Annotated in this window: 60 protein-coding genes (1 of these 60 running past the window's edge); 41 read left to right on the plus strand and 19 right to left on the minus strand. The window is 37.2% G+C overall.

From position 1 onward, the window contains the following. Positions 1-322 precede the first annotated feature (322 nt). From K8089_RS08795 to K8089_RS08825, 7 genes are all read right to left on the minus strand, one after another. Positions 323-709 carry a GxxExxY protein gene (locus K8089_RS08795; RefSeq protein WP_237602907.1) on the minus strand — a complete coding sequence of 129 codons (387 nt, stop codon included), beginning with the start codon at positions 707-709 and terminating at the stop codon, positions 323-325. Positions 710-1,175: 466 nt separating this feature from the next. Beyond that, positions 1,176-1,904 (minus strand): ABC transporter ATP-binding protein, encoded by a 729-nt coding sequence (locus tag K8089_RS08800; protein ID WP_237602908.1) that lies wholly within the window; start codon positions 1,902-1,904, stop codon positions 1,176-1,178. Further along, complete coding sequence (locus K8089_RS08805) at positions 1,904-2,806, minus strand: ABC transporter ATP-binding protein (protein WP_237602909.1); 903 nt, start codon at positions 2,804-2,806, stop codon at positions 1,904-1,906. Before K8089_RS08805 ends, K8089_RS08800 begins: the two co-directional genes overlap by 1 nt. A 63-nt stretch (positions 2,807-2,869) precedes the next feature. Next, on the minus strand, positions 2,870-3,370 hold the full coding sequence (locus K8089_RS08810) for a hypothetical protein (RefSeq protein ID WP_237602910.1): 501 nt from the start codon (positions 3,368-3,370) through the stop codon (positions 2,870-2,872). Between the two features lie 73 nt (positions 3,371-3,443). Then, positions 3,444-4,328, minus strand: a complete 885-nt coding sequence (locus K8089_RS08815; protein WP_237602911.1) for an HlyD family secretion protein — start codon at positions 4,326-4,328, stop codon at positions 3,444-3,446. Between the two features lie 6 nt (positions 4,329-4,334). Next, positions 4,335-5,597, minus strand: a complete 1,263-nt coding sequence (locus K8089_RS08820) for a TolC family protein (RefSeq protein ID WP_237602912.1) — start codon at positions 5,595-5,597, stop codon at positions 4,335-4,337. 3 nt (positions 5,598-5,600) lie between these two features. After that, the gene (locus tag K8089_RS08825; RefSeq protein WP_237602913.1) at positions 5,601-6,215 is read right to left on the minus strand and encodes a TetR/AcrR family transcriptional regulator; all 615 of its coding nucleotides are present in this window, start codon (positions 6,213-6,215) and stop codon (positions 5,601-5,603) included. Between the two features lie 235 nt (positions 6,216-6,450). Between K8089_RS08825 and K8089_RS08830 the strand changes: the two genes are divergently transcribed. After that, on the plus strand, positions 6,451-7,083 hold the full coding sequence (locus tag K8089_RS08830) for a putative periplasmic lipoprotein (protein WP_237602914.1): 633 nt from the start codon (positions 6,451-6,453) through the stop codon (positions 7,081-7,083). Positions 7,084-7,095: 12 nt separating this feature from the next. On the opposite strand, the gene K8089_RS08835 is transcribed toward K8089_RS08830, so the two are convergent. After that, the gene (locus tag K8089_RS08835; protein WP_237602915.1) at positions 7,096-7,923 is read right to left on the minus strand and encodes a universal stress protein; all 828 of its coding nucleotides are present in this window, start codon (positions 7,921-7,923) and stop codon (positions 7,096-7,098) included. A gap of 224 nt (positions 7,924-8,147) precedes the next feature. On the opposite strand from K8089_RS08835, the gene K8089_RS08840 reads away from it, so the two are divergent. The 9 genes from K8089_RS08840 to K8089_RS08880 all read left to right on the plus strand — a co-directional run bounded on the left by K8089_RS08840 (position 8,148) and on the right by K8089_RS08880 (position 17,507). Further along, positions 8,148-8,651: a c-type cytochrome gene (locus K8089_RS08840; RefSeq protein ID WP_237602916.1), complete on the plus strand. Its 504-nt coding sequence runs from the start codon at positions 8,148-8,150 to the stop codon at positions 8,649-8,651. A gap of 68 nt (positions 8,652-8,719) precedes the next feature. Continuing rightward, entirely contained in the window at positions 8,720-9,295 is a 576-nt protein-coding gene (locus K8089_RS08845) for a fasciclin domain-containing protein (protein WP_237602917.1), read from the plus strand. 33 nt (positions 9,296-9,328) lie between these two features. After that, a complete protein-coding gene (gene nosZ / locus K8089_RS08850) occupies positions 9,329-11,296 on the plus strand; it encodes a Sec-dependent nitrous-oxide reductase (protein WP_237602918.1) in 1,968 nt (655 codons plus the stop codon). 207 nt (positions 11,297-11,503) lie between these two features. Then, positions 11,504-12,121 carry a hypothetical protein gene (locus tag K8089_RS08855; RefSeq protein WP_237602919.1) on the plus strand — a complete coding sequence of 206 codons (618 nt, stop codon included), beginning with the start codon at positions 11,504-11,506 and terminating at the stop codon, positions 12,119-12,121. 39 nt (positions 12,122-12,160) lie between these two features. Then, positions 12,161-12,595 carry a nitrous oxide reductase accessory protein NosL gene (locus K8089_RS08860; protein ID WP_237602920.1) on the plus strand — a complete coding sequence of 145 codons (435 nt, stop codon included), beginning with the start codon at positions 12,161-12,163 and terminating at the stop codon, positions 12,593-12,595. A 195-nt stretch (positions 12,596-12,790) separates the two neighbouring features. Next, a complete protein-coding gene (gene nosD / locus K8089_RS08865; RefSeq protein ID WP_262913911.1) occupies positions 12,791-14,044 on the plus strand; it encodes a nitrous oxide reductase family maturation protein NosD in 1,254 nt (417 codons plus the stop codon). Further along, a complete protein-coding gene (locus K8089_RS08870) occupies positions 14,031-14,741 on the plus strand; it encodes an ABC transporter ATP-binding protein (RefSeq protein ID WP_237602921.1) in 711 nt (236 codons plus the stop codon). Before nosD ends, K8089_RS08870 begins: the two co-directional genes overlap by 14 nt. Beyond that, complete coding sequence (locus tag K8089_RS08875; protein ID WP_237602922.1) at positions 14,734-15,516, plus strand: ABC transporter permease; 783 nt, start codon at positions 14,734-14,736, stop codon at positions 15,514-15,516. Before K8089_RS08870 ends, K8089_RS08875 begins: the two co-directional genes overlap by 8 nt. A gap of 188 nt (positions 15,517-15,704) precedes the next feature. Then, positions 15,705-17,507: a hypothetical protein gene (locus K8089_RS08880; protein WP_237602923.1), complete on the plus strand. Its 1,803-nt coding sequence runs from the start codon at positions 15,705-15,707 to the stop codon at positions 17,505-17,507. Between the two features lie 93 nt (positions 17,508-17,600). Here the strand turns inward: K8089_RS08880 and K8089_RS08885 are convergent, their stop codons facing one another. After that, complete coding sequence (locus tag K8089_RS08885; RefSeq protein ID WP_237602924.1) at positions 17,601-18,224, minus strand: hypothetical protein; 624 nt, start codon at positions 18,222-18,224, stop codon at positions 17,601-17,603. A 261-nt stretch (positions 18,225-18,485) separates the two neighbouring features. On the opposite strand from K8089_RS08885, the gene K8089_RS08890 reads away from it, so the two are divergent. From K8089_RS08890 to K8089_RS08915, 6 genes are all read left to right on the plus strand, one after another. Further along, positions 18,486-18,944, plus strand: a complete 459-nt coding sequence (locus tag K8089_RS08890) for a c-type cytochrome (protein ID WP_237602925.1) — start codon at positions 18,486-18,488, stop codon at positions 18,942-18,944. Positions 18,945-19,037: 93 nt separating this feature from the next. After that, entirely contained in the window at positions 19,038-20,381 is a 1,344-nt protein-coding gene (locus tag K8089_RS08895) for a cbb3-type cytochrome c oxidase subunit I (protein WP_237602926.1), read from the plus strand. Positions 20,382-20,596: 215 nt separating this feature from the next. Further along, positions 20,597-21,421, plus strand: coding sequence for a CbbQ/NirQ/NorQ/GpvN family protein (locus K8089_RS08900; protein WP_237602927.1), 825 nt, complete (start codon positions 20,597-20,599; stop codon positions 21,419-21,421). 9 nt (positions 21,422-21,430) lie between these two features. Continuing rightward, positions 21,431-23,200, plus strand: coding sequence for a nitric oxide reductase activation protein NorD (locus K8089_RS08905; RefSeq protein WP_237602928.1), 1,770 nt, complete (start codon positions 21,431-21,433; stop codon positions 23,198-23,200). A 1-nt stretch (position 23,201) separates the two neighbouring features. Further along, positions 23,202-23,786 (plus strand): cytochrome c oxidase subunit 3, encoded by a 585-nt coding sequence (locus K8089_RS08910; protein WP_237602929.1) that lies wholly within the window; start codon positions 23,202-23,204, stop codon positions 23,784-23,786. A gap of 2 nt (positions 23,787-23,788) precedes the next feature. Beyond that, entirely contained in the window at positions 23,789-24,022 is a 234-nt protein-coding gene (locus tag K8089_RS08915) for a cytochrome C oxidase subunit IV family protein (protein WP_237602930.1), read from the plus strand. A gap of 225 nt (positions 24,023-24,247) precedes the next feature. Here the strand turns inward: K8089_RS08915 and K8089_RS08920 are convergent, their stop codons facing one another. Then, the gene (locus K8089_RS08920) at positions 24,248-26,302 is read right to left on the minus strand and encodes an acetate--CoA ligase family protein (RefSeq protein WP_237602931.1); all 2,055 of its coding nucleotides are present in this window, start codon (positions 26,300-26,302) and stop codon (positions 24,248-24,250) included. A gap of 194 nt (positions 26,303-26,496) precedes the next feature. Between K8089_RS08920 and K8089_RS08925 the strand changes: the two genes are divergently transcribed. The 25 genes from K8089_RS08925 to K8089_RS09045 all read left to right on the plus strand — a co-directional run bounded on the left by K8089_RS08925 (position 26,497) and on the right by K8089_RS09045 (position 48,475). Beyond that, positions 26,497-26,928 carry a c-type cytochrome gene (locus K8089_RS08925; protein ID WP_237602932.1) on the plus strand — a complete coding sequence of 144 codons (432 nt, stop codon included), beginning with the start codon at positions 26,497-26,499 and terminating at the stop codon, positions 26,926-26,928. Continuing rightward, positions 26,918-28,243 (plus strand): cbb3-type cytochrome c oxidase subunit I, encoded by a 1,326-nt coding sequence (locus tag K8089_RS08930; protein ID WP_237602933.1) that lies wholly within the window; start codon positions 26,918-26,920, stop codon positions 28,241-28,243. The genes K8089_RS08925 and K8089_RS08930 overlap by 11 nt, the downstream gene beginning before the upstream one ends. Positions 28,244-28,248: 5 nt before the next feature. After that, complete coding sequence (nadA, locus tag K8089_RS08935; protein ID WP_237602934.1) at positions 28,249-29,175, plus strand: quinolinate synthase NadA; 927 nt, start codon at positions 28,249-28,251, stop codon at positions 29,173-29,175. Then, positions 29,175-30,752 carry an L-aspartate oxidase gene (nadB, locus tag K8089_RS08940; RefSeq protein ID WP_237602935.1) on the plus strand — a complete coding sequence of 526 codons (1,578 nt, stop codon included), beginning with the start codon at positions 29,175-29,177 and terminating at the stop codon, positions 30,750-30,752. Before nadA ends, nadB begins: the two co-directional genes overlap by 1 nt. Further along, positions 30,749-31,348, plus strand: coding sequence for a thioredoxin family protein (locus K8089_RS08945; protein ID WP_237602936.1), 600 nt, complete (start codon positions 30,749-30,751; stop codon positions 31,346-31,348). Before nadB ends, K8089_RS08945 begins: the two co-directional genes overlap by 4 nt. A gap of 190 nt (positions 31,349-31,538) precedes the next feature. Continuing rightward, entirely contained in the window at positions 31,539-32,807 is a 1,269-nt protein-coding gene (locus K8089_RS08950) for an acetyl-CoA hydrolase/transferase family protein (protein WP_237602937.1), read from the plus strand. Between the two features lie 89 nt (positions 32,808-32,896). After that, positions 32,897-33,325, plus strand: coding sequence for an RrF2 family transcriptional regulator (locus K8089_RS08955; RefSeq protein ID WP_237602938.1), 429 nt, complete (start codon positions 32,897-32,899; stop codon positions 33,323-33,325). 100 nt (positions 33,326-33,425) lie between these two features. Continuing rightward, positions 33,426-33,860: an RrF2 family transcriptional regulator gene (locus K8089_RS08960; protein ID WP_237602939.1), complete on the plus strand. Its 435-nt coding sequence runs from the start codon at positions 33,426-33,428 to the stop codon at positions 33,858-33,860. Between the two features lie 290 nt (positions 33,861-34,150). Beyond that, on the plus strand, positions 34,151-34,822 hold the full coding sequence (locus tag K8089_RS08965) for a ferredoxin reductase domain-containing protein (protein WP_237602940.1): 672 nt from the start codon (positions 34,151-34,153) through the stop codon (positions 34,820-34,822). Positions 34,823-34,854: 32 nt separating this feature from the next. Then, positions 34,855-35,307, plus strand: a complete 453-nt coding sequence (locus K8089_RS08970) for a carboxymuconolactone decarboxylase family protein (protein ID WP_237602941.1) — start codon at positions 34,855-34,857, stop codon at positions 35,305-35,307. Positions 35,308-35,343: 36 nt separating this feature from the next. Beyond that, positions 35,344-36,057 carry an SDR family oxidoreductase gene (locus tag K8089_RS08975; protein WP_237602942.1) on the plus strand — a complete coding sequence of 238 codons (714 nt, stop codon included), beginning with the start codon at positions 35,344-35,346 and terminating at the stop codon, positions 36,055-36,057. 22 nt (positions 36,058-36,079) lie between these two features. Continuing rightward, entirely contained in the window at positions 36,080-36,373 is a 294-nt protein-coding gene (locus tag K8089_RS08980) for a hypothetical protein (RefSeq protein ID WP_237602943.1), read from the plus strand. Positions 36,374-36,377: 4 nt separating this feature from the next. Continuing rightward, a complete protein-coding gene (locus K8089_RS08985; RefSeq protein ID WP_237602944.1) occupies positions 36,378-36,842 on the plus strand; it encodes a hemerythrin domain-containing protein in 465 nt (154 codons plus the stop codon). A 160-nt stretch (positions 36,843-37,002) separates the two neighbouring features. Then, the gene (ric, locus tag K8089_RS08990; protein WP_237602945.1) at positions 37,003-37,728 is read left to right on the plus strand and encodes an iron-sulfur cluster repair di-iron protein; all 726 of its coding nucleotides are present in this window, start codon (positions 37,003-37,005) and stop codon (positions 37,726-37,728) included. 128 nt (positions 37,729-37,856) lie between these two features. Then, positions 37,857-39,071 (plus strand): hypothetical protein, encoded by a 1,215-nt coding sequence (locus K8089_RS08995; RefSeq protein ID WP_237602946.1) that lies wholly within the window; start codon positions 37,857-37,859, stop codon positions 39,069-39,071. Positions 39,072-39,193: 122 nt separating this feature from the next. Beyond that, complete coding sequence (locus tag K8089_RS09000) at positions 39,194-41,605, plus strand: heavy metal translocating P-type ATPase (RefSeq protein WP_237602947.1); 2,412 nt, start codon at positions 39,194-39,196, stop codon at positions 41,603-41,605. 57 nt (positions 41,606-41,662) lie between these two features. Next, positions 41,663-41,872, plus strand: coding sequence for a cbb3-type cytochrome oxidase assembly protein CcoS (gene ccoS, locus K8089_RS09005; RefSeq protein WP_237602948.1), 210 nt, complete (start codon positions 41,663-41,665; stop codon positions 41,870-41,872). 51 nt (positions 41,873-41,923) lie between these two features. Then, positions 41,924-44,125 (plus strand): cytochrome-c oxidase, cbb3-type subunit I, encoded by a 2,202-nt coding sequence (gene ccoN, locus K8089_RS09010; RefSeq protein WP_237602949.1) that lies wholly within the window; start codon positions 41,924-41,926, stop codon positions 44,123-44,125. 2 nt (positions 44,126-44,127) lie between these two features. After that, complete coding sequence (locus K8089_RS09015) at positions 44,128-44,325, plus strand: CcoQ/FixQ family Cbb3-type cytochrome c oxidase assembly chaperone (protein ID WP_237602950.1); 198 nt, start codon at positions 44,128-44,130, stop codon at positions 44,323-44,325. Positions 44,326-44,410: 85 nt separating this feature from the next. Continuing rightward, the gene (locus tag K8089_RS09020; protein ID WP_237602951.1) at positions 44,411-45,289 is read left to right on the plus strand and encodes a cbb3-type cytochrome c oxidase N-terminal domain-containing protein; all 879 of its coding nucleotides are present in this window, start codon (positions 44,411-44,413) and stop codon (positions 45,287-45,289) included. Between the two features lie 82 nt (positions 45,290-45,371). Then, positions 45,372-46,793 carry a cytochrome c oxidase accessory protein CcoG gene (ccoG, locus tag K8089_RS09025; RefSeq protein WP_237602952.1) on the plus strand — a complete coding sequence of 474 codons (1,422 nt, stop codon included), beginning with the start codon at positions 45,372-45,374 and terminating at the stop codon, positions 46,791-46,793. Positions 46,794-46,867: 74 nt separating this feature from the next. Continuing rightward, a complete protein-coding gene (locus K8089_RS09030) occupies positions 46,868-47,314 on the plus strand; it encodes a FixH family protein (protein WP_237602953.1) in 447 nt (148 codons plus the stop codon). A gap of 47 nt (positions 47,315-47,361) precedes the next feature. Beyond that, complete coding sequence (locus K8089_RS09035) at positions 47,362-48,099, plus strand: sulfite exporter TauE/SafE family protein (RefSeq protein ID WP_237602954.1); 738 nt, start codon at positions 47,362-47,364, stop codon at positions 48,097-48,099. An 11-nt stretch (positions 48,100-48,110) separates the two neighbouring features. Then, entirely contained in the window at positions 48,111-48,278 is a 168-nt protein-coding gene (locus K8089_RS09040; protein ID WP_237602955.1) for a hypothetical protein, read from the plus strand. Between the two features lie 11 nt (positions 48,279-48,289). Further along, positions 48,290-48,475, plus strand: coding sequence for a hypothetical protein (locus K8089_RS09045; protein ID WP_237602956.1), 186 nt, complete (start codon positions 48,290-48,292; stop codon positions 48,473-48,475). Between the two features lie 102 nt (positions 48,476-48,577). Here K8089_RS09045 and K8089_RS09050 read toward each other — a convergent pair whose 3' ends face one another. The 9 genes from K8089_RS09050 to ilvB all read right to left on the minus strand — a co-directional run. Next, positions 48,578-49,189, minus strand: a complete 612-nt coding sequence (locus tag K8089_RS09050; protein ID WP_237602957.1) for an SCO family protein — start codon at positions 49,187-49,189, stop codon at positions 48,578-48,580. Positions 49,190-49,198: 9 nt separating this feature from the next. After that, complete coding sequence (locus K8089_RS09055; protein WP_237602958.1) at positions 49,199-49,963, minus strand: formylglycine-generating enzyme family protein; 765 nt, start codon at positions 49,961-49,963, stop codon at positions 49,199-49,201. 14 nt (positions 49,964-49,977) lie between these two features. After that, a complete protein-coding gene (gene nirK / locus K8089_RS09060; RefSeq protein ID WP_237602959.1) occupies positions 49,978-51,444 on the minus strand; it encodes a copper-containing nitrite reductase in 1,467 nt (488 codons plus the stop codon). 22 nt (positions 51,445-51,466) lie between these two features. Further along, positions 51,467-52,750 (minus strand): alginate export family protein, encoded by a 1,284-nt coding sequence (locus tag K8089_RS09065; protein WP_237602960.1) that lies wholly within the window; start codon positions 52,748-52,750, stop codon positions 51,467-51,469. A 108-nt stretch (positions 52,751-52,858) separates the two neighbouring features. Then, positions 52,859-54,223, minus strand: a complete 1,365-nt coding sequence (gene hemN / locus K8089_RS09070) for an oxygen-independent coproporphyrinogen III oxidase (protein ID WP_237602961.1) — start codon at positions 54,221-54,223, stop codon at positions 52,859-52,861. 296 nt (positions 54,224-54,519) lie between these two features. After that, positions 54,520-55,764, minus strand: a complete 1,245-nt coding sequence (gene ilvA / locus K8089_RS09075) for a threonine ammonia-lyase IlvA (RefSeq protein WP_237602962.1) — start codon at positions 55,762-55,764, stop codon at positions 54,520-54,522. Beyond that, a complete protein-coding gene (ilvC, locus tag K8089_RS09080) occupies positions 55,764-56,807 on the minus strand; it encodes a ketol-acid reductoisomerase (RefSeq protein ID WP_237602963.1) in 1,044 nt (347 codons plus the stop codon). Before ilvC ends, ilvA begins: the two co-directional genes overlap by 1 nt. A gap of 61 nt (positions 56,808-56,868) precedes the next feature. Further along, entirely contained in the window at positions 56,869-57,396 is a 528-nt protein-coding gene (ilvN, locus tag K8089_RS09085) for an acetolactate synthase small subunit (RefSeq protein WP_237602964.1), read from the minus strand. A gap of 7 nt (positions 57,397-57,403) precedes the next feature. Next, on the minus strand, positions 57,404-57,671 hold the 3' end of the coding sequence (gene ilvB, locus K8089_RS09090; protein WP_237602965.1) for a biosynthetic-type acetolactate synthase large subunit. 1,427 nt of this gene lie beyond the right edge of the window; 268 of the gene's 1,695 nt are visible here — the last part of the coding sequence; the start codon falls outside the window, past its right edge; it ends in the stop codon at positions 57,404-57,406.

Genomic DNA, 57,671 nt, shown 5'->3' on the forward strand with positions numbered 1-57,671 from the left:
TCATTTTTTAGTTTCCCGCGGATTGCGCAGATTATCGCAGATTCTCTATTTGTTTTTCTGCGCAAATCACCGAAATCTGCGGGAGATCCTTTTCACTTCATTGCTTCCCGTGGATCGTACAGATTATCGCGGATTTTTATTTGTTTTTTCTGCGCAAATCACCGAAATCTGCGGGTGATCCTTTTCATTTCTTTGCTTCCCGCAGATCGTACAGATTATCGTGGATTTTTATTTGTTTTTTCTGCGCAAATCACCGAAATCTGCGGGAAACACTTCTCGTTTTTTAGTTTCCCACGGATTGCACAGATTACCGCAGATCTTTTTATAATCCGTTTACTTTTCTGAAAATACCGTCTGTAATATTATCTACATTAAAGTTTACCAAAATGCCCAATTTTAATTCGGTTAGTTTTAAATAGGTTAATAGTTGTTTATGATGGACTTTCGCTAAACTTTCAACCGATTTGATTTCAATTATAACTTTATTATTAATTAATAAATCTAACCTAAAACCTATTTCCAATTCAACACCATCATAAAAAACTGGCAGAGGAACTTGGCGCTTAACTTCCAATCCTTGTTTCTGCAATTCGAAATATAGAACGGCTTCGTAAACGGATTCTAATAAACCTGGACCTAATGCATTGTATACTTTAAATATTGCTCCTCTTATTAAGTATGATATCTCGTTTTCTGTTTCTTGTTCCATAATTTATTTTTTTGTTTCCCGCGGATTGCGCAGATTATCGCAGATTCTCTATTTGTTTTTTCTGCGCAAATCACCGAAATCTGCGGGAAACACTTCTCGTTTTTAGTTTCCCGCGGATTGCACAGATTACCGCTGATTTTTTATTGATTCCTTCTGCGCAAATCACCGAAATCTGCGGGAAATCCTTTTCGTTTCTTAGCTTCCTGCAGATTACGCAGATTAACACGGATTTTGTATTGTTCTTTTCTGCGCAAATCACCGAAATCTGCTGGAAATCCTTTTCATTTCTTTGCTTCCCGCAGATCGTACAGATTATCGCGGATTTTTATTGGTTTTTTCTGCGCAAATCACCGAAATCTGCGGGAGATCCTTTTCGTTTCTTTGTTTCCCGCAGATCACGCAGATTATCGCGGATTCTTTATTGGTTTTTTCTGCGGATATCACCGAAATCTGCGGGAAATTCTTTTCATTCTCTCGCCAATTTCAAAAACACATCATTCATCGAGTCAACTTTAAACTGTTCTTTTAATTTTTTCGGGGTGTCCAAAGCTTCTATTTTTCCTTCCACCATTATTGAAACGCGGTCGCAGTATTCGGCCTCGTCCATATAATGCGTGGTTACGAAAATTGTGGTGCCTTGGTCTGCGGCTTTGTAAATCATTTCCCAAAACTGTCTTCGGGTTATGGGGTCAACGCCACCGGTGGGTTCGTCCAAAAAAACAATCTTTGGCTCGTGTAAAAGTGAAACCGAAAACGATAACTTTTGTTTCCAGCCCAAAGGCAAGGAGCCAACCAATTTATTGCTGATGTTTTCCAAGCCCAACTCGGCAATCAATTGTGTTCTTTTTTCTTTAATTTTTGCTCGAGATAATCCATAAATTCCTCCAAAAAAGGTGATATTTTCTTTAACCGTTAAATCGTCGTAAAGCGCAAATTTCTGGCTCATATAACCAATGCTTTTCTTTATTGACTCGGTTTGTGTATAGACATCAAATCCTGCAACAGTAGCTTGTCCCGAAGATGGTTTTGAAATTCCAATCAGCATTTTCATTGCCGTGGTTTTTCCAGCGCCATTGGCGCCCAAAAACCCAAAGATTTCACCTTTTTTGACTTCAAAACTGATTGCATTTACAGCTTTAAAATCGCCAAAAGCCTTTGTTAATTCTTCGGCTACTATTACATTTTCTTCGTTCATTATTTCGCTAATTCCATAAAAGCATCCTCAATGTTGGGTTGGGTCGTTTCTATATAAATGTCTGTTAAACCTGTCTTTTTTAAATATGACTTTAGCTCGGCTACTTCAAAAAAATTCCTTTTATCTGTATAATGAACAAACTCCCCAAACGGAAATACGCTGTACAAATGCTCATAATTTTGAAGCGATTGTATCAACTTGTACATGTTATCAGCACTCACATTGAAAATGGTTTTTGGGAATTTATTTACAATAGCTTCGGGTGTGTCGATCTCTAAAATTTCGCCATCTTGAATCAAAGCAATTCTATCGCATAAAGCAGCTTCGTCCATATATGGCGTTGAAACCAAAATGGTAATTCCTTTTTGCTGCAAGCGTTTTAGCATTTCCCAAAACTCTTTGCGCGAAACTGGATCGACGCCCGTCGTGGGTTCATCTAAAAAAAGCACTTTCGGTTTGTGAATTAACGCACAACAGAGGGCGAGTTTTTGCTTCATCCCGCCCGATAGTTTTCCTGCACGTCGGTCTTTAAATGGTGCGATTTGTATGTAAATATCTTCGATTAAATCGTAGTTTTCTTCAATGGTAGTTCCGAAGATAGTGGCGAAAAACGTTAGGTTTTCTTCCACCGTCAAATCTTGATAAAGTGAAAACCGCCCCGGCATATATCCCACGGCGTTTCTAATTGCTTTATAGTCCTTTACAACATCAAATCCGGCAACTGAGGCACTGCCATTATCAGGAATTAACAAAGTCGTTAATATCCTGAAGATGGTAGTTTTTCCGGCGCCATCGGGCCCAATGAGGCCAAAGAGTTCGCCAGGCTCCACAGTGAACGAAATGTTCTGGACTGCTTTTACCTTTTTATATGATTTGCTGATATGGTTTAACTGTATACTCATATGCTCATCGAATTAAAATCCGATGCAATAAAATCGGTCGTGCCGCTGCACTTTTGTGTTATATTATTTAAAGTAGTTGTAGTAGCCTTCTAGGTTTTCTTTGATGCTGGCAGTGATTTTATCACCTTCATCTGTAGTTGACACTTTTCCTAAAGCCTCAATTTTCTCGATAAGTGGGTGTAAAAAAACGTGTAGGTTATCGTGCGATGGACCTTCCATTGTACATTCTTTGACAACAAAGTTTTTAACTTCGTTTAGTTTTGACGCCAAATTGTGATAGTCTTCAACAGTTTTTGTTTCGCTGGTTTTAACGATGTTCATCATTTTGTCAACGCCTTCGGTGGTTTCCACATTGGCTTCCCATTTATTGCCGTTATCTAGTTTTATTTCATCTACCCAAGCATTGTTTGTCGCATGGGTTTCTGCGGCCATTTCTTCCATTGCGTGCTCGTGAATTCCTTCAGCGGTTTCAACAATATCTGTGTCTGTATCTTTTGTTTTTGTTTCGTTACAGCTTATTAAAAAAGCTGAAATGATTGCTAATGATAAAATTGTTTTTTTCATAATGTAAATGTTTAGTGTTTATAATTTGTTTTTTTTAAAGACATAATTTGTTTTTAAGTTAACTGATAACCGTCTACAAAAGCCACATCTCCGCAGGCATTCCAATTTTTAGACTACCGTCATTTTTTACAGTCACTTTTACCGCGTAAACAAGATTTACGCGTTCTTCTTTAGTTTGAATTATTTTTGGGGTGAATTCAGCCGAAGCCGAAATCCAACTTATCGTTCCTTCGTAATCTTTCATTTCTTCGCCAGCATCAATTTTTACAGTTACTTGCTGGCCGATTTTAATATTTGAAAGCTGCGTTTCACTTACATAAACCCGCAGCGTCATTTCTTCCATATTGGCGATTTTATAAAGTGGTTTTCCGAAGGATACAATTTCACCCGGCTCGGCATATTTGGTTAAAACCGTACCTTTTATTGGGTTTGTAACTTTACTTTTTATAATCTGATCATTGATTTGCGCCACTTTTGCTTCAATGGTTTTTACCTCGTTTACAATAGGTGCATTCTGTGTTTCTACATTTTTAATTTGTTTTTTCAAAACATCTACTTGGCTATTTGCCTGATCCAATTGGCGTTGGGTTGCAGCGTTGTCATTAAACATTTTTTGAATGCGCTCTTGCTCGGTTTTTGCAGTTTGCAATTGTTGGTTTAAAACGCTCACTTGCGACCAAACGCCACCCGATTTAGACGCGACCGTTTCTTTTTGAGCGAGCAATTGTTGTTTGTTCAAATAAAGCTGAAGTGTGTCAACTAGCGCCACGATAGCTCCCTTTTCTAAAGTTTGACCTTCTTCTACATTTAGAAACTCCAATTTCCCGTTTGCTTCCGAAGAGATTGTAATTTCAGTCGCTTCAAAGTTGCCATAACCATCGGCTTTCTCAGTATTGGAGCAGGAGTATAGGCTTCCTATTGCGCCAGCTAAAAACAATATTTTTAAAATTTTCATCATAACTTTTTAATTGAAACCTCCTTTAATTACTTTATAATTCGCCTTTGACAGCGACAATTGTATTTTATGCAACTGCTCGTCAATTTTCGCCTCGTACAGATTGTTAAGTTCCGTGATGTATTCCGAAGAAGTAATAACGCCGTGCTGCAATTGCGAAGTCGTGGCTTGTAAAACCATTTCGCGCAAGGCAATTATTTCGGCGTCTTTTTGCAACATTTCTTCATATTTATCAATGTCGTTTTCGGCTTCTTCCTGTTGCATTTGGTTGTTCAGCAAAAAGGTTTCTTTTTCCGAAGTGACTATTTCTTTTGAAATATCAACAGCTTGTTTTTTCTCCTTTGTTTTTCCCCAATCGAAAATGTTCCAATTCAGTTTCACCCCAACCAAATAAAAATCCTGAAATGAATTATCCAGCATATTCAGTCCCGGATTACCGTAGCCAGCTTGTGCAAAGCCCAAAAGTTTTGGGAAATTACTTTTTGAAATCACTTCTTTTGAAGTTTCCAGCTGCGTTTCCTGTAGGTCGAAAAGCTCCAATTCGGGACGTTGCGACTCAATTTCTGGAGCGACTAAAATATCCGGATTGGTTAAAGTTGTAGCGGTGTCTAAGTTTTGTGAAAGCAACGAAGCGAGATTGTTGAGTGCTTTTTTTCTGTCAAAATTTACTTGCGAAATCTGCTGCTCCAATTTCAGCTGCTCTGCTTTCAAAACTTGTTCGGAAGCGGGGAGAACAGCGCCGTATTTCACGCCCGTATTCACTTCTTTAAGTCTCGCATCGAGCTCTTCCATTTTTGAAAGAAGCAATTTTGCTTGTTCCTGAAAAAGCAATACACTAAAATAATTTTGATTAATTCGCGATTTTAAAGTGTATAGATTTACGGCAACTTGCTGTTGCTGGGTAGCTAATTCGGCAGTTTTTAACCTTGTGTTTGCCGCAATTTTTCCACCGTTATAAATCAATTGATTCGCGTCTATCGTGGCGCGGTATTGGTCTTTATTTGGCGGCTCGACGGTTGAATTCGGTATTTGCAAAGGAAATTCAATGACGTCGGATTGATAGGTTGCCTGCGCGTTTAAATCTAGTTTCGGCAGCTTTTCTTTTTCCAAAATCTTTATTTCAGTTTGTGTTTTTTCTTCTAATAAAGCAGTTTGCTTCGCCAAAGGATAATTTTTTTCGGCGAGCGAGTAACATTCATCTAAAGTCAACACACGCTGTGCGGAAGCGAGTAGCGGGACGAAACCGATAAGTATTAATAAAAGCCGTTTCATTTTTTACTTTTTAATTGAATTGATTATGAATTCCGAAACCGCAGTTTTACGTTTCTCCATGAGTTGTTTAAAACCTTTATCGTCAATTTTCAGAAAACCTTTTATTAATGGGGTTGCTACGAAAGGAAAAATATTTAGCGAAATAATATTGATAAAAAGCTGCTCCCCGTCAATGGGTTTTAAAATGCCTTCTTCAACTTCTGCCGCAACCTGACTTTTAAACTTTTCAAGTGTTGGGAATGCAGCTGTTTGTTGAATTTTTTCAAAAAACTTAGGGTTGCGGTTTAATTCCTGAATTATGAAGTTAGGCAAATAGGGATGCTTCGAAATAAAGGAGATATAATTGCTTGTGAAATTTTTCACTTTTTCCTCAATCGAAGAATCATCATTCAAAACCTTGTTTAGTTGCGGTGCCAAAAGCGAGAACGCATTGCTGAAAACTGCTTCAAAAAGCAATTGTTTGCTTCGGTAATAATAATGGAGCATCGCTTTGTTTATGCCTGCCTCGTCGGCAATTTCCTGCATACGTGCGCCGTCCATTCCTTTCTTTTGAAACACACCTTTTGCGGCTTTCAGTATTTCGCCTTCTGTATCCTTATTTTTCTTTGTTCTTGCCATTATTCAACTTTATGGTTTAACCATTTGGTTAACAAATATAGAAAATTTATCTTTACTCAGTGATTTTTGAAACTATTTTCAGAAAACTTTAAGTAAAGACTGACAAATATCATATTTGAACGGGTGAAATTCTTTAGTTTTACTTCATCCTTTCATTATCGCAGAATTTTAAAAAAGAGAACCGTATATTTACATACCGCTACTTTTAGCAAACGCCCTGCCTAATTTAATTTCTATGAAAAGACTATTTACTTTTTTGGTTTTCACGGTTTTGTTTGCCAGTTGTTCCAGTAGCCGCTTGGTGGATGAATACATTAATACGGAAAGCCCAAATTTTCAGGCCAGTAAAGTTTTGGTGGTAGGCTTAACGCCAGACGGCGGTTTGCAGCGTCAATTTGAATACAGCCTTGTGAATGCCTTGGAAGCCGAAAATGTGACCGCTGTAAAAAGTGTTGATTATTTTGAAGTAGCAGCAGACCAAATAGATCAGTCTGAAGAAAATCTTGCAAACCTTGAAAAACAACTGATAGATGCGGGTTTTGATGCAGTGCTTTTTTCAAAAGTTACGGGGCAGGAAAGCAAGGTTACCATTGTGCAGTCTTACCGGAATATCGCAAAATCGTTTGAGTCTTTCAGCGATTATTACAGTGAAAACCGACCTGCTTACCGCAGCGGACAAACTGAGGATTACCCAGTTTATAACACTGAAACTTCGCTATATTGTCTTTGTCCCGGTACGGAGCGTGATTTAATTTGGCGCGGAAAAATAGACATTGTTGATCCGCCACGGGCTGCAACAACAATTCGCGATTATGTGAAAACGCTGGTGCAAACGCTTAAGAAAAACGATCTTTTGATTGCGAAATAATTCTGCAAAAAACTACTCGTGAAGTACTAAAAGCGGTATACGCGAACTGTAATTTATTGCTGAAGTATCTGAACCAAAAATAAAACGGTCTATAAAACTTTTTCGTCTGGCAACTGTTGCGTGAAGCTGCACGGGTATAAGCTGTACAAAGGCGCTTACCGCTAGCGGAATGGGAATATTCATCAATTTGAAATCTTCACAGGTAACGTCTTTAAAAACTTCTTTTATATGGTTTTGTTGAGGACTTACTTCCACATCTTCTTCAACTATATCTAGAATTTTTACAGCTGCTTTGTGCTTTTTAACAATGGCTAAAACCACTTCGAAGGTTTTCTTTAAAACGTCGTTTTGATAGTTTAGTGATAGCAAAACCGAATCAATTTTTTCAAAAGAATACCCTTCAGGAATAACTATTAACGGACAGTATACGTTTCGGATAATTTTTAGTGTATTGCTGCCAAATATAATTTCTTTGGCTCCCGTGGCACCATTGGTACCCATCACTATTAAATCAATTTTATGTTGAACTACAATCTGGTTGACGGCAGCTACAATATCATCAAAATCTATTTTAGGTACAAAAGTGAAATTTTCCTTTTCAGAAAATGATTCACAAAAAGTCACCATTTTTTTAAGCTTTTCTTTATTCTCTCTTAAAATACCTTCGTAAACCGAAGATCCCGGCTCACTAGAAAGCACTTCTGCGGTAATATAACCCGATGGTTTTTGCGTATTTAAAATATGAAATGTGCACGTTTCGCCTTCAAAAAACTTCAAGGCATACTTAATAGCATTTTTTGAATTTTCAGAAAAATCTGTAGGTAAGAGGATGTTTTTCATATTCATAAATTTTCTCAAATGTACATTATCAGATTAAGTTTTAAAATGATTTGCATCATAATTAGTCTTTCCTAAAAAATTAATACTTGTTAATTGGTAGTTTAAAATCTAAAGGCTTCAATGTTAAATATTTTTTAAGACCAAAAAGTCCTATATATGACGAAAATCATATTCTATTTGCTGTCTTCACAGTAGTTTTGTCCTGTAAATTAATTTAAACAACTATGAAAAACATAATGAAATCAATGGCTGCCCTATCAATTCTAATCTTGATGAGTTGCGGCGGAAAAGAAGAAAAAAAGAAAGACGGTATTCAAATTGGCCAAAAGCCAGCCGCCACTGAAACTCCAAAAGAAGCACCCGTTTCTGATGTAAAGCCATCACAAACAATTGACCTAACTAATAAGGGAATTGGGCCAATTAAAAGTGTTGAAATTGATGCCACCGTGGATAATGCTATGGCTGCGAAAGGTTCAGAAATTTTTAAATCTAAATGTATGGCTTGCCACAAACCCGACAAAAAGTTTATTGGTCCAGCACCAACAGGAATTATGGAAAGACGTACTCCAGAGTGGATTATGAATATGATCTTAAACCCTGAAGAAATGACGCAAAAAGATCCGCTTGCAAAAGCCCTTTTAATGGAATTTAACGGTTCCCCAATGGCTAACCAACACCTTACCGAGGAAGAAGCCAGACAAGTATTAGAATATTTTAGAACTCTGTAATATACTTAAACAACCAAACCGCCCTTGCAGGAAATTAATTTCTGCAAGGGTTAAAAACCAAAACAAAAATGAAAACAATCCTTAAACTTCTCTTTGTTTCAACTGCAATCCTGCTGTTTTCAGCTTGTAAAAATGAAACAACTACCGAAACTGGAGCTACTGCAGAAAGTTCCACTACAAGCGATGTTCCTTCAAGTAACCAAGGACAGGCGTTTATTGAAGATGATGAGTCAGCACCAAACTTGCTTCAGATTGCAATTGGGTCACCAGACCATACCACCTTGGTAGCAGCCGTGCAAGCAGCGGGATTGGAAAACTCTCTAGTTAATGCTGGACCATTGATGGTTTTTGCACCCACCAATGCGGCCTTTGATGCCTTGCCAGCCGGAACTGTAGACGAATTGTTAAAGCCAGAAAACAAAGATAAGTTGGCTTACATTCTGAAACACCACGTAACACCGGGTAACTATTCAAAAGATTTTTTGAAAAAATTCAAGAAAGTAGGACAGGCAAGTGGTGAAGATGCTACAGTGGAAGTAAACGGAGACAACGTATTTGTTGGCGGTGCTAAAATTATTGCTAGCGTACCTGCAGGAAATGGAATTGTTCACGTAGTAGATAAAGTAATATTGCCAGCTAACTAATTATAAATCATTTTTAATTTAAATAATAGAATAATGAAAAAATCAATTAATATTTTATTTTTCCTAGTTATTGCTGCTGCTTTAGTTGGCTGTAATAATGGAAATGACAAAAAAGGAAGCAAAGGTCAAGGTGGTCTTTCAACCAATGCTGCCGAGCGCGTTTATGTCGCTCCTGGAGAACACGATGAATTTTACGGCTTTATGTCGGGTGGCTTTAGTGGTCAACTTGGCGTTTACGGCTTGCCATCAGGTCGTTTGCTAAAGGTTCTTCCTGTATTTTCACAGAACCCAGAAAATGGATGGGGATATTCTGAAGAAACAAAACCAATGTTAAACACATCTTACGGTTTTGTGCCTTGGGACGATTCTCACCATCCAGATATTTCACAAACAAACGGCGAACTAGATGGTCGGTGGATTTTTATTAATGGTAACAACACGCCTAGAATTGCACGTATTGGTTTGGAAAGCTTCAAAACTGAAGAAATTATTGAAATACCAAACAGTGCGGGTAACCACAGTTCATCATTTATTACTGAAAACACCGAGTATGTGGTGGCAGGAACGCGTTTCTCTGTACCAGTTCCACAGAAAGATATGTCTATTAACGAGTACAAAGGAAACTTTAAAGGTGCGCTTACATTTATTAATGTAGACCAAGAAACAGGAAGAATGGGGATTAAATTCCAGCTAATGATGCCAGGGTTTAACTACGACCTTTCGCACCCCGGACGCGATAAAAGTCACGGATGGTTCTTCTTTACTACTTATAACACTGAAGAAGCGCACTCGCTATTAGAAGTTAATGCTTCACAAAACGATAAAGATTTTATCGCTGCTGTAAACTGGAAAAAAATTGAAGAGTATGTAAACAATGGCGGTGGAACAAAAGTTCCTGCTAATTATGCACATAACATTTTAGATGAACACACGCATACGGCAACATCTACTATGCTGAAAGAAGTGTTGACCGTAAACCCAATGGATGTTCCCGGAGCTGTATATTTTTTACCAACTCCAAAATCTCCACACGGTTGTGATGTAGATCCAACAGGCGAATATATCATCGGTAACGGAAAACTTTCTGCAGATTTAACTGTACATAGTTTCACCAAAATGCTCGACGCTATTGAAAACAAGAAATTTGACGGTGAAGCTTACGGAATTCCAATTTTAAACTTTGAAGATATTCTTGCTGGTGTTGTTAAACAACCAGGTTTAGGACCACTTCATACAGAATTTGATGGAAAAGGAAATGCATATACAACATTCTTTATCTCTTCAGAAGTTGTAAAATGGAAAGTGGGAACTTGGGAAGTTTTAGATCGTCAACCAGTGTTTTACTCTGTAGGTCACGGTATGATTCCCGGAGGAAACTCACGTAAGCCATTCGGTAAATACTTTGTAGCCTTAAACAAGATTACCAAAGATAGATACCTACCAACAGGTCCAGAGCTTACACAATCTGCTCAGTTATTCGATATTACTGGCGATAAAATGGAACTGTTATTAGATTTCCCAACAATTGGAGAACCGCACTATGCCGCTGCTATTCCTGCAGAATTGGTTGCTCCAAACTCAAGAAAAATCTATAAACTTGCTGAAAACAAACACGAGTACGCTGTACTACAAGACAGTGATGTGAGGGTAGAACGCGATGGAAAAGAAGTTCATATTTATATGAATATGATTAGAAGCCACTTTAACCCAGATAACATTGAAGGTGTAAAAGTAGGAGACAAAGTGTACTTCCACATTACAAACCACGAACAGGATTTTGATGTGCCGCACGGGTTCGCTGTAATTGGTGCTAATAATGCCGAATTGCTAATTATGCCTGGTGCAACCGAAACTTTAGTTTGGGAGCCAAAACAAGTTGGTGTATGGCCATTCTATTGTACAGATTTCTGTTCTGCACTTCACCAAGAAATGCAAGGATATATTCGGGTAAGCCCAGCAGATTCAAATATTGAATTGTCTTGGAGCTTAGGCGAAGACTAAAAAAAGACGTTTTTAGTTGTGGAAATACTAGATTAGTGATTAATAGTATTTTCAGTAAAGACGGGGGTTGTTGATTTCCCCCGTCTTTTTTAAAAAACTGCTTAAAACAAATGTTTCAATTAAAAATCAACAACAATATAATCTGCACGAATACTTAAACTACAATCCAACCACAAACTAACGTTTAAGATTTAAAATTTATACAAAATGAAAAAAGCAGGAATTATAATGATAATTGGCTCCTTGCTACTATTGGGTCTTTTTAAATTCCCATTGTGGAATATTATGCTTGGTGCACCCCAATATCCAGATCCGCTGGGAATGGATATTTATATTGAAGGAATACAAGGCGTTGAAGAATTTGATATTCAAAACATCGACGGACTTAACCACTATATTGGGATGAAAACGATTCCTAAAGTGGAAGATATGTGGGAGTTTAGTGTATTTCCAAAAGTAATAGGTTTAATGGTAGCGCTTGGAGTAATCATCGGTATTCTTGGTTTCTTCAGAAAAGTAAGTTACAAATGGTTTCTTGGCTGGTTTATAGTTATGTCAATCCTTGGAATTTTAGGAATGTACGACTTTAATTTATGGCTAACCGATTATGGAACCGATTTGGACCCCAAAGCTATTATGAAATTACTCAACCCCGATGGATCGCCAATGACGTATAAACCACCGCTTTTAGGGTATCAAAAAATGTTGAATTTTGATGTAGATTCTTGGCCAGGCGTAGGTGCGTATATGATATTCGTTGGAATGTTGCTTACAGTTGTAGCCTTCTTCGTTGGAAAAAAAGAATCTCAAAATATTGAAGCTTAATTAAAGCCAGAAGGGTAAAATATTTTAACTTTTACAATTATGAAAATCTTACAATTAGTACTTATTTCAGTTTTATTTGCAGCCTGCAATGTAAGTCCGCAGCCTATAAATTACGGCTCAGATGTTTGCCATTATTGCAATATGACTATTGTGGACAGACAGCACGCCTCACAAATGGTGACTGCAAAAGGGAAAGCTTATAAATACGATGCCATTGAATGTATGGTTCATTCATTACAGGATGAGTTTAAAAATACTGAAATGGCACATTATTTAGCGGCAGATTTTCAACAACCCGGTGCGTTAATCGATGCTTCAAAAGCTTCCTATTTGGTAAGCGAAAAACTACAAAGCCCAATGGGTGCCAACCTTTCAGCATTTCAAAATGAAGAAGAAGCACAAAAGGCACAAGAAAAATTTACAGGTGAAATTTATTCTTGGGAACAATTACAAATTCACTTAATGCTAGAATAGTAAAACGACTTCAGCTTTTTCTGAATAGCAAATCAGCTTCTAAAATTTGCTGAAGTCTTTTTAACTTTCTAATTTTTATATTTCAAAAAACAGAAATTTCAAAGACATTGAAACTTCTTTAAATTCAGTACCTTCAATTTTTTTAAAAATCATCACATTAGTGAAAGGTTTCGTATTGCATAATTTTAATCAATTTTGAAAAACAAATTCTATATATTATTCCTATTAATTGGCTTCTTGTCCGTTACAAACCTTTGGTCAAAGACAATTACGGTTTGTGCTACTTGCCCGGTAAAATCTATAAATGAAGCCATTCTTCAAGCTGAAGAAGGCGATACTGTTTTGGTGAAAAAAGGGATTTATAAAGAAGCCAATATTAAAATTGAAAAAGGCATTACGTTAATTGGCGAAAATATGCCTACCATTGACGGCGAAGAAAAAGGAGAAATTATTACCATTGGCGCAGATAACGTGACGCTCGATGGTTTTAAAATCATCAATGTAGGGCTTAGTTATACCACAGATTATGCTTCGGTTCGCGTGGTAAACAGCTCGGGTTTCACCATTCAGAATTTAGAGCTCGAAAAACTTTTCTTCGGCATTTATCTTCAAAAAGCAAGCAACGGTAAAGTACTAAACAACAAGGTTAGGGGAGAGGCGGTAACCGAATTTAACTCAGGCAATGCTGTTCATCTTTGGTATTGTAAAAATGTTGAAGTTCGGGGCAACGATGTGCAAAATGTGCGCGATGGAATTTATCTCGAATTTTCAGATAATATAACCATCAAAGATAATTTAAGTAAAAACAATGTGCGTTATGGACTTCATTTTATGTTCAGCAACAACAACTTTGTAATCAATAATATTTTTGAAACCAACGGGGCCGGAATTGCTTTAATGTTTTCAAAATTTATGGACGTTGAAAACAATATTATTCAGAAAAACTGGGGTACCGCGGCTTATGGTTTACTGTTGAAAGAAGTAAACGACGCCCACATAAAAAACAATTTATTTTTTGAAAACACGGTGGGAATAACTGTTGAAGGCAGCAACCGTTTGGAATACGCTAACAACGATTTCACGAGTAATGGCTATGCAATAAAAGTGAAGGGGGCCTGCTACGAAAACCGCGTAATAGACAATAATTTTTTATACAACTCATTTGATATTTCGTATAACGGACGCATCAACGACAATAAATTCAATAATAATTACTGGAGCAATTACACGGGTTACGACCTAGACAAAAACGGTATTGGCGATGTGGCGTACCGGCCGGTCAAGCTCTTTTCGTATATAGTGAACCGCACTCCGGAAACCATAATTTTAATGCGAAGTCTGTTTATAGATATTATAGATTTTTCTGAAAAAGTCTCCCCAGTATTCACCCCAGACGATTTGATGGATGAAAACCCACGAATGAAACAAATAAATCATGATAGAAATTAAGGATTTACATAAAAAATTCGGAAAAAACGAAGTGCTAAAGGGCATCGACCTTTCTATAAAGGAAGGTGGTATTTTCTCAATTCTTGGGCCCAACGGTTCAGGGAAAACCACGCTAATAAAAGCTATTCTCGGAATGGTTTTACCAGATTCGGGTGAAATTTTCATCAATGAGAAATCGTTAAAGAACAACTTTAAATACCGCGAAAAAATCGATTATTTGCCGCAAATAGCCAACTTCCCCGGAAACTTGAAAGTGAATGAACTCATTGATATGATTAAAGATTTAAGAGCTTCTGAAGCTACTAAGGACGAAGAACTAATAGAGCTTTTTAAGCTGCAACCATTTTTAAATAAAAGACTGGTAAACCTTTCCGGAGGAACAAAACAAAAGGTGAATCTAGTGCTGACGTTTATGTTTGACAGTCCATTAATAATCCTTGATGAACCCACGAGTGGCTTAGATCCAATTTCACATTTACGGTTAAAGAATTTAATCTTTGCTGAAAAAGAAAAAGGAAAAACCATTCTTGTTACTTCGCATATTCTAAGTTTTGTTGAAGAAATTGCCGATGAAATTGTTTTCCTTTTGGAAGGAAAAATTTACTTTAAAGGCAGCATTCCAGAACTGAAATCGAAGACCGAACAACCCGATTTTGAACACGCAATAGCCTCCATTTTATCCGCTAGTTATGCTTAAGATACTAAAATACAGTTTTTACGATTTAATGCGCAGCCGTTGGAGCTACGTATATTTTCTATTCTATTTGCTGCTTGGCGTTGTGCTTTTATTTTTGAACAACGACCTTTCAAAAGCAGTAATAACATTGATGAACGTTATCATCATTCTGGTTCCATTAATCGGGACTATTTTCGGGGTAATGTATTATTACAATTCCCGTGAATTTACCGAACTGCTCTTGGCGCAACCCGTAAAGCGCAGCTCCATATTTTTGGGGCAGTATTTTGGGGTCGCAACCTCACTAGCTTTGAGTCTGGTAATTGGCCTGGGAATGCCCTTTGTTTTCTACGGAATTTTTAACAGCAATGCAATTTGGGATTTCTCGCTATTGCTAATAACAGGCGCATTTTTAACCTTTATTTTTACGGCATTGGCATTTGTAATTGCGCTTTCCAACGAAAATAAAATTAAAGGTTTTGGGTACGCCATTCTGCTGTGGTTATTTATGGCAGTAATTTACGACGGTCTATTTTTAATGTCGTTGTTATATTTTGAAGACTATCCTTTAGATAAATTCTCCTTAGTTGCAACCATGCTAAACCCAGTAGATTTATCGCGAGTTTTAATACTTTTAAAGCTTGATATTTCAGCCTTATTGGGTTATACCGGCGCGGTATTCCAACAATTCTTTGGAACTAATTTTGGGTTGATTTTATCCTTTGTAATGTTGGTATTTTGGGTAGTTATCCCAACTTTCTTTATTTGGAGAATTGCTAAGCGGAAGGATTTTTAAGTTACTTATTAGTTCTGTTCTTTATCTCGATGAGTAAAAGTGAATGAGATTCCCGGCTTTAGCCAAATGGCTTAATCATTGCTCAATATTTAAAATAAAGATTAAAAAGTATTATTTATGATTTTCGTCATAAAATAGAGAAATTGGATTCCGTTCCTTTACGGCTTTTCAATCCAAATTCCATTCAAATGCAGATTTCAAGCCCACACAGTTTTCATATTCCCGTAATGGGAATTGCTTTCACGATTGATTCGCCTATAAAAGTTGCTCATTTCGGGATAAATTCTACCCTTTCCATTATTGAAGACAATTTAATAGAGGTAATGCGGAAATATTACTACCAACAAAACAACGAGACTTACGTACCAATTTCCCCAAAGGAAGCAGATTCAAGGGCGCGTCGCATAACAGACTACCTCAATTTAATGCAGCGCATTGTCGCTTCCAAAATGGAGAAACTGAAAACTTCTGCTTTTGAAACGGGTTCAGATATCGCAAAATATTTTGAAATGCTTCCCGATAGCAGTCTGCTGAAAGAAAAATATAACGAATGGTTTTCGCTTACGGATGCCACAGAAAAGGAAACTGTTGAAAAACTGCTACGCGAAAGTCTTGTTCCCGGTTCCATCGAAGTTAATATTATGACTAAAGTGGACAAGGATCAATTAGATAAAAACAAACAACCCATAGAAAATGGTTCGGATGCCGTAACTGCTTTAAAAGGATATGCAGACTGCGAGTTGCACAATTCCGCCGTGGTTCTTTCTGCAGGAATGAACCCGCGTTTGTACAATTATATGGAAAGATTTTCAGCCTTTGATGCGTATGAATTGGGCGGTTTTCATAAAAAAGTAATTATTAAGGTGAGCGATTATCGTTCTGCATTGATTCAAGGAAAATATTTAGCGAAGAAGGGAATTTGGGTCAGTGAATTTAGAATTGAATCTGGCCTAAATTGTGGCGGTCACGTTTTTGCCACCCAAGGTTTGTTAATGGGACCAATTCTTCAAGAATTTAAAGAAAAAAGACAAGAATTACAGGATAGCCTTTTTGAACTTTACAATCCTGCAATTACGGCGAAAGGAAAGCCACGATTTGAAAAACCGCACCCAATACGAATAACAGTTCAAGGCGGAATTGGAACAAACGAAGAAGACAATTTATTACAAAACTATTATGAAGTTGACGGCACCGGTTGGGGTACACCGTTTTTGCTGTGTCCGGAAGCCACGACTGTAGATGAAAACACTTTACAACTATTGGCAAATTCTAAAGAAAATGATGTGGTGCGAAGTAAAGCCTCGCCGCTAGGAGTTGAATTCAATTACTTAAAAGGAACCACTGCCGAAAAAGAGCGTTTGGGAAGAATTAATAAAGATAAACCTGGAAGCCCTTGTACCGAAAAGCTGTTAGAATCAAATACGGAATTCACCAAAACGCCTATTTGTACAGCTTCCTCCAAATATCAAAAACTAAAATTGGAGCAGTTGAAAACTTTAAATATTTCGAAGAAAGAATACAATCAGCAAGTAGCCGATGTGTTGAGCAAGGAATGTCTTTGCATAGGTTTGAGCAATGCAGCCCCTGCAAGTTATGAAGTTCCATTTTTAAAAAAACTTACAGCCGTAACTATTTGTCCGGGACCGAACATTATAAATTTCTCAAAAACCACAAGCCTTTGCGAAATGACCGATCATATTTATGGACGAAATAATATTGTGCAAAATCCTAATAGAGCCTCAGTATTTATCACTGAGCTCAGACTTTATATAGATTTTTTGAAAAAAGAAATAGAACGCACCGCTTCACCAACTACGCGCGATTTTAAATCATGGGAAAAATTCAGCAAGAATCTTTTGGATGGTATTGAGCATTATCACAACCTGGTAGCAAATTATATTTTAGGTAATAGAATGCAATTTGAACAGGATTTGGAGGTTGCTAAAATAGAGGTTTTGAAGGTGCGGGAGGATCAGTTGGAGATTGGGTAGGGGTTGTAGTTTTAACGATGCTAGGATAGCTATGGATAAGATTTTTGAAAGAAGGGCTTGGTTTTTAGTTTAGTTCATTGTTGCCTGCTGGCTTTATTTTACTCTTTTATATGTTATTAATATTAGTCTGTAGAACATTTCATCAAAGTTTTCTACATTTTCAGGAATAAAAGTAAAAAAAATTAATGATTGATTATTTATCTCCATTATTGAAAAAATGTTCGAACTATAAGTCATTGCTTTAATTTGTTCTTCGGGCAGGTATTTTAATATTTCTTTATCTTTTATTGAGATTTGTGGCTTATCATATTTTAGTAAGAGGTTCGAATTAATTTCATTTTTTACGAACCATTTCCCAGTAATAGTATCTCCCTTAATAATTTGAATAAAATTTGTATTTTCATTAAATGTTAGCTTTTGAGATGTTTGTAAATTAAATGATTCCTCATTTGACCGTTTTATACTTTCTAAAATCCACTGACCATTTAAAAGATTTTTTATTGTTAGTGTATCTTTTTTTGATAATAGCTCACTTGTTTTGTCTTCTAAAAGATGAGTGCTCAAAGAATCTAAATTAGACGTTAATTCGTTTTTCAATAATATTTTTCCTTTTGGATTTAATGAATCATAAACAATTATAATATCCTCTGGATTAGTCTGTCCGAAGCAAATCGAGGAAAAAATTGTTAATAGTAAAATCAGTAATTTGTGTTTCATCAATATTGTTTTTTAGCTTGCAGGAACATGCGGATAAATAAAACAGTTGTATTAATCCGCTTTAAATCTTTAATTGTTTAACTCTAAATATACAAATTCACCCTTTCCAAACCCATCCACAATCTTTCGCTTTTAGCATTTAATAAAAAAATCCTAAAAACTTCACTTTATATGATAACCGTCATACTAAATTTTAGCTAATTGTTTTTATTTCGCTATTAAGATTAAAAAGTCTTAATATGTAACCTAAAACCAACCAATATGCTATCCAAACAACAAGCGCGGGCGTTTTTCTTGATAGGAACGTTCGTAACCTTTTTGATTTTTATTGGCCTCACCATTTATTCCTTCAGTGATGGGCAAGATCAAACCAACTATGAAAACATTACTCCTCAAGTAGTGCGAGGAAAAGTAATCTGGGAAGAAAACAACTGTATGGGCTGCCATACTATTCTTGGTGAAGGTGCCTACTACGCGCCCGAACTTACAAAAGTTGTTGAACGAAGAGGCGAAGGCCTTATTAAAGCAATTCTTATGTCTCCCGTTCCGTGGGAACCAAACGGTCGTAAAATGGTGGCCTATGGCTTTTCTGCTGAAGAAGCTGATGACATGATAGCATTCTTTAACTGGATAGGCGAAATTGACCTAAACGGTTTTGACCGAATTGTATCGCCTTTAGCGAAAGACAAACAACTAATTAACTCCCAAACAGAAAATTAATTTGTAAAAAATGCCCCTTCTGAAGTTTAACCAAACCGAAGAAAATAGAATAGGGCATTCCTTTTTACTTTAACTAACCAAAATTATATACAGATGAAATATAAATCTCAAAAAGTAGCCTATTGGTTTTTTGCCCTCTCGATGCTGCTGCTAACACTACAAATAGTTTACGGATTTATTATGGGTTTTGCACGCATCGGAATGGATGGCTTGCACGAATTTATACCCTTTAATACCGCACGCGCCGTTCATACAAACCTACTCGTGGTTTGGTTGCTCTCTGGTTTTATGGGAGCTGCTTACTACATTATTCCCGAAGAAGCACAACGCGAACTCGTAAGCGTAAAACTAGCCTACGTTCAATTAATTTCCCTTGCATTGGTAGGCGTTGCCGCCATAGTTGGTTTTCACCTTAATATATGGGAAGGACGAAAGTTTTTGGAAATTCCACATCAACTAGATTACCTAGTTGTGGCCAACGTATTACTGTTTTTAGCACTCATTCTGTTAACACTTTTTAGAGGAAAACGGAAAACTACTACGGCCTTGGTACTTACAATGGGCTTGTTGTTTGCAGCTTTGCTTTATTTACCCGGAATGTTACCGTTTGATAGTCAAGTAACCGATAGTTTTTTCCGCTGGTGGGTTGTTCACCTTTGGGTTGAAGGCGTTTGGGAACTTATTATGGGGGGTATTCTTGCCTTTCTATTAATAAAACTTACAGGTGTTGACCGTGAAGTTATTGAAAAATGGCTTTATGTAATTGTAGGTCTTACTTTCCTTTCGGGTGTTCTTGGTACGGGTCACCACTATTACTATATAGGTGTGAATAAAATTTGGCTAGTTGTTGGTGGAATTTTCTCTGCCCTTGAACCTCTGGCTTTCCTTGCAATGGCACTTTTTGCAGTAAATATGTATCGCAAAGGTGAAAAGAAACACCCCAATAAAATTGCCTTATTCTGGACGCTTGGCGCTGCCATTGTTTCCTTTGTTGGGGCAGGATTATTAGGCTTTGCACACACTTTACCACAAACTAACCTTTACACGCACGGAACATTGGTTACCGCAATGCACGCTCACTTAGCTTTTTGGGGTGCGTACGCAATGATTGTTTTTGCAATTATTAGTTATAGTTTACCAAATATGACAGGGCGTAAATTATATGACGGAGCACGCGGTCGATTAGCATTTTGGACCACAAATATTGGAATGATCGGGATGACGATGGCCTTTGGTGTTGCTGGAGTTGCACAAGTTTATTTGGAAAGAAAATACAAACTGGATTTTATGGAAGTGCAAAATGAAGTAAGTATCCACTTTGTAGTATTATTACTTTGTGCAAGTCTGTTTGCCTTCGGAATAATTATGTACATAATAGATTTCGTGAAACACGGCCGCCCAACAGACGAAGCCTTAGAAATTATTGAAAACGACTAACTAAAACAGTATAAAGGCCTGAATTAGGTTACGCTCTTATACCTAAAATTAAGGGAAATGTATTTTCATTAAAACTGAAAGTATCTCCTCTAAATGAACCGATTTTAGGCCTTTTAAAACGCTATATGTCAGGTCGAGCGTAGTCGAGACCTTATTAATGATCGTATATATAAAGTTCATAACTGCACTCTAACAGACAATCTAAATAAAGAATTATGTCAACCACAGAAACTATTAAAATGGCTTCGGAAGAAGTTTCGGAAAAAAGGACTATTCCTTTTTACAAACCCATTCATCGTGAAGTTGAGGTTTTTGAACACGCCTATAAAAATAAAATACCTATTCTTCTGAAAGGCCCCACAGGCACAGGAAAAACACGGTTTGTAGATTTTATGGCGCATCAATTCAACCAATCATTAATTACGGTTTCCTGCCACGAAGAAACCTCTTCCACAGATTTAATTGGCCGTTATATTATTAAAGGCGCCGAAACTATTTGGGTAGATGGACCGCTTACAAAAGCTGTAAAAGAAGGCGCTATCCTCTATTTAGATGAAATTGCCGAAGCGCGTCCAGACGTAGTAGTTGCAATACATTCACTTACAGATCATAGAAAAGAATTGTATATAGACAAACTCGGAATAACCGTGAAAGCGCATCCAGATTTTATGTTGGTTGCCTCCTTTAATCCTGGTTATCAAAAAGGCTTTAAAGAAATAAAACCTTCCACACGACAACGTTTTGTGGCGGTTTCTTTCCAATATCCAAACGCAAAGGATGAAACTGAAATTGTTGTAAACGAAACAGGATTAGACCAGGATGCAGCTAAAAAACTAGTCAATATTGCTAACAAAATTCGAAATTTAACCGAATTGGGATTAACTGAAACCGTTTCAACACGTTTGTTGGTTGATGCTGCATTGCTTATTAATAGTGGCTTGCCAAAGCGTCTATCCGTAAAAGTAGCCATTGTTGAACCTTTAACAGACGACCTTGAAATAACCCAAGCCCTCACAGATTTGTGCGATTTGATGATTTAATCCAAAGCCATGTTCGAACCCGATGAGTTTATCTTTTCAAAGGTTGCAAAATTCCTAAAACGCAGAAAAAAAAATGCGAAGGAAGCAATAGCGCATACCGTTAAGTTGTCCGAAATAAAACCTCGGCTTACTTTGGTAGCTCGCGCCGTTACGGGTAATCCCATAGAAATTTTTGAAGCAGAACGCGAAGGTGGTTACAAAAACCATAACTTCTTTTTACCCGAACGTTTTTCAGAATTTGAAACTGAGGAAAAAAATCTAGGATTCTATATTTTTAGAACGCTATACCTTTCAATTCAGAAAAGTTTTCAGCTTAATTTTGAATTCGGCGAGGAACATACTTTAGAAGAAGCGCAACAGATTTCAATTAAAAATTCCAAAAAAATCCTAAAGGAAATGTTTCAGCAATTCCCTGGAACGGAAGGTATTTATTCTGAATTGAAACTTGCTTTTGAAAAGGATGCTTCAGAAAAAAATCCGGTGGATTATTCCTTTATTTACGGAAAATGGATGGAGAATTCTCCCGAAGTGCCAAAGAAGAAAGTACTTCAGAATATTTCAGAAACAGTAAAAACTGCTATCGAACAGGAAATAAATACTATTCTGAAGGCGAATGCTGTAGAAGAAATTAAATCGCTTTCGGTCGATAAAAAAGCGCAGGAAGACTATGTTTTCACCCACAATTTTGAAAAAGCTGAAACCGCCGAAGAGTGGGAGGGCGGCTGGCGCGATTTTGATGGCGATGACGAATTGGACAATCACGCAAATGCGCTGGAAGATCTTAATATGAAACATACCGTGCGGGTTGACGATCCCACACATTCCATTTATCAAGCAGAGTTTATTGAAAATACAACAATTTCTGAAAGTGCCGAAATTGAAAACAACGGTCCTCACGTTTTATACGACGAATGGGATTATTCAAAACGCGCTTATAAACCCGATTTTTGCAAACTTTTTCCAAAGTCAGAAACCGAAATTGATACAGAATATTATAAAAACACGCTTCGCGAACACGCTTCAACCTTAATGGGTTTGCGGAAAATGCTAACTTCAGTAAACAATAAATACCGCCAACAGCGTCGCCAAATGCAAGGTGAGGAATTTGATCTCGATGCACTGACCGATTTATTTGTGGACGTTCGCAGCGGACACACACCTTCAGAAAATATTTATCTCTCCAATAGAAAAAAGGAAAAAGATCTTTCAATTTTAATGCTTTTAGACAGCAGCTTGTCCAGCGATGGTTATGCCGATGGCAACAGAGTGATAGACGTTGAAAAACAGGTTTCCATCATTTTTGGAGAAATCCTCGAAGAATTTAATGTAGATTTTTCCATTGCAGGTTTCTTCTCCAAGACCCGAAATCACAGTACGTATCTAAGTTTAAAAGATTTTGATGAACCTTGGCAAAAAGCAAAACACAAAGTAGGCGCATTAGAGCCAAGTGGTTACACACGTATTGGAACCGCACTCAGACATTCGGGTGCTTTACTAGACAAGCGCGACACAAAAAACAAATGGGTTATCCTTATTTCAGACGGAAAACCTAATGATTACGATAAATACGAAGGCAAATACGGTATTAACGACGTTAAACAGGCGCTTCGTGAACTAAACCAACGCAAAATAAATTCGTATGCCTTGGCGATTGAAGGACAGGCTAAATACTACTTACCACAAATGTTTGGTCAAAATCATTTCCAAATATTAACAACGCCAGTGGAATTGCTACAATCGCTGGTAAAACTTTACGACAAAATAAAACACCAAAGTTGATATGGCCAATACTCTTAAAATAGATTACAAAAATGTTTTTTATCCACCAGGCGGGATATTGATGTGGATCGTTATTTACCTCGAACTCGTTACTTTCGGGATAGCCTTGGTTTTTATGGCATTAAGCGCAAGAGCTGAACCAGAAATGTTTCACGAGTCGCGATTGCTTTTAAATACTGCTTATGGTGCAATCAACACCGTTTTTCTACTTAGTAGCGGTTGGTGTATGGCGCAATCTGTACATTTTCTGAAGAAAAGAAATTTCAGTAAAAGCAGATTATTTTTAAATCTAACTATGCTTGGTGGTTGCCTATTTCTCGCTTTAAAGAGTGTTGAATATTATGATAAAGTGGAAGCCGGACTTACCATTGGCTACAATGATTTCTTTGGGTATTATTGGATGCTTACCCTATTTCACGTGGTTCACGTACTTGTGGGAATCGTGATTTTAGCACTATCTGCAAGAACGCTCCGTAAAAAACCTGAAACCCTAAAAGTTGAAGATTACGTATCTGGAGCCACTTTTTGGCATATGTGCGATTTGATTTGGCTATTGCTTTTCCCAATAATTTATTTACTGTTTTAAAGATGGAAAAAAGTTTTAATATTACATGGATTGTCTTAATCGTACTAACAATAGTTACGGCTATTTTCGCCAACATGGAAATGAAATATGTCGCACTTATTATCTTAGGCTTGGCATTTCTAAAATTTATTGGCGTTGCTTTTTTCTTTATGGAATTAAAAAAAGCGAATGTTTTTTGGAAGGTGTTATTAATTGGGTTTTTGGGGGTTTTGTTGACTGCTGTTTGGGCTATTTAAGGAACTTAGCTTAGACTTCAATTCATTCTAAATCTTGGCTAATGTTCAGCTAGAATCTTTTGGATGGAATTGAACATTACCACGAATTGGCGAAAACTTTTGTTTTAAGCAATAAGCAAGGAATTGAACAGGATTTAGAGGTAGCTAAAATTAATATTTCGCAGATACAAGAGCCTCAATTCTGTTTAAGTCCGAATTCTGGAAACTAGTACGATAATTTTGAATCTACCCAATCCGTACCCGCGCATCCACTCCAGTAATAGCCCGTTGCGTTCCAATCAATGGGTTAATATCCATTTCAGTAATCTCTGGAGCTGCTTCCACCAACGCAGATAAACGTTGAATAATATCTATAAATATTTTTTCATTTGCACCTTTTTTCCCTCTGGCACCTTGGATTAGTTTATACCCTCTAAGCGAATGCACCATTTTTTCAGCTTCATTTTTGGAGATAGGACTTAATCGAGCTGATACGTCGTTGAGAACTTCAATGAAAATCCCACCAAGTCCGCAAAGAATTGTGTGGTTAAATCCGGGCTCTTTTATCACGCCCACAAACAATTCCAGCCCCACTATTTGAGGTTGCACCATAACTGCGGTGGCTGAATCAATTTTCATTAATATATCAAAAGTTTCAGCAGCTTCGTTTTTGTTGGCAATATTTAAAACTACACCTTGAGCATCACTTTTGTGAAGTGGACCAACAACTTTCATCACCACGGGAAAATCCATAGTTCCCAAAGCTTTCAGCAATTTTTCTTTTGAATTTTCTACAATTTCGTGAACTCGCGGAATTCCCGCTGCATCCAATAATTCGACAGTTTGATTAGGTAAAAGATATCCTTCGGAAGCAGCATCAATTACAGATCTAATTTTTTCGATATCAATTTTTGGAAGTGAAGTTTTATGAGGCTGAGGTTCGGACGTATTATAAACTTGAGCCAAGGCCTTTCCCAAGACCACTTCATCCGGAAAATGAATATGTCCTTTCTTTAAAAATGATTGAATTTCGCGCTGTGCGTTTACAACGGAAGGCAAAACAGGGAAAATGGGTTTGTTGCAAATTTCCAATTTTACACTTAAAACATTGTAAACATTTTCAACGTTGAACAAGCCAGCACTTCCAAAAACCACGATCATTGCATCTATATTTTCGAATTTATGTTCGCAATAATCGATGATAATGCCCAACTGTTCGGCAGTTCCCGTCGCTAAAAAATCTATAGGATTTGCAATAGAAGATCCGGGATATAAAAACGATTTCAACTTTTCGGCATCGGGTCCCGATATTTCGGGAACTTTAAGTCCGCCCTTCGAAAGTTGATCTGCCAACATAACAGCCGAGCCGCCCGCGTGGGTTATAATCGCAATATTTTTCCCTTTTAATTTTTTATAATTGAAGATCGCTGCAACACTCAACAATTGTTCGCGGCTGCTGCAATAAACAATTCCAGCTTTGTGAAACAGTGCGCGCACCGTCATATCGCTACTCGCAATAGCGCCTGTGTGCGAAGTTGCGGCACGGCTGCCTTCGGCGGTGCTTCCGGCTTTAATGGCAGCTATTTTCGCGCCTTTTTTTATGAGGGACGAAGCGTGTTTCAGTAATTTTTTAGGGTTTGAGATAGTTTCTAAATAAAGCAATTTTACCAATGAATCCGTTTCTGGATTGAAGTGAATATCCATATATTCCAAAATATCTTCAACCGTGGTTTGCGCTGCATTTCCTGTTGAAAATACATTCGCAAACGAAACCCCCAAAGCCATTCCAGCTTCCATAATAAAAACAGCGGTGGCACCGGAACCTGAAATTAAATCGCAACCTTTTGGATTAAATGGAGGAATAGGTGCTGTAAAAACGCCTTTATAACTTTCAGTAATTACGCCAATGCAGTTTGGGCCAATTAAACAACCATCCACGCTGTTTACGGTTTCGGTAATTTCCTGTTCCCACAGTTTTCCTTGTTCGTCGCCTTCCCCAAAACCTGCAGAAATTATTATAAATGCTTTGGTGTTTTTTTCTTCTGCTAAGGTTTTAATAGTCGCTGGGCAATATTTTGCCGCAATGGCGAGAATGGCGAGTTCTGTTTCGGGAATTTCTACAACGGAAGCATAACTTTTTATGCCCTGTATTTTTTCCTCTTTTGGATTTACAACGCTCATCTTTCCTTTATAACCTCCCGAAAGAATATTTTTCAGCATGTTACCTCCAGGTTTTTTAATGTCGTTGGAAGCTCCTATTACAACTATACTCTTGGGTTTAAGCAATTCTTCATTCACCATAATTATTGAAAATAAGCTCTAAATTTAAAACTAGTTTAATAAGGTAGTTATGATAAAAATCATATTTGAATAAATGTACAAAATGATAGTTTGATTATGTTTAAATAATAGGATATATTTGTCTTAATTATGATTTTTGTCATATATTGATCAGTCTTTTTGAAATAATTTTACACCAATTTTAGCATCTCAAAATGATTACTAATTCTAAGCCTTATATTTTAACGATTGCCATTTTAATTTTCCTTTTTAGTATTTATAATTATGTTATTTACAATACCGAAGGATACGTTGCGGTCGGTAAACTATCACCAGTAGCGGTTAAAGGGCAGCAAATTTTTCAAAGTAATCAATGCTGGTCATGCCACCAATTGTATGGTTTGGGCGGGTATTTGGGGCCAGATTTAACCAATGTTTATTCTGAAGACGGCAAAGGGCCACTATACATTAAAGCCTTTTTAAACAGTGGTGTGAAAAGTATGCCGCAGTTTCATTTTTCCGAAGAAGAAAAAAATGCGTTGGTGGAATATTTAAAACAGGTAGATGAAACAGGAATTTACCCAAACTACGATGCTAAAATTGAAGCGACGGGTTGGGTTGAAATTATATACAGAAATGAAAGATAAAGCCCCAATTTATTTTCTTCTTTTCGCATTAGTTGCGCTTTTTTTAGGAATGTTCTTCGGAATGACGGCTTCATTTCAATATTTAATGCCTGAATTTCTGAAAGAACAAATCCCCTTTTCAAAACTGCGACCTTTTCACGTTACTTCAGTGATTTCTTGGATTGTACTTTCGGCAACGGGAAGTATCTATTTTTTCATCACTTATGTTGAAAAGTTCAAGCTCTTTTCGCGGTGGTTGGTGAAGTTACATTTCATAATTTTTCTACTTACTGGTGTCGCTATTTATATTTCATTCATTTTTGGTTATAACGAAGGCAGAGAATACTTTGCTTTCCATCCTATTTTAATGATTCCCATTTTAGTAGGTTGGATTCTCTTCGGAATAAATTATTTCAAAATACTTTATAAAAACGTAAAAGGCTGGCCCGTATATTACTGGATGTGGGGAACGGGCATTGTTTTTATGTGTTACCATTTAATGGAAGCACATTTTTGGCTCTTCGATTTTTTTAGACTTAATTTCATTAAAGATTTTGCGGTACAATGGAAATCTACTGGTTCCTTTACGGGTTCTTGGAATATGCTGGTGTACGGAATGTCAATTTATTTGATGTCCAAAATCAAAGAGAATACAGATGTGGCTACCAATAAAATGGCGTTTTTCTTCTATTTTTTGGGGCTTACCAATTTGATGTTCGGCTGGGCGCACCACACCTATTTACTGCCCACCCAACCCTGGATTCGCTATGTAGCGTACGGAATAAGCATGACGGAGTGGATTGTTTTAGCCTCAATTATTTACAACTGGAAAAGTTCGGTTTTAAAGATTGAAAAGGAAAATAACCCTATGGCGTATCGGTTTTTGTTAGCTACAGATTTTTGGATTTTCATCAATATAATTCTCGCTTTATTGTTTTCAATCCCGGCTATCAATTTCTTCACGCACGGCACGCATATTACGGTGGCTCATTCAATGGGAACTACGATTGGTATTAACACTACAATTTTATTCTCTGCTTTATTTTATATCGTGCATCAGCTGTATCCAGATTTTATAACCGACAAAAAGTGGGTAAAAAGAGGCTTCTATTCTTTAAATATTTCGCTGTTTATATTTTTTGTATCCCTTATAATTGCTGGCGCTAAACGTAGTTATTGGATGTATGTTTCGAAAACCGGATCGTTTTCTGAAATGCAGGATTCAATCATTCCGTATTACATTTCATTTTTCGTTTTTGGAATAGCCATTTTCGTTTCCCTTTTAATTGTGGCAGTACCAATTTTTAGAGCATTTCTTAAAAATATTAAATCATAAAATCGATGGATTTACATCAAAAAATAACTGAACTGAAAAAGCAAAAAAACGCTGTTATTCTCGCACATTATTATCAAGTGCCTGAAATACAGGAAGTGGCAGATTATGTGGGCGACAGTTTGGGACTTTCGCAAAAAGCTGCCGAAACAGATGCCGAAATGATTGTTTTTGCAGGCGTACATTTTATGGCTGAAACCGCAAAGATTTTAAACCCGGACAAAAAAGTTTTGTTGCCGGATTTAATGGCAGGTTGTTCGCTGGCAGATTCGTGTCCGCCAGATGCTTTTAAAAAATTAGTTGATGCGCATCCAAATCACGTGGTGATAACTTACGTGAATTGTTCTGCGGAAGTAAAAGCGTTGAGCGATATAATTTGCACCTCTTCCAATGCCGAAAAAATTGTAAACTCTGTCCCGAAAGACGTGCCGATTATCTTTGCGCCCGATAAAAATTTAGGGAAATATATTCAGAAGAAAACCGGTAGAAAAATGTTACTTTGGGATGGCGCCTGTATTGTGCACGAAGCCTTTTCAATGGATAAACTGTTGAAACTTTACAAAGAAAACCCAGGTTCAAAAATCATTGCACACCCAGAAAGTGAAAGCCATATTTTGGAAACGGCAACCTATGTTGGTTCCACTGCGGGAATGATTGATTATGTGAAAAAGAATCCATTTGAAAAATTTATAGTTGCAACCGAAGCTGGAATCCTTCATAAAATGCAACAGGAAGTGCCGCGAGCTGTATTAATTCCCGCCCCTGCGGAAGAGGATAATACCTGTGCTTGCAGCGAATGTGCTTTTATGAAAATGAATACGTTGCAAAAATTGTACGACTGTTTGCTAAATGAAAATCCGCAAATAGAAGTTTCCGAAGAAATACGAAAAAAAGCCATTCTGCCCATTGAGCGAATGCTTGAATTGTCGAAATAATGATGGAAACTAATTTTTTAATTATCGGTTCGGGAGCTGCGGGCTTGACACTCGCGGTGAAACTTGCTGAAAAATTTCCGAAGAAAGAAGTTACAGTTGTTACCAAAGCCCATCAATCGGAATCGAACACGAAATATGCGCAGGGCGGGGTGGCAGCGGTTTTCGATTTAAAGGAAGATTCCTTTCAAAAACACATAGAAGATACTTTGCTTGCAGGCGACGGACTTTGTGATAAAGAAATAGTAGAAATGGTAATTAAGGAAGGTCCGCTTCGCCTAAAGGAATTAATGGCATGGGGTGCTAACTTCGACACCAATGCCAATGGCGAACTTACTTTGGGAAGAGAAGGAGGTCATTCAAAATTTAGGGTAATTCATCATAAAGATACCACAGGCAACGAGATTGAACGCGCGCTTTTGGAACGCGCCAACCAAATGCCAAATATTATAATGCTTCCGCATCATTTTGCGATAGATTTAATTACGGAGCATCATTTTCCTAAAATAGAAAGTGAAGAAATTTCTTGTTACGGCGCTTATGTTTTGGATCAGATTTCGGGAAGCGTTTTCACTATAAAAGCAGATTGTACAACCTTGGCTTCGGGAGGAATTGGGCAAGTTTATGGGCACACAACCAATCCCGCAGTTGCCACTGGCGACGGTATTGCGATGGCTTATCGCGCGAAAGCACGAATTAAAAATATGGAATTTATTCAATTCCATCCCACAGCATTTTACGATGGAAAAAACCAATCTTCCTTTTTAATTTCTGAAGCGGTACGTGGTTTTGGAGCATTTCTTAGGAATAAAAAGGGTGAACGATTTATGTTTGAATATGATTCTCGCGGCGAATTGGCATCGCGAGATATTGTTTCGCGGGGCATCGATTCAGAAATGAAAAATTATGGCGATGATTGCGTTTACCTAGATTGTACCCATCTTAATATTGATGAATTAAAACTGCATTTTCCAAACATATACGAAACCTGTCTTCAGAAGAATATAGATTTAGAAAAGGATTGGATTCCGGTAGTTCCGGCTTCACATTATTTATGTGGTGGAGTAGTGGTAGATAGTGACGGGAAAACTTCAATAAAAAATTTGTTTGCTTGCGGTGAGTGTTCTTATACGGGTTTGCACGGTGCCAATAGATTGGCGTCCAATTCGCTTTTAGAAGCTTTGGTTTATGCAGACCGTATTTTCAAATACACGAGTAAGCATCTGCCTTCGCGAACGACTATAGCAATTGTGGAATGGAATGACAGCGGTACGGTTATGATGAACGAGTCTGAAATTCTGAAACGGAAAACATTTGAATTGCAGGTTTTAATGCGAAGATTTGCAGGTGTGGTTCGAAATAATAAAGATTTAAAGGAAGCTTCCCTTCGACTTGAAGAATTATATGCCGAAACGGAAGTTTTATATCAAAAGCACAAATTGAATACCGTGCTTTGCCAGCTTCGGAATATGATAAATGTGGCGCATTTAATTATTCAACAGTCACTAATTCGAAAAGAAAACCGAGGCGGGTTTTACAACGAAGATTTAAATAAAAAAAATTTAAAAGAATTAATATGAAAGATTTACTAGAGAATTCGGTTAAAAAGGCGATGGATTACGTACAGTATAACTTGCTTTTTAAACAATTGGTGGAAGAGGGCAGAACTACTGGCGAAGAAACGCAGGAAAAAATTGATTACACAAAATTGAATTTAAGCCGGACAAAAAGATTGGACAAAACTGCTAAAATTTCGGAGGAAGCGATGGAGGTTTTTAAAAATATTCCAACAAAGCAAATGTGGTTAGTAATCAGCGAACCTTGGTGTGGCGATGCGGCGCAAACACTGCCGTTTTTAAATAAAATTGCGCAGCTTTCAGAAAACATAGATTTAAAAATCGTGCTTCGCGACGAAAATCCAGAATTGATGAATCAATTTTTAACTAATGGTTCGCAATCCATTCCTATAGTTATTATGCTCGACGAAGATTTCAACGTAATCAACACCTTTGGTCCACGTTCTAAAGCTGCAACAAAATTGGTTACCGATTACAAAACTCAACATGGTAAAATAGACGAGGCCTTTAAGGAAATGTTGCAAAACTGGTATAACAACGATAAAGGGGTTTCGGTTGTGGATGATGTTTTGGATTCGGTACAAATAACATTGAATTAACGGCAATCGTATAATAAATATACATAACGATGCATCGCGTCTCTACGGGTGGTTGTGATAAAACCGTCGTGATTCACATCGTCGTGTTTAAAACCGTCAATTATTCAAACACTTTATTTTACCAAATGCCTGATCAATATCATTTATAAAAGGTAATAGATTTCCAATCTTTGCTGTAAAATAAAGAATCATGCAAATTGTATCTGCCCAGGAGGCTGTATCCATAGTAAAATCTAATAATCGCGTATTTTTTCAAGGTGCGGCAATGACGCCTAATTTGCTGATAGACACTTTATGTGAACGCTATCGCGAACTGGAAAATGTTGAAATAATCCAAATTCACACGCACGGCGAAGCCAAATACACCATGGCTCCCTATACCCAAGCTTTCCGTCTAAACACTTGCTTTGTTGGCGATAACGTGCGTAAAGGCGTAGATACAGCCCACGGCGATTACATTCCGGTGTTTTTGAGTGAGGTTCATTTGTTATTTAGAAGAAATATCCTTCCGTTAGATGTTGCTTTCATTCAAGTTTCGTCACCAGATAAACATGGATTTTGTTCGTTGGGGCTTTCGGTAGATGTTACATTGCCTGCCATTCAAACGGCCAAACATGTTGTGGCCTTAATAAATCCAAATGTTCCGAGAACGCACGGCGACGGCATTATTCACATAAATAATATTGATTTTGGTGTGGAAGTAAACACGCCAATCTATGCTTCGGTTTTGGGTGAGCCTTCTGAAATTGAGGCTATAATAGGTAGAAATATTGCTGAATTGGTTGAAGATGGCGCAACATTGCAAATGGGCATTGGCAATATTCCGAATGCCGTACTTCACAATTTGGGCAATCATAAAAGACTCGGAATTCACACCGAAATGTTTAGCGATGGAATCCTTCCTTTAGTAGAAAAAGGCGTTATTACGGGTGAAGACAAAGAAATAAAGACAGGTAAAATAGTTACTTGTTTTGCATTGGGAACCAAAAAATTGTACGATTTTATTGATGATAATCCCATTGTGCATTTTAAAGAAGCGGCATATACCAATGACACTGCCATTATTCGCCGAAACCCTAAAGTAACAGCTATTAACAGTGCAATTGAAATAGATTTAACTGGCCAAGTTTGTGCAGATAGTATTGGGATGTATCAATATTCGGGCGTTGGCGGGCAAATGGATTTTATACGTGGCGCCTCGCTTTCTCAGGGTGGAAAACCTATTATTGCAATGCCTTCCATAACCAATAAAGGTATTTCTAAAATCACACCTTTTTTAAAAGAAGGCGCAAGTGTTACAACAACCCGCGCGCACGTGCATTATGTTGTAACAGAATACGGCGTTGTAAATCTCTTCGGAAAAGGAATAGAGCAGCGAGCAAAGGCACTTATTTCAATCGCGCATCCAAATCATCGTGAGGCTCTGGAACGTGAGGCACGAAAACGATTCAATAACTGACAGGCTGTTTGAAAATAGTATGTTTTTTTAAGATAGTTTTATCTTTCAATAAGCTCTGTATTAATTACTTTTGAAGAAAACTACGAAATATGTTTTCAAAAGCCTGCGAATACGGAATAAGAGCAGTACTATTTATAGCGAAGCAGTCGCAAAAAGATTTGCGACCAAATATTACCGAAATAGCTAAAGCCGTAGATTCACCTGAACCTTTTACAGCAAAAGTGTGCCAACAGTTAGCGCGAGCTGGTATTATTCTTTCAAAAAAGGGCCCAAATGGCGGATTTTATTTGGAAAAGGATTCTAAGCTAAAATTGGCAGAAATTGTGGCAACCATTGATGGCGACAATATTTTTGAAGGTTGCAGTTTAGGCTTGAGTGAATGCTCTTCAGAACACCCTTGTCCGGTTCACGATCAATTTATGGACGTGCGCAATGGCTTAAAAAACATGTGCGAAAACACCTTGGTTGTTGATCTTGCCAAAAATTTGGAAGAAGGTGAAACTTTTTTAAAGATTTAATCGTTCACAACCCAAAAACAAAAAATTTCAAAGTATTTTTATTTCTGATAATTTTACCAGAAATAGGATTTTGTATACCTTTACAAGATAAGAAGAACAAGTGTTTTCGAAAGCCTGTCAATACGGAATTAAAGCATCAGTTTACATCGCATCTCAATCTGAGTTGGGAAATCGTGTTAGTTTAAAAGATATTGCCTTCAATATTAATTCGCCAGAAGCTTTTACGGCAAAAATCTTACATCAACTGGCAAAAAAAGATATTTTGTCTTCCCTAAAAGGACCCACCGGCGGTTTCGAAATTGAAAAGGGGAGCGCAAACAATATTAAGCTTAGCCATATTGTTGCTGCCATTGATGGCGATTCAATTTACGTTGGGTGTGCTTTGGGTTTTGATCGTTGCGATGCCCGCCAACCGTGCCCCATGCACAACAAATTTGTGGACATAAGAAATAACCTTCGAATTATGCTTGAAAATACAAGTTTACTTGAACTGGCAAACGGATTGGATATAGGCCTGTCATTTCTAAAAAGATAAAAAAATTTAAATCTATTTCTGATAAGTTTGTCAGAAATGCTAAAAATACAGTAATAGCACGTTTTTAAAGTAGTTTTAATTATTGAAAGTAAAATATATTTCCAAACTTGAATCAAGGTTAAGTAGGCCACTTGTGCAACAAAGAATATTGATGCCTAAGAATGTTTAAGTAAAAAAGTTTTGGTGATTTGGTTTAATTAACGCGCAAGCCAAACTTCTTAACAGTAAGAAGTTGTGTATTTTAGTTAAACTTATTTGAAGCTAATTATAACTTTTTAAAATTTAATAGTATGAAAAACGAACCCGTTAAAATTAAATCAATAAAGCACGTTACGCACGACGTACTTCAGATTGCTACTGAAAAACCCAATGACACCGAGTTTACACCGGGCCAAGCCACCGAAATTTTTATCGATAAAAAAGGTTGGCAAAACGAAGGCAGACCTTTCACCTTTACCTGTTTGCCAAAGGATGATTTTTTAGAATTTACCATAAAAACCTATCCCGAACGAAAAGGAGTTACCAATGAATTGCTCAGTTTAAAAAAGAACGATAGCTTAATTGTAAACGAAATTTTTGGCGCAATAGAGTACAAAGGTGAGGGTACTTTTATTGCTGGTGGAGCAGGGGTAACGCCGTTTATTTCAATCTTTCGAGATTTGAATGAAAAGCATAAATTGGGTGCCAATAAACTCATTTTTGCAAATAAAGCTAAAGAAGATATTATTTTAAAAGATGAATTTACCGAAATGCTCGGCGATAATTTTATAAATATTCTTTCAAAAGAAAAAACTGAAGAATATGCTTACGGACAGATTTCTGAAGATTTTATCAAAAAAAATGGCGGACCTTTAAGTTCCTATTTTTATCTGTGCGGTCCGCCACCAATGATGGATGCCGTTGAAAAACAATTGACCAATTTAAAAGTTCCTGCCGATAAAATAGTAAAAGAGGAGTTTTAATTATTTTCAGAATAATATTAAAGAAACAGAAAATGTCAAAGAAAAGATTAGATTATCATTCCACTGATCCAAAAGCCATAAAAGGAATGTTGGAGCTTGAAAAATACGTTGCGGGTTCCAACCTTGACCACAGTCTTTACGAACTTGTAAAACTTCGCGCCTCACAAATCAATGGCTGTGCGTATTGTATAGATATGCATTCCAAAGATGCGCGGAAAGCTGGCGAGACCGAACAGCGACTTTACGCTTTATCTGCGTGGCGCGAAACTTCATTTTATACCGAAAGAGAGCGAGCAGCCTTAGCTTGGACCGAGGCTTTGACTTTAATTTCAGAAAATGACGTGCCCGATTCGTTATATACAGAAGTTCAAAAACATTTCACTGAAAAAGATCATTTGGCGCTCACGATGGCTATTGTTGCAATTAACGGCTGGAATCGGTTGGCCATTAGCTTTAGTGTTGAGCCGGGAAGTTATAATCCGTAGTACAATTTCCTATAAATTTATAAAGAATAAAAAAAGATGAATATTTCAAATAAAATTGCAATTGTTACAGGAGCCAGCAGTGGGCTAGGAGCGGCTATTTCAGAAGCATTGGTGGCAGCTGGTGCAATCGTTTTCGGGATTGCAAGAAATATGGATTCACTTAAAAAACTTCAAAATAATATAGGAAATAAATTTATTCCCGTTAAGCTAGATATTTCAGATGAAGTAGCTGTAAAAAAATGGTTTTTCAAAATTTTTTCCGAAGCAAAATCTCCCGATATTTTGGTCAATAATGCGGGAACAGGTTCCTTCGGAAAAATTGACGAAATGCCTTCCGAAGCATGGTTTAAAATGATTAACACCAATTTAAACGGGATGTACAGCATCACTTCTGAAGTTGTAAAGCTCATGAAGAAGAATAGCGAAAGCACACATATCGTGAATATTGGTTCAATTCTGGGCATTACCACCCGCGCTGAAGGTGCTGCCTATTCGGCCACCAAATATGGTATTAGCGGTTTTAGTGAAGCACTTTTTAAAGAATTAAGAGGCGACAATATTAAAGTTACTTGTTTAAATCCCGGTTCTATCGACACTGGATTTTTTAAAAGTTCGGGAATACAGTCGCACCGAAATATGCTTCAAGCAACAGATATTGCCGAAACATTATTGCACGTATTGAAGACGCCAGATAATATGTTGATAAGCGAAATGACGGTTAGACCGCTTAACCCGAAGGCGCCGGAATAATCATTTTTTTAATCTAACAGAAATGAGCTATATTAATCGTTTTCTTAAATTTTTTCAGAAAAAGCCGAAAGAAGCGCTTGAAGAAGAAGTGGCCGAAAAAAATTGTCCGTTTTGTTGGGGGTATCAAGAATATGCCGATAGTTCCCGAACAATGCTAAAAGACAAGCAGATTGATGTAAAAAATCATCGCGACAAACATGTGAAAGTTGGCAAGTTTATGGTGGAACACGTTGACGGATTTAAAAACAAAAAACGAATTATTGAACGCTGCCCAAAATGCGGCGGCAAACGAATAAAATTTACAGAAAACCCTTAAATCTATGGAGAAAACAAAACCAATTAAAAGACATATTGCTTTGCAACCCTTGAGCAGACAACATCATTTTGGACTTTTATTTAGCTGGAAACTACGGAAAGGATTTCATAAAAATATTGAAACGGAACGTTTACAGAAATATGCAAAATGGTTTTTTAAACACGAGATTGAACCTCATTTTAAAGATGAGGAAAAATATCTGTTTCCCATTATGGAGCCGGACAATCCTTTAATAGATCGGGCTTTAAAAGAGCACCGGCGTATTAAACGCTTGTTTAACAACACCAAAAACCCCGAAAGATCCCTGCATCAATTAGAAGAAGAATTAGATGCACATATTCGTTTTGAAGAGCGGGTACTTTTTAATGAAATTCAAAAAGTAGCTACCGAAGAACAACTTAAAAAAGTTGAAGAAATACACGATGGATTAGAAAAGTCTCCGGATTATCACGACCCTTTTTGGGAATAAACTTTTCAAAAATTAAACTCATATAATTAATTAAGAACTAAACAATTCGAAGTAAATTTTAATTTCTGATAAAATTGTCATTATATGATTAAAGTCATAATTAGTTCTTTTTATTCTACTGAAATTTGCATCATAAATAATTTATTAAACCTTATAAATCATGACAACACTTCAAGAACGCACCGTAGCCGATGTGGTTACCGAAAACATAAAAGCTGCCCACGTATTTAAAAAGCACGGCATAGACTTTTGCTGTGGCGGAGGGGTAAGCATTACGAAAGCTTGTGAGAAAGCCAAAATTGATCCCGAAATTTTAATTGCCGAATTGGTAAATCTTAATAACGCACCCGATCGTGCGTCCGATTATAATAGCTGGAAACTGGATTTCCTAACAGATCATATTATAAACGTACACCACCAATATGTAGAAGAAAATAGCCCGTTGCTGTTGCAATATGCAAAACGCGTAAATCATGTTCACGGGCATCATTATACCGAACTTGCCGAGATTGAATCTTTGGTAACCCAAGTGGTACAAGCAATGGCGGCACACCAAAAAAAGGAAGAATTGATTTTATTTCCTTTTATCAAAAAATTAGTAAAATCTGAACGCGAAGGTGCTGAGGTTCCACCAATTCATTTTGGTAGTGTTGAAAACCCAATTACTATGATGGAAGAAGAGCACGAAGAAGCAGGTGAAATAATGCGTAAAATTGCCGAATTGAGTAATAATTATACGCCACCACAAGGTGCTTGCAATACGTACCGTGCCTTTTTTGCTAAATTGGACGAATTTGAACAAGACCTTCACCATCATATCCATTTAGAAAATAACATTCTTTTTCCAAAAGCTTTAAAGTTGGAAAAAAAATTAAAGAACAATTAAAATCTTAATAATTTATCCCCGCCCCAAATCTTGATTTTTTAGTTAGTTGGTTTTTATTACAGTTCGGACGATTGGCAGCTTTGAATGTTTGCAGTCAGCTCCGAACTGTTTTTTTGTAAATTTACCGCTTGATTAATCTTAAAAAACATATTGGCATTGCCTTAGCGTACTTTTTAATTGTGGCGCTGATGGGTATTTTACTCAGGTTTTATTTTGTAATTCAACTTCCGTTTAACTTTAAGTTTTTGCTTCACGCACATTCCCACACTGCACTTTTGGGATGGATTTATTTAGGACTTACTACTTTAATTTACAAAATATTTCTCGCCGAAGCACAAAAACCGAAATTGTATAAACGCATTTTCATGCTTACAAATATTTGTATTTTGGGTATGTTGGTAACCTTTCCATTTCAAGGATATGCGTTGTATTCAATTATTTTTTCAACTTTGTTTTTGTTTGCGTCATACTGGTTTACGTGGTTTGCAGTAAGGCATATTCCATCGCATTTCAAAAGACGTTTTTCTTGGAAACTGATAAAAACGTCCCTCTGGTATTTGGTTTTTTCCAGCATTGGTCCTTGGGCTATTGGCGGAGTTATGGCCACTTTGGGCCCGGAATCTATTTGGTATAAAACTTCAATCTATTTTTACCTGCATTTTCAGTATAATGGTTGGTTTATCTTAGCGTTGTTGGGAATTCTGTTTTATATTTTTGAAGAAAATGGCATTGAATTTAATCCTCAAAAGCGAAAATCATTTTTCCTGCTTTTAAATTTCAGTGTGCTTTTTACGCTATTTCTTTCCGTACTTTGGTTTGTGCCGCCAACTATTTTTTACATATTAGGACTGGTTGGAGCAGTAGTGCAGTTGCTCGCTTTTTATGAGCTCTATTTGTTGTTAAAAGATAACTTCACAATTTTTAAACTAATCTTTGCGCCTCGTGCAGTTGTTCTTCTGAAAATAGCCGGAACCCTAGTAGTTGTAAAAATTTTAATGCAACTTTTTTCAGCATTTCCATATTTTGCAAATTTGGCTTTTCAGCTGAAAGATTTCGTAATTGGGTATTTGCACCTTGTTTTTCTGGGCGTGGTAATTACCACACTATTGGCTTTTTTAAAATATTTTAAACTCCTCAGTATCCCGAAAAGTTTTCTGTGGTTATTTCTTTTGGCATTTGCAACTACCGAAGCACTTATATTTTACAAAGCATTAGCAATATGGCTCGGGCTTCCTTTCTTCAAGGATTATTACATTTATCTCGCTTTTTTAAGTTGTCTTTTTCCTGTTGCAATCGGAATTTTATTTTATAAACACATTAAAAGTCGCTATCTTTCAGATTAATTTATTGAGGTTAATTAGACTTCACAAAACTTTAATTCAATATGAATACTGATAAATATCATATTGAATCGGCGAAGGTTTTGTAATATTTGCACACGGTATAATGAGCAAATTTTAGATTGATGGTAAACTGTTTCCATTGTGGAGATGCGTGTCTTGACGTTGAGATTACGCACGATGAAAAGTCATTTTGTTGCCATGGCTGCAAAACGGTTTACGATATTCTGCACGATAACGACCTAAGTTATTATTACGATCTTGAAAAAACGCCCGGTACTTCTCCTCAAGAAATTGCAGGCAAGTACGATTTTTTAGACAACCAAACAATCGTTGAAAAACTACTGGAATTTAATGACGGCAATATGCAAATTGTTTCGTTTGTTATTCCTTCAATTCACTGCAGCAGTTGTATTTGGATACTCGAAAACCTCAATAAACTCAGTGCTTCCGTAAAATCGTCTCAAGTTAATTTTCCTGAAAAAACAATTCGCATTTCTTTTTCTTCGGAAGAAAATTCGCTTAAAAATTTAGTTATTCTTTTAAGCAGAATTGGTTACGAGCCCTATATTTCGCTGGACGATTCCAATAAAAAGGAAAAGAACATTGACCGAAGTTTAATTTACAAATTAACCATTGCCGGCTTTGCTTTTGGAAATATAATGTTCCTTTCGCTCCCCGAATATTTTGAAACGTCTGAGTTTTGGCTGGATCAATTTAAACCCTTTTTTCGCTGGTTAATGTTTGCATTTTCACTACCCGTGGTATTTTATTCGGCGAGTGGTTATTTTACTTCGGCCTATAAAGGGCTGCGTTCCAAAATCCTGAATATCGATGTGCCCATTGCTTTGGGTGTTGCCGTTCTTTTTATTAGAAGTACGCTCGATATTATGATGGATTGGGGCACAGGTTTTTTCGATAGCCTTTCGGGCTTACTTTTCTTTTTGCTTCTCGGGAAATTTTTTCAGCAAAAAACATACAGCTACCTTTCTTTTGAACGCGATTACAAATCGTATTTTCCAATTGCCGTTACGCGACTTTTTAAAAATGAAGCAGGAAAAACCGTTGAAGAGCAAGCAGAGGTTTACACAGTTGAAAAAGGCGATAGACTATTAATTCGGAATAACGAAATTCTTCCCGTTGATGCAATTCTTATAAAGGGAAATGCGCTAATAGATTACAGTTTTGTTACTGGCGAAGCAGAACCCATTACTAAACAAAGTGGCGATAAACTCTTTGCCGGTGGAAGACAGCAAGCGGGAATAGTAGAAGTAGAAGTTTTAAAACCCGTTTCGCAAAGTTATTTAACCCAGCTTTGGAGTAATGATGTTTTCAGCAAAGACAAGTCGAGTATTTTTGAATCACTGACTGATAGTATTAGCAAGCGCTTCACTTTAACGCTGCTTACTATCGCTTTTGTTGCCACTATTTTCTGGTTGGTTGTAGATCCATCAAAAGCATTTAACGTGTTTACGGCGGTGCTCATTGTGGCCTGTCCGTGCGCAATTGCTTTAGCCGCGCCCTTTACTTTGGGGAACGTACTGCGAATATTCGGAACGGAAAACCTGTATTTAAAAGAGGCGTCGGTGATTGAACAAATGGCGAAGTTAGACACCGTTGTTTTCGATAAAACCGGAACGCTTACCACCAATCAAAAAAACCTGATTACTTACGAAGGCGTGGCGCTTACTTTAGAAGAAAAACAATTGTTAACCAATACGCTTCGTGCATCCAGCCATCCGCTGAGTCGTTCGTTGTATAGCATTTTAGACAAAAATGATATTCAAACTTTAGATGAATTTGAAGAAGAAGTAGGGAAGGGGATTTCGGCGAGTTTTAATGATAATTCCATAAAAGTTGGCTCGTATGAATTTGTTGGTTCTTATGATGAAACATTAACTGAAATAAAAAATAAAACAGCCGTTCACATCAGTACGAACAAGGCTTACAAAGGCTGTTATATTTTCAATAGTGAATACCGAAGCGGTGTTGCCGAAGTTTTTGAAAATTTAGGAAAAGATAAAGAGGTAATCGTTCTTTCCGGCGATAACGAAGGCGAGCGCGAACGTTTGGAATCTATGCTGCCAAAGGGCGTGAAGCTGCATTTCAACCAAAAACCCGATGACAAACTAAACTTTATAAAATCGTTACAAAAACAAGGCAAACGGGTTTTGATGATTGGCGATGGATTAAATGATGCGGGAGCACTAAAGCAGAGCGATGTTGGTTTTGTTATTTCGGAAAACACAAATGTGTTCTCTCCGGCTTGCGATGGTATTTTGGAAGCTTCAAATTTCAATAAAATCGCCGATTATTTAAATTTTTCTAAAAGAGGAGTACAGATAATTAAGTGGGCTTTTATACTGTCGTTATTTTATAACTTGATAGGGATTTCATTTGCGGTTACTGGTAACTTACTTCCCGTAGTGGCTGCAATTTTGATGCCCTTGAGTTCTATAAGTATTGTAATTTTTACCACGATTGCCACCCAGTATATTGGGAAGAAATTAAGAATGAATATAAATAAGAAAAATTGACGAATATCATACTTTTATGCTGGTATCAATAATATTTTTGAATCAAAATTTTTAAGAATGACCATTATTTACATGCTCTTGTCTATCAGTCTACTCGTAGCTATTATCTTTTTTGTGCTGTTTGTTTTTTCAGTAAATAAAGGGCAATACGACGATACTTATACTCCGTCTGTACGCATGTTGTTTGAAGATGAGTTAGTAAAAGAAGATGTGCAAGCCAAAAGTGAAACGATAAAAGAGACATCTGTCAACGAGAATAAAAAATAACCAATCCAGAAACCAAGCCCGCCTGACGGCAGGGATAATTATTTTAAAATTATGCAAACAGAACAGTTTTACTACGACAACCAGATTGTCAAAAAATTCGTCAATGCAACCATATTTTGGGGGCTCATTGGTATGAGTGTCGGCTTATTGCTGGCCTTTATGTTTTTGTTCCCAAATATGACAGACGGAATTTCTTGGCTCAGTTTTGGCCGTTTAAGACCATTACACACCAATGCCGTTATTTTTGCTTTTGTCGGGAACGCAATTTTTGCGGGAGTTTATTATTCCACGCAGCGTTTACTAAAGGCGCGAATGTGGAGTGATTTTTTGAGTAACCTAAACTTTTGGGGTTGGCAAGCTATTATTGTTGCCGCTGCCATTACCCTTCCTTTAGGATACACGACTTCAAAAGAATACGCCGAGTTAGAATGGCCTATTGACATTGCTATTGCTGTTATTTGGGTAGCCTTTGGTATTAACTTAATTATGACCATGGTTAAAAGACGTCAACGACACTTGTACGTTGCGCTTTGGTTTTATTTGGGGACCTGGGTAACGGTAGCCGTTTTGCATATTGTAAATAGCATGGCAATTCCAGTAACAGCCTTAAAAAGTTACTCTATGTATGCTGGAGTACAGGATGCGCTGGTGCAATGGTGGTACGGGCATAATGCGGTAGCGTTTTTCCTTACAACACCATTCCTCGGGTTAATGTACTACTTTGTACCAAAAGCCGCTAACAGACCTGTATATTCTTACCGACTTTCCATAGTTCACTTTTGGTCTTTAATATTTATTTATATCTGGGCAGGACCCCACCACTTATTATATACTGCGCTTCCCGAATGGGCGCAGAATTTGGGAGTTGCCTTTTCGGTAATGCTTCTGGCTCCATCTTGGGGTGGGATGATAAACGGACTTTTAACCTTGCGTGGTGCTTGGGATAAAGTGCGTGTAGATCCCGTTTTAAAATTTTTCGTTGTAGCTATTACAGGTTATGGGATGGCAACTTTTGAAGGCCCAATGCTTTCACTTAAAAACGTTAACGCCATTGCCCACTTTAGCGACTGGATTATTGCACACGTACACGTGGGAGCCCTTGCGTGGAACGGTTTCTTGGCCTTTGGTATGATTTATTGGTTAGTGCCGCGTCTCTTTAAAACAAAGCTGTATTCCATAAAATTGGCCAACGCGCATTTCTGGATAGGTACTTTAGGTATAATTATGTATGCATTGCCCATGTACGTCGCTGGCTTTATGCAAGCTTCTATGTGGAACCAATTTAACCCAGATGGAACGCTTACCTATGGAAACTTTCTAGAAACAGTAACCCAAATTATGCCAATGTATTGGATGCGTGCTATTGGCGGAAGCTTATACATTGCAGGAGCTTTTGTGCTACTATACAACATAGTAATGACTGCTAGAAAAGGTAGTAAGGTCACAGACGAACTTGCCGAAGCTGCGCCATTAGCACCCGTTCCAAAAAGACAAACTTCTGGCGAAGGCTACCACACTTGGTTAGAGCGTCGCCCAATTAAATTAACTATTTACGCAACAATTGCAATTTTAATAGGAGGGATGGTACAAATTATCCCCTCGTTGATGGTTGATGATTATGTGCCCGTAATTTCGAGTGTAAAACCATATACGCCATTGGAATTGGAAGGCCGCGATATTTATATTCGTGAAGGTTGTGTAAACTGCCACACCCAAATGATTCGTCCTTTTAGAAGTGAAGTAGAACGTTACGGAGAGTATTCTAAATCTGGCGAATTTATTTACGATCACCCCTTCCTATGGGGTAGTAAACGTACTGGGCCAGACTTGCATCGTGTAGGTGGAAAATATTCAGACAACTGGCACTTAAACCATATGTACGATCCGCAAAGTACTTCGTCGGGATCTATTATGCCGTCATATAAATGGTTGATTAGTTCAGAGTTAGATAAGTCTGATACCGAAGCAAAAATGCGGGCACTGGTTAAAATAGGCGTGCCTTATACAGATGAAGAGATAGAAAGAGCTCAACAATGGATGGATGAGCAGGGTACACAAATTGAGAAAAACCTGTATAACGACCCTGATTTTGTTACAACTTATGAAGCCGATAAAAAATATGCAGCCGAAAACGGTGAAGATTTTATAGAAATGAAAAACCGTGAAATTGTTGCGGTAATTGCCTACTTACAAAGGTTAGGAACAGACATTAAAGTGCAAAACACCGAAGATGCTTCGGTTCAAAATGATTAGTTATGCTGAAATTTATTAAAGGAAATTTAGAAAATATTGATAATGTTCAAATTTATCCAATGATTTCACTTTTAATATTCTTCTTCTTCTTTGTTGCCCTATTTTACTGGGTAATCACAGCGAAAAAGGATCACATTACAGAAGTGAGCAATATTCCGTTGGAAGACGATACCAAGTATCAAAACGATAAAATATTATGAAATACCCATTCACACGAAAAAATAACACGAAGGTGGTTCAATTGTTTATTCCGTCTTCTGCTAACCAAACAAATATTATACACAAATGAAAACCACAGCAGCATATTTAAGAGTCATCGGGTTTATGATTCTCGCCTTTTTTTTAATGGAATTTATTGTCGATTCCGGAAAAGAATTGGCAATTGTTAAATACCCAATTATATGGGCGGTTTTAGTGGCAGTACTATTTTTCGCCATTGTTTTTGAAGTTATTGCTGCAGCACTTCAACGCATTTTGTTTTCGGGTCTTTCCCCAGAATCTAAAGAGCGTTTTTTAGCTGCAGAAAATTTACGCGAACAAAAACGTTTTGCGTGGTTTAAAAGAAAATATCACGAAATGCTGGATTCTAAACCAGTGGCTAAAGAACAGGAAATTGTATTAGACCATAGTTACGACGGAATTCGCGAATTAGATAACAATCTACCGCCGTGGTGGACCTACCTATTTTATGCTACTATTGTTTTTGCAATAGGTTATTTTGTTTACTATCAAATGTTTGACGGACCTACCCAAATTGACGAGTACGAAGCTGAAGTTGCACAAGCAGAAATTGATATTGCTGAATTTAAGAAAAACAATAAAGATTTAGTAGACGCCGAAACTGTTGAACTTTTAACAGAAGCTTCAGATTTGGCTGCTGGTAAAACTATTTATACAGATAATTGTGTAGCTTGCCATAAAGATAATGGTGGCGGTGGAATTGGTCCTAACCTTACAGACGACTATTGGATTTTAGGTGGTGGAATTAAAAATATATTCCATACAATTAGTGAAGGAGGTCGTGCCGGAAAAGGAATGATTCCATGGAAATCTGAATTAAAACCAAACGAAATGGCGCAGGTAGCTAGTTATGTAATGTCGCTTCACGGAACCAATCCACCAGACGGCAAAGAACCAGAAGGCGATTTATGGACTGAAGAATAAACCGTAGCAGATTTATAAATTTAACGTGAAAAGTGATTTCAAAATTTAACTTTTGAAACCAAATCTCTAAAAGCAAAAGCAAGTGGATACCCCAGAAAACGAACGTTTCAGAGATAGTATTGGCACAATGACCGAAGAAGGCAAAAGAGCTTGGGTATACCCTAAGAAACCTTCTGGGAAATTGTATCAATACCGGAAATATGTGAGCTACATTTTGCTCGCATTTCTCTTTATTGCCCCATTTGTGAAAATAAATGGCAATCAGTTTTTGCTTTTTAACGTGTTGGAACGTCGTTTCAATCTCTTTGGATTTCCGTTTTGGCCACAAGATTTTTACTTGTTCGTAATTATGATGCTCATTGGCGTGGTCTTCATAATTTTCTTTACTGCTGCCTTTGGAAGAATTTTTTGCGGCTGGATTTGTCCACAAACCATTTTTATGGAAATGGTTTTCCGCAGAATTGAATATTGGATTGATGGCGATAGAGGCGCACAAATACGTTTAGATAAAGCCCCGTGGAATGCTGAAAAGATTAGGAAAAGAGTATTAAAATGGTTTATTTTCTTTGTTATTTCATTCTTAATAGCAAACATCTTTCTCGCTTATTTTATAGGCAGCGACCGCTTAATTCAATATGTTTTTGAAGGGCCATTAGAGCATATAAGTACACTCATTTCACTATTAATATTTACAGGAGTATTCTATTTTATCTTTGCATGGTTTCGCGAGCAAGTTTGCATCATCGCTTGTCCTTACGGCAGATTGCAGGGCGTATTGCTCGACAATAAATCTATTGTGGTTGCTTATGATCACAAGCGCGGAGAGAAAGAAGTAGGGCGCGCAAAATTTAAAAAGAATGAAGATCGCGAGGCTTCTGGAAAAGGAGATTGTATTGATTGTTTTCAGTGTGTAAACGTTTGTCCAACAGGAATCGATATTCGCAACGGAACGCAGTTAGAATGCATTAACTGTACCGCTTGTATTGACGAATGCGACAGTATAATGGAAGCCGTAAATCTTCCAAAAGGATTAATTCGATACGCGAGTGAAGAGAATATCGAGAAAAAAGCACCATTTAAATTTACACCACGACTAAAAGGTTACACGGCAGTGTTGGTTATATTAATTGGCGTGTTAGCCGGACTGTTATTTTTACGAAGTGATGTTGAAGCCAATATTTTAAGGCTTCCGGGACAGTTGTACGAACACAAAGACGGCAATATAATTAGTAATGTTTTCACCTATAAATTGCTGAATAAAACCACAAAGAATATTGAAAATATTCACTTTAAGTTGAAATCTCCAAAGGGCACAATTCATCCAGTAAAACAAGGGACGATTATGGTTCCCGCCCAAGATTTGGCCGAAGGAACGCTGTTTATTGAAATAAATAATTCGGCTTTGAGTGGCGATAAAAATCGTGCAGTAATTGAAGTGTATAGCGGCGATGATTTAATTGAAACAACAAGCGTTACATTTTTAGGGCCGCGAAGTTATAAGTAAAGACTTTTTAATCTCCCTTGCGGAAAATTAATGGTAATAAATTAAAATATTCATAAAATTAAATTGTAAGAATAATGAAAATGAATTGGGGTACAGGATTGGCGATTTGGTTGGTGCTCTTTATAGCCTTCATTTTATATTTTGTTATAAGAATCAGCACCGAAGATAAATACGATTACGATTTAGTAACCGAAGAATATTATCAAAAAGAAATGATTTTTCAACAGGAATTTGATGCTGAGGAAAACTCCAATTCATTAGATGGAAAAATTACAGGGAAAAGAACTACAACAGGGTGGATGCTTACGTTTCCGAAGCATATTGATTACACAAAAATTAAAGGCACCGTATTTTTATATAGACCGTCTAATAAAAAATTGGACTTTGAAATTCCGTTGGAATTAAAAAGTAAAAATTTGCTAATACCTGATCAACGCTTAATTGCAGGACGATGGAACACTATTATTAAATGGAGCTATGAAGGTGAAGATTATTTGTTTAAGGAAAAAATCGTTTATTAATAACGATTGAATCGAAACCACAATTGAAACCGAACCTTGAAAATTAAATGTTATACACCGCACTCATATTTGGATTATTAGGCAGTTTTCACTGTGTGGGAATGTGCGGCCCTATTGCATTTTTATTACCCGTAGATAGAAACAACAATTTCAAGAAATTTGGGCAAATATTTCTGTATCATTTCGGTCGGATTTTGGCATATAGTATCATTGGTCTGGCTTTTGGTTTAATTGGTAAAAGCCTTAATCTGTTTGGTTTTCAGCAGCAGCTTTCAATAATTATTGGAGTTTTAATGCTACTGGTTATATTTATTCCGCAGAAAACATTCAACAAATACAATTTTTCGAAACCGGTTTTTAGAATCATTTCAAAAGTGAAATCAGCTCTTGGAAAGGAACTTAAAAAGAAAACACCCGATACTTTTTTAACCATTGGTTTTTTAAATGGTTTTCTTCCGTGTGGTTTGGTTTATATGGCGGTGTTTGGTGCAATAGCTTCTGGCAATGCGCTACAGGGAAGCTTGTATATGGCTTTGTTTGGAATAGGAACAATCCCGTTGATGACGACCGCAATATATCTCGGAAATTTTTTAAACGCACAAGTACGGCAGCGTGTACGCCGTGCAATTCCAGTTTTTGTAGTAATTATAGGTTGCCTGTTTATTGTTAGAGGTTTGGGATTGGGCATTCCATATATTTCACCAAAACCAATGACGGAAACCGTAGATGCAAGTTACGACTGCCAACCTATGGTTTTAGAAGATAAATCAATCAATAACCAATAAAAAATTAGAATATGACACTTTCAATTTTACCACTAGCTAATTGGGGTATGGGAACCGCAATTATTATTTTCTTTGCAGTTTTATGTGTAGGTCTTTCCGCACTTGTCCTTAGCTTTGTATTTAGCGGAAAAAAGAAAGATGAAGATGAAGTAACTTCTTCTGAAAAAGATAAAATTTAAACTATCACGTTATGAATATTTGCAATTCCATTTCATTAGTAGATTTTACGGCCGGTGTTTTAACTACAATACTTTCTATAGTCGTCTGTTTTGTTATAATTATTGCGTTAATACTTTACGTAAAGAAGAGCAAAAAACGTAAAAATATGGTCCGCAATAAGAAAAAACAAAATGACAATCCAGAGCAGAACGGATAGTTTTTGGTGTAAATACCTTTGAAGGTTTATTCGCCAATTAGTAGCTGCAAGAATTGAGTAACGGAATTTTTTGTACGTACTCTTTCTGCTATTTAAATAAATTTACTTGGCTAAATCTATAATAGCTTGCACGGTTTCTTTGTTATCCACACCCAGACCTTCTTGCTGATGTGCAAGTTCACCACCTTGGTTAAAAACGCTAATTATGTTTGAATGCGAGAAATCCATGGGTGATATTTTTTTGTAATTCACGGCCAGTACAGCAGCAAATTCGCGGGTGTCAGCTTCGGTGCCGCGCAGAAAAAGCCATTTATCCTTTTCCATTTGATTTTCTTTTGCAAAGGCTGTCAATCGTTCGGGTGTATCAGTTTTTGGGTCGATACTTACAAAAACGTATTGTACGTCGTCTTTTTTATCTTCGGGAATTTGTTTTTCAATATTACGCATATCAGCAACCAAACGCGGACAAGCGGCTTGGCAGGAAGTGTAGATCATAACCATGGCCAAAACTTTTCCTTTTAAATCTTTAAGCTCTATTTCGTTACCGTCTTGTGTAGTCCAGTGAGAGGGTAGGTTGTAAATAGACATATCTGAAATTGCATTATCAGTAGTTTGTTCCGTTGTAGAATCAGAATTTACTTCAGAATCTTTTGCCGAATTATTACACGAAATTGCAACCAATGCGGCTGCAATAAATAAATATTTTAGTTTCATATTAATTTTTTAATTTTCAATATCCTTTGCGCAGCGGAAACCTAAGTTTTGTGAGCTATAACGGGCTTTCATGCTTCCTCGGAATGCAAAGCGCATAAAGGCGGCATAATTCATTAAATCTGATGCGCCTATGGCTGCACTTCCACAGAAAAGATTGGCGTCTTTATCTACATCTTTTCTAGATTCTCCCGAAATAAGTACTGCGTTAAAATCCTGTGTCCACTCCCAGACTAAACCGTGAAGGTCATAAATTCCCCAATAATTTTTAAAGGTAGATCCTACGGGTTTATTAAATGTTTTTGGGGTTTCGTACCAATTTAAAATGTACTGGTTGTACGTTTTTATTTTACGAGCATCTGGCACGTTTTCATCTGCCATTGCCGCGTATTCCCATTCATCAATTGTGGGTAATCGCTTGCCTTGGCATTCGCAGTAATTTTTTGCGGCAAACCAGGAAACGTTATTTACGGGTGCATCTTTGAGTCCAGTAAAAGTTGTATCGTCTGTCCATTTTGCCAAATAACTTTTATCTGCAAATAAACTTTTTACATTACTCTTTTTCCATTTCGGATTTTCCTGTACGAACTTTAAATAATCGGCATTGGTAACGGGAAGCGCATCCATTAAGAATGGCGCTACTTTCACAGTTTTTCCCTCAGCGCCGTAGAGCGGTAAATAAACACCGCCTTCTACCAAGACCATTTTGTTGTTTTGGGCATAAAGCTCACAAAAAATTGAAAAGACTAGGAAAAGGGCGGTGCTATAATATTTCATTTTAAACAATTGTTTTATTTGTTTCTAACGGCTTCTACCATTTCAGGGGTTACATCTGTTTTATTGTTGCCCCAGCTGTTATACACATAAGTTAAAACGTTAGCTACGTCTTGATCGCTAAGTGCTTGGGCGGTCATCACACTGTTGTATTTTTTACCGTTTACAGTTATTTCACCAGATTTACCGTGTAGTACAATATCTATGGCACGGTTAACATCGGCATTTAGGTAATCTGCATTTGCCAAAGGCGGGAATGCACCTTCAATTCCTTGACCATTTGCTTGGTGACAGGCAACACAAGTAGCCATATATTTGTCTTTACCAAACTTCATTTTTTCTTCAAAACTTAAAGCCTTAACTTCTTCTTTTGGTGCATTTCTATCTAGACTGGGCATGGATTGTATAACACTACCTTCAGGCAGGTAAATACCGTCGTGGATTTCGCCAGTAAATACTTTTTCGTTTTCTTCACCCTCTACTTTTAACATAGCCAAAGCTCCTTTGTTAAAAGCTCTAAAAATAGAATGGTCTACTAAAATGAAAGTACCGGGAACGTCCACGAGAAACTCAACAATAGCTGCGCCTCCAGCGGGAATCATGGTAGTTTGTACATTGTCATTTATTAAATCGCCACCTTCAACATGTACTCGGTCAAAAATTTCACCAATTACGTGGAAGGATGAAACTAGGTTTGGCCCACCATTACCAACAAAGAGACGAACTGTTTCACCTACTTTTGCAGTAATTGCGTTATCGCCTGTCATTGCTCCAACGTGACCGTTAAATACAACGTAGTCTGCGTTTTCATCAATGGCTTTTTGCATATCGAAGGCTTGTAGGCCTCGCTCACCATATTTGCCTTCAGTGTAAAAATCGCCTTGCATTATGTAATATTCTTTATCTACAGGCGCTAAACCACCTTCTGGTTCAACTAAAATTAAGCCGTACATTCCATTGGCAATGTGCATCCCAACTGGTGCAGTTGCACAGTGGTAAACATACAGACCAGGATTAAGTACTTTAAAAGAGAATACTTTTTCGTGTCCAGGTGCCACAAAAGAAGATTCGGCTCCACCACCGGGACCATTCACTGCGTGTAGGTCAATGTTGTGTGGCAGTTTATTATCTGGGTGATTTTTAAGGTGAAATTCTATTTCATCGCCAACGCGAGTTCTTATAAAACTTCCTGGAACCGTTCCACCAAAAGTCCAATAAATATATTTTACTCCACTAACCATTTCGCCTTCGCGCTCTTGGATTTCAAGATCGACGATTAGTTTTTTGGCCATACGTTTTCCAACCGGCGTTGGCACGAATGGGGGAGAAGTGAGCTCCGCAATCATTTCTTGATTTACGGGAATATCTACCGCGTTTTTGTATTTTTTACTGGATTGGTCATTTACACAACCCGAAAGTAATGCTATAGCTCCTAAGCCAATAAGCATTTTGGTAAAGAAGAATTTTTTGATCGTTGATTTCATAGTTGGAATTTTAAATTATAATTTATTTATTGGTTGTTTCTGTATTTTTTGGTTGCCAAGTGAAAAGAACAGGGTCAATGGTAACCATTAACCACGCCCAGTTGTTCGTATTATTATCAAAGTTATTCTTCACATATTCAATCCCTTCTGTGACCAAAAACTGAGAATAACCTGCTTGAATACTTGTAAATTCACTTAATTTAAAGGAAGTTACTAAATCTATTTCAAAACCCAAATTATTTGAATTGTTATTCATTATTTCGGCAGCACTAAAAAACTGATGAAACGCAGCTTGAACATTAGATTTTTTATTGAATGAATATTTCACCTTTCCATACAAATCTGCCAAACCAACGTTGTTCAAATGATTACCAACATAAAAATAATCCATAAATCCATTAAATTTATGGTTGGTGCCGTAAAGGGGGTTAAAAGCTTTGTTTTTTCCGTTTGCCGGAGTGCCGTAATCATTGCCACTTTGTATTTCACCCCCTAATCCCAAACTAAGATTTTCATTTACGGAATATAGCGCCTCTAATGATAATAAATAGGCTTCCAGCGAATTATCCATAATGTCTTTCCCAAATTGATAATACAGGTTTGAGCTAAAGTTGAAGTCGGCTATTCCAGCCTTTAAATGAAAACCTGCAGTTTGGCTGTATCTTGTTTCATTTTTAGATGGGTCAATTTCGTCTATAAATTGCAACCCATTGTTCAAAAATAGAAAGCTTGCATTCAGTTTTTTCCAATCTTTATGAAGCCATACATACTGCAAACTTTTATAGGTGTTTCGGGTTAAAACGTTTCCTGTTAATGCTTCTTTGTCTTGATTGTAAGCAGCGGCAACGTGCAATTTAATTGCGTTGGATTCGTATTTTAAAATTGCTGCATCGTGACTTCTACCTTGCTGCGCCCAACCTACATTTCCTAAAAATCGTTGATCGTCATAAACAATTTCTTGACGGCCAATTTTTAATGAAAGATCGGAAACTAATAATATCTCACCCCAAGCTTGGTGAAGCGAGAACCCATTTTCGTCGGCAATGTTTAGCTGTGGCACATCGCCCCAAACCCGAACGTCTTGCGGACTTAAATAAAAATGAAGCTTTTCAGTTTTATAATCAAAATTTAGTCTTGTTCGCTGCGAAATAAAGGCAGCGGGATCTGTATTATCTGGGAAAAGTGTTTTGTAACCGTGACGGTATTCAAAACGAGGTCTAAGTTCGGCATCAACTGTAAATTGTGCATTCGTAGAAGTAAGACTTAAAAACAGTAAGAAAGAAAATATGGTTCTTAATAAATTCATTTTGTAATAAAATTCTAGTACAAAATTCGAATTTTTGATTGTTTCATAATATGACTATTGTCATTTATGAAAAAATTTTTAAGTTTTTTTTGATTAGAAATGAACTAATTAAACCGTCATAGAAAACAGTTGCGTTTCGGGTTGATTGCGTTGTAATAGTAAATCGAAAGCCATACACACATTGCGCACGTATGGACGGCCCTTTTCGGTGATTTTAAGTTTTGTGGCATTAATTTCAATTAAACCATCGGCCTCCATTTCTGCTAATTTTTCAAGAACTTCGGGCAATTCTTTAAACTGAAGCGATTCTTCTTCCCACGAAGTTTCTAGTTTGCACATCATATTTAAAATGTGTTTGCGTATCAGCAAATCTTCTTCATTTAAAATATGTCCGCGATACACTGGGATGATATTTTGGCTCACCAAATCTTGGTATTCTTCAACATTTTTCACATTTTGGCCGAAGCTATACCAGCTGTCGCCAATGGCCGAAACACCCAGCCCAAGCATAAACTGCGTTTTGCTATCGGTATAACCCATAAAGTTGCGGTGTAAGGTTTTTTCTTCCACAGCCTTGTAGAGACTATCACTTTTAAGTGCAAAATGATCCATCCCGATTTCAATATATCCAGCCTCTTCCAACATTTTTTTTCCGGTTTCGTACATCTCCCGTTTTTCGGCTGCACTGGGTAAATCTGCTTCTTTAAAGCCGCGCTGTCCGTTGCCTTTAATCCAAGGTACGTGTGCATAGCTGTAAAATGCAATGCGGTCTGGCATTAACTCTTTGGTTTTTTCAATAGAATAAATTACGTGTTCTATTTTCTGAAATGGAAGACCAAAAATAAGGTCGTGCCCCACAGAAGTATAACCAATTTCGCGTGCTTTATCGGTTACGCGTTTCACATTTACAAACGGTTGCAGCCTGTGGATAGCGAGCTGCACGGTGGGATTGTAATCTTGAACGCCGTAACTTACCCTGGTAAAACCACAATCAAAAAGTGTTTGTAAATGCGCTTCGGAAGTATTGTTGGGATGGCCCTCAAAACTAAAGGACGGGTTTTCGGCAATAGTTGCATCGCGAAAAATCCCATTTAATAACAACTTTAAATTTTCGGCAGAAAAAAAAGTGGGTGTGCCACCACCAAGGTGTAATTCTTTAATTATGGGGCGTTCGGAAAATAATTCTAAATAAAGCCGCCACTCATTTAAAACAGACTCCAAATAAGGCGTTTCTACATTGTGGTTTTTGGTGATGCGTTTGTTGCAACCGCAAAAAGTGCAAAGACTTTCGCAAAAAGGAAGGTGGATATAAAGACTAATACCTTCTTCGGTATTGCTTTCCGAAAAACTTTTAACGACGCCTTTTTTCCACTCGGTCAATGAGAAATTATCATTTTTCCAATAAGGAACCGTGGGATAACTCGTATATCGCGGACCGGCAACGTTGTATTTTGAAACTAAAGTGCTTTGCATGGCTTATAAAATTGAGGTGTCAAAAGTACTTTTTGAGCTTTTATTATAAAATGATATATGTCAGTTAGAAAAATAAGGAAAAAAGAGGAGACTGTTTAAAAAGTAAAAATTATTCTGTGTAATAGGTCGAGCTCAGACGAGACCTAATTGCAAGTTGGAAACCTAGAGTTCTCGACTGCGCTCAAACTGATATTCAAAACTACTTTTAAACGACTTCAACTTTATAGTTGGGATGACAAGATTACTTAATTATTTTTATTTGTTTTGTTATTATGAAAAGGCAAGATATCCTTAATTTATGAAATGAGGTTTGTAAACAAATCTGCATTATCATTTAAGTATTGATAAGTAAACTTTCTCTGTTTTAATCGTGTTTCAATTTCAACAAAATCATTTTGGTTTTTCAGTTCAATTCCCACTACTGCAGGGCCGCTTTCACGGTTGTTCTTTTTCGAAAATTGAAAATAAGTGATATCATCATCGGGGCCTAAAATATTATTCACAAAATCCTTTAATGCTCCCGGTCGCTGCGGAAATTGCACTAGAAAATAATGCTTCAAACCTTCGTACAATAATGACCGTTCTTTTATTTCTTCGGTTCTAGAAATATCATTATTTCCACCACTAATGACGCACACTACATTTTTCCCCTTAATTTTTTCTTTGTAAAGATCGAGTGCGGAAATAGTTAAGGCTCCGGCGGGTTCGGCAACAATTGCTTCTTCATTGTATAAACGTAGAATAGTTGTGCAAACTTTTCCTTCGGGAACTAGAATAATATCCTTTAAACTTTCTTTACAAATCTCAAAGGTTTTATCGCCAACACGTTTAACCGAGGCGCCATCGACAAATTTGTCAATGTTTTCTATAGTTGTATTCGCACCATTTTTAATTGAAGTTTTCATCGAGGGAGCACCAGCCGGTTCAACACCTATAATTTTTGTGTGCGGACTCAACTGCTTAAAAACCGAAACTATACCCGCTGCTAAACCGCCGCCACCAATGGGAACGAATAAATAGTCAATTGGAGTTTGGCTGTCTTCCAAAAGTTCTAAAGCGATTGTTCCTTGTCCTGCTATTACTTTTTCATCGTCAAAAGGATGGATGAAAATTGCTCCAATTTTGCTGCACAAGCGGCTTGCTTCGGCAAAAGATTCATCAAAGGTATCGCCTTTTAATACTACTTCTACTTTATCTTTTCCGAAAAGCTTCACCTGTTTTGTTTTTTGCAGCGGCGTGGTAACAGGCATAAATATTGTCGCTTTTATATTTAATTTGCTACAGGCATAAGCCACGCCCTGCGCGTGATTTCCGGCGCTTGCGCATACAACACCTTTTGCCTTTTCTTCAGCTGAAAGTGAAACTATTTTATTGTATGCTCCTCTTAATTTGTAGGAGCGTACGGGTTGCAAATCTTCTCGTTTTAAGAAAACTTGAGCCGAGAATTCCTCGCTCAAGTTTTCGTTTTTCATTAATGGGGTATGCAATGCCACGCCTTTTATGCGTTCTCTAGCTTGATATACTTTATCTAAAAGTTTCATTATTTGGTAGGTCTTAATTTGCGAACTTCCAATCCAGTTTGCCACAATTCACTGTCGTGCATGACCTTTAGTTCTTCTTCTAATTTTACTCGGTAATCGGGTTTGCTATTTGCTTCAATTACAATTTCGGCTTCTTTTCCCGAAACGACGCTGTCATACAATTCATTTAAAACAGGTTCTGTGGCTTCGCGAAATTTCCCTTTCCAATCTAATGCACCGCGTTGCGCCGTGGTTGAGCAATTTGCGAACATCCAGTCCATTCCGTTTTTGGCGATTAGTGGCATTAAACTCTGCGTAAATTCTTCCACAGTTTCATTAAAAGCTTCACTTGGCGAATGCCCGCGTTGACGAAGCACATTGAATTGCGCCTCAAAAATTCCGGCAATGGCGCCCATTAAAACGCCACGTTCTCCTGTGAGGTCGCTATACACTTCTTTTTGAAAAGTTGTTTCGAATAAATACCCAGAACCAATAGCAATACCTAAGGCTAACGCCCGATTCTTTGCTTTTCCTGTTGCATCTTGAAACACGGCATAACTGGAATTTAATCCTTGTCCGTTTAAAAATAAACTTCTTAAAGAAGTCCCTGAACCTTTTGGCGCAACCAAAACTACATCCACATCTTTTGGCGGGACAATCCCCGTTTTTTCGTGAAATGTTACTCCAAAACCGTGTGAAAAGTATAGCGCTTTCCCTTTGGTTAAATGTTTTTTTATTCCTTCCCAGGCTTGAATTTGTCCAGCATCGGAAAGTAAGTTCATTACAATTGTTGCTTTTTTGCAAGTTTCTTCAACTTCAAAAAGGGTTTTACCTTCTTCCCAGCCATCAGCCAAGGCTTTTTTCCAACTGCTGGTTCCTTTGCGTTGCCCTACAATAACTTCTATGCCATTGTCTCTTAAATTGAGAGCCTGTCCCGGACCTTGAACCCCGTAACCGATTACGGCTACCGTTTCATTTTTTAATATTTCTTGTGCTTTTTTAAGTGGGAACTCGTCTCGTTTTACTACGTTTTCTCGTACTCCTCCAAAATTTATTGTTGCCATTTTTATTATTATTTATTGATTATTGTTATTATTTATTTTTACTGACACTGACCACTTTTTTCTAGCCTTTCGATTCTTCCAGTTCTTTTAAATAGGTGCTGAATTCTTTCATAGGTTTGGTTACTGCTACTCTTCCCGAGCGGGCAAATTCAAGTACTCCAAAGGGTTGTAAATTTGTGAATAGCAGTTGGGTTTCTGCCACATGTCCAGTTTTTTCGATGACCATAAATTGCGAATCTACTGTTAGGATTCTTGCGTGATGTTCTCGAATTACCTTTTCAACATCGCCATTGGTTAGGCTTGCTGTTTTAATTTTGTATAAGGCGATTTCTTGATGAACTACTTCGGAATCTTCGTGAACAAAAGCCTTAAAAACATCAATTAGTTTTTCAAGTTGCCCGATAACTTTATCTACTTGCTCCCTCGTTGTTCTTAAAACAATGGTATATCGAAAAACGCCTTTCACTTCAGATTCTGAAGCGGTGATGCTATCGATATTCAAATGTCTTCGGGTGAAAATGATAGTTACCCTATTCATCATCCCGATACTGTTTTCGGTAAAGACTGATACTGTAAATATTTTTTCCATAATTCAATTAGTTTAAACGTACTTCTGAAACTGAAGCACCGGTGGTCATCATTGGGAAGACATTTTCTTCCTTGGCAACCATCACTTCCAATAAGTAAGATCCGTTGTGATTTAGCATATTTAATAATGATTCTTTTAAATCTGTTCGCGCTTCAACTTTTTTGGCTTCAATGTTATACGCTTTGGAAAGCACTACAAAATCTGGACTTACCATATTTGTAAATGAATAGCGTTTCTCAAAAAACATCTGTTGCCATTGGCGCACCATTCCAAGA

It is taken from the genome of Aequorivita vitellina (assembly GCF_022008365.1).
Taxonomy (GTDB): Bacteria; Bacteroidota; Bacteroidia; order Flavobacteriales; family Flavobacteriaceae; genus Aequorivita; species Aequorivita vitellina.

Coding starts and splice junctions, on each gene's coding strand:
- K8089_RS08835 (WP_237602915.1), bottom strand. CDS start 7,923: ATGAAAAACATCCTCTTACCTACAGATTTTTCTGAAAATTCAAAAAAT.
- K8089_RS09030 (WP_237602953.1), top strand. CDS start 46,868: ATGAAAATGAATTGGGGTACAGGATTGGCGATTTGGTTGGTGCTCTTT.
- K8089_RS08975 (WP_237602942.1), top strand. CDS start 35,344: ATGAATATTTCAAATAAAATTGCAATTGTTACAGGAGCCAGCAGTGGG.
- K8089_RS08795 (WP_237602907.1), bottom strand. CDS start 709: ATGGAACAAGAAACAGAAAACGAGATATCATACTTAATAAGAGGAGCA.
- K8089_RS08875 (WP_237602922.1), top strand. CDS start 14,734: ATGCTTAAGATACTAAAATACAGTTTTTACGATTTAATGCGCAGCCGT.
- K8089_RS09050 (WP_237602957.1), bottom strand. CDS start 49,189: ATGAAACTAAAATATTTATTTATTGCAGCCGCATTGGTTGCAATTTCG.
- hemN (WP_237602961.1), bottom strand. CDS start 54,223: ATGCAAAGCACTTTAGTTTCAAAATACAACGTTGCCGGTCCGCGATAT.
- K8089_RS09035 (WP_237602954.1), top strand. CDS start 47,362: ATGTTATACACCGCACTCATATTTGGATTATTAGGCAGTTTTCACTGT.
- K8089_RS08945 (WP_237602936.1), top strand. CDS start 30,749: ATGAAAGATTTACTAGAGAATTCGGTTAAAAAGGCGATGGATTACGTA.
- K8089_RS08955 (WP_237602938.1), top strand. CDS start 32,897: ATGTTTTCAAAAGCCTGCGAATACGGAATAAGAGCAGTACTATTTATA.
- nosZ (WP_237602918.1), top strand. CDS start 9,329: ATGAAAAAATCAATTAATATTTTATTTTTCCTAGTTATTGCTGCTGCT.
- K8089_RS09000 (WP_237602947.1), top strand. CDS start 39,194: ATGGTAAACTGTTTCCATTGTGGAGATGCGTGTCTTGACGTTGAGATT.
- K8089_RS08840 (WP_237602916.1), top strand. CDS start 8,148: ATGAAAAACATAATGAAATCAATGGCTGCCCTATCAATTCTAATCTTG.
- K8089_RS08905 (WP_237602928.1), top strand. CDS start 21,431: ATGTTCGAACCCGATGAGTTTATCTTTTCAAAGGTTGCAAAATTCCTA.
- ric (WP_237602945.1), top strand. CDS start 37,003: ATGACAACACTTCAAGAACGCACCGTAGCCGATGTGGTTACCGAAAAC.
- ilvA (WP_237602962.1), bottom strand. CDS start 55,764: ATGAAACTTTTAGATAAAGTATATCAAGCTAGAGAACGCATAAAAGGC.
- K8089_RS09055 (WP_237602958.1), bottom strand. CDS start 49,963: ATGAAATATTATAGCACCGCCCTTTTCCTAGTCTTTTCAATTTTTTGT.
- K8089_RS08860 (WP_237602920.1), top strand. CDS start 12,161: ATGAAAATCTTACAATTAGTACTTATTTCAGTTTTATTTGCAGCCTGC.
- K8089_RS08910 (WP_237602929.1), top strand. CDS start 23,202: ATGGCCAATACTCTTAAAATAGATTACAAAAATGTTTTTTATCCACCA.
- K8089_RS09015 (WP_237602950.1), top strand. CDS start 44,128: ATGCTGAAATTTATTAAAGGAAATTTAGAAAATATTGATAATGTTCAA.
- ccoS (WP_237602948.1), top strand. CDS start 41,663: ATGACCATTATTTACATGCTCTTGTCTATCAGTCTACTCGTAGCTATT.
- K8089_RS08985 (WP_237602944.1), top strand. CDS start 36,378: ATGGAGAAAACAAAACCAATTAAAAGACATATTGCTTTGCAACCCTTG.
- K8089_RS08950 (WP_237602937.1), top strand. CDS start 31,539: ATGCAAATTGTATCTGCCCAGGAGGCTGTATCCATAGTAAAATCTAAT.
- nadB (WP_237602935.1), top strand. CDS start 29,175: ATGATGGAAACTAATTTTTTAATTATCGGTTCGGGAGCTGCGGGCTTG.
- K8089_RS08855 (WP_237602919.1), top strand. CDS start 11,504: ATGAAAAAAGCAGGAATTATAATGATAATTGGCTCCTTGCTACTATTG.
- K8089_RS08915 (WP_237602930.1), top strand. CDS start 23,789: ATGGAAAAAAGTTTTAATATTACATGGATTGTCTTAATCGTACTAACA.
- ilvN (WP_237602964.1), bottom strand. CDS start 57,396: ATGGAAAAAATATTTACAGTATCAGTCTTTACCGAAAACAGTATCGGG.
- K8089_RS08930 (WP_237602933.1), top strand. CDS start 26,918: ATGAAAGATAAAGCCCCAATTTATTTTCTTCTTTTCGCATTAGTTGCG.
- K8089_RS08965 (WP_237602940.1), top strand. CDS start 34,151: ATGAAAAACGAACCCGTTAAAATTAAATCAATAAAGCACGTTACGCAC.
- K8089_RS09040 (WP_237602955.1), top strand. CDS start 48,111: ATGACACTTTCAATTTTACCACTAGCTAATTGGGGTATGGGAACCGCA.
- K8089_RS08890 (WP_237602925.1), top strand. CDS start 18,486: ATGCTATCCAAACAACAAGCGCGGGCGTTTTTCTTGATAGGAACGTTC.
- K8089_RS08900 (WP_237602927.1), top strand. CDS start 20,597: ATGTCAACCACAGAAACTATTAAAATGGCTTCGGAAGAAGTTTCGGAA.
- nirK (WP_237602959.1), bottom strand. CDS start 51,444: ATGAAATCAACGATCAAAAAATTCTTCTTTACCAAAATGCTTATTGGC.
- K8089_RS08810 (WP_237602910.1), bottom strand. CDS start 3,370: ATGAAAAAAACAATTTTATCATTAGCAATCATTTCAGCTTTTTTAATA.
- K8089_RS08825 (WP_237602913.1), bottom strand. CDS start 6,215: ATGGCAAGAACAAAGAAAAATAAGGATACAGAAGGCGAAATACTGAAA.
- K8089_RS08920 (WP_237602931.1), bottom strand. CDS start 26,302: ATGGTGAATGAAGAATTGCTTAAACCCAAGAGTATAGTTGTAATAGGA.
- K8089_RS08805 (WP_237602909.1), bottom strand. CDS start 2,806: ATGAGTATACAGTTAAACCATATCAGCAAATCATATAAAAAGGTAAAA.
- K8089_RS08970 (WP_237602941.1), top strand. CDS start 34,855: ATGTCAAAGAAAAGATTAGATTATCATTCCACTGATCCAAAAGCCATA.
- K8089_RS08845 (WP_237602917.1), top strand. CDS start 8,720: ATGAAAACAATCCTTAAACTTCTCTTTGTTTCAACTGCAATCCTGCTG.
- K8089_RS09065 (WP_237602960.1), bottom strand. CDS start 52,750: ATGAATTTATTAAGAACCATATTTTCTTTCTTACTGTTTTTAAGTCTT.
- K8089_RS08830 (WP_237602914.1), top strand. CDS start 6,451: ATGAAAAGACTATTTACTTTTTTGGTTTTCACGGTTTTGTTTGCCAGT.
- K8089_RS08885 (WP_237602924.1), bottom strand. CDS start 18,224: ATGAAACACAAATTACTGATTTTACTATTAACAATTTTTTCCTCGATT.
- K8089_RS08870 (WP_237602921.1), top strand. CDS start 14,031: ATGATAGAAATTAAGGATTTACATAAAAAATTCGGAAAAAACGAAGTG.
- K8089_RS09045 (WP_237602956.1), top strand. CDS start 48,290: ATGAATATTTGCAATTCCATTTCATTAGTAGATTTTACGGCCGGTGTT.
- ilvC (WP_237602963.1), bottom strand. CDS start 56,807: ATGGCAACAATAAATTTTGGAGGAGTACGAGAAAACGTAGTAAAACGA.
- K8089_RS08815 (WP_237602911.1), bottom strand. CDS start 4,328: ATGATGAAAATTTTAAAAATATTGTTTTTAGCTGGCGCAATAGGAAGC.
- K8089_RS08925 (WP_237602932.1), top strand. CDS start 26,497: ATGATTACTAATTCTAAGCCTTATATTTTAACGATTGCCATTTTAATT.
- K8089_RS08820 (WP_237602912.1), bottom strand. CDS start 5,597: ATGAAACGGCTTTTATTAATACTTATCGGTTTCGTCCCGCTACTCGCT.
- ccoN (WP_237602949.1), top strand. CDS start 41,924: ATGCAAACAGAACAGTTTTACTACGACAACCAGATTGTCAAAAAATTC.
- K8089_RS08800 (WP_237602908.1), bottom strand. CDS start 1,904: ATGAACGAAGAAAATGTAATAGTAGCCGAAGAATTAACAAAGGCTTTT.
- nadA (WP_237602934.1), top strand. CDS start 28,249: ATGGATTTACATCAAAAAATAACTGAACTGAAAAAGCAAAAAAACGCT.
- K8089_RS09020 (WP_237602951.1), top strand. CDS start 44,411: ATGAAAACCACAGCAGCATATTTAAGAGTCATCGGGTTTATGATTCTC.
- K8089_RS08980 (WP_237602943.1), top strand. CDS start 36,080: ATGAGCTATATTAATCGTTTTCTTAAATTTTTTCAGAAAAAGCCGAAA.
- K8089_RS08880 (WP_237602923.1), top strand. CDS start 15,705: ATGCAGATTTCAAGCCCACACAGTTTTCATATTCCCGTAATGGGAATT.
- K8089_RS08895 (WP_237602926.1), top strand. CDS start 19,038: ATGAAATATAAATCTCAAAAAGTAGCCTATTGGTTTTTTGCCCTCTCG.